The 54862-nt window shown below is 42.3% G+C and carries 71 protein-coding genes (2 of these 71 running past the window's edge); 27 read left to right on the forward strand and 44 right to left on the reverse strand.

The window, feature by feature from the left end; all coding sequences use genetic code 11:
• From FO440_RS01480 to pruA, 7 genes are all read left to right on the forward strand, one after another.
• Positions 1–118, forward strand: the final stretch of a protein-coding gene (locus tag FO440_RS01480) for a DUF5996 family protein (RefSeq protein WP_144246456.1). 806 nt of this gene lie to the left of the window's left edge; 118 of the gene's 924 nt are visible here — the last part of the coding sequence; the start codon falls outside the window, past its left edge; the stop codon is at positions 116–118.
• Positions 119–179: 61 nt separating this feature from the next.
• A complete protein-coding gene (gene purU, locus FO440_RS01485; RefSeq protein ID WP_144246457.1) occupies positions 180–1007 on the forward strand; it encodes a formyltetrahydrofolate deformylase in 828 nt (275 codons plus the stop codon).
• Between the two features lie 18 nt (positions 1008–1025).
• On the forward strand, positions 1026–1529 hold the full coding sequence (locus FO440_RS01490) for a hypothetical protein (protein ID WP_144246458.1): 504 nt from the start codon (positions 1026–1028) through the stop codon (positions 1527–1529).
• A gap of 143 nt (positions 1530–1672) precedes the next feature.
• The gene (locus tag FO440_RS01495) at positions 1673–1858 is read left to right on the forward strand and encodes a hypothetical protein (protein WP_144246459.1); all 186 of its coding nucleotides are present in this window, start codon (positions 1673–1675) and stop codon (positions 1856–1858) included.
• A 161-nt stretch (positions 1859–2019) separates the two neighbouring features.
• Positions 2020–2184 (forward strand): hypothetical protein, encoded by a 165-nt coding sequence (locus FO440_RS24275; protein ID WP_186292543.1) that lies wholly within the window; start codon positions 2020–2022, stop codon positions 2182–2184.
• 132 nt (positions 2185–2316) lie between these two features.
• Positions 2317–2571: a helix-turn-helix domain-containing protein gene (locus FO440_RS01500; RefSeq protein WP_222103916.1), complete on the forward strand. Its 255-nt coding sequence runs from the start codon at positions 2317–2319 to the stop codon at positions 2569–2571.
• An 803-nt stretch (positions 2572–3374) separates the two neighbouring features.
• The gene (gene pruA / locus FO440_RS01505; RefSeq protein WP_144246460.1) at positions 3375–5009 is read left to right on the forward strand and encodes an L-glutamate gamma-semialdehyde dehydrogenase; all 1635 of its coding nucleotides are present in this window, start codon (positions 3375–3377) and stop codon (positions 5007–5009) included.
• Positions 5010–5154: 145 nt separating this feature from the next.
• On the opposite strand, the gene can is transcribed toward pruA, so the two are convergent.
• From can to FO440_RS01520, 3 genes are all read right to left on the reverse strand, one after another.
• Positions 5155–5826: a carbonate dehydratase gene (gene can / locus FO440_RS01510; protein WP_144246461.1), complete on the reverse strand. Its 672-nt coding sequence runs from the start codon at positions 5824–5826 to the stop codon at positions 5155–5157.
• Between the two features lie 2 nt (positions 5827–5828).
• Complete coding sequence (locus tag FO440_RS01515) at positions 5829–6593, reverse strand: YoaK family protein (RefSeq protein WP_144246462.1); 765 nt, start codon at positions 6591–6593, stop codon at positions 5829–5831.
• Between the two features lie 153 nt (positions 6594–6746).
• Positions 6747–7016: a hypothetical protein gene (locus tag FO440_RS01520; RefSeq protein ID WP_144246463.1), complete on the reverse strand. Its 270-nt coding sequence runs from the start codon at positions 7014–7016 to the stop codon at positions 6747–6749.
• Positions 7017–7176: 160 nt separating this feature from the next.
• On the opposite strand from FO440_RS01520, the gene FO440_RS01525 reads away from it, so the two are divergent.
• Positions 7177–8718 carry an acyl-CoA carboxylase subunit beta gene (locus tag FO440_RS01525; protein ID WP_144246464.1) on the forward strand — a complete coding sequence of 514 codons (1542 nt, stop codon included), beginning with the start codon at positions 7177–7179 and terminating at the stop codon, positions 8716–8718.
• Between the two features lie 103 nt (positions 8719–8821).
• Positions 8822–9250: an endonuclease domain-containing protein gene (locus FO440_RS01530; RefSeq protein ID WP_144246465.1), complete on the forward strand. Its 429-nt coding sequence runs from the start codon at positions 8822–8824 to the stop codon at positions 9248–9250.
• A gap of 116 nt (positions 9251–9366) precedes the next feature.
• Here the strand turns inward: FO440_RS01530 and FO440_RS01535 are convergent, their stop codons facing one another.
• Complete coding sequence (locus tag FO440_RS01535) at positions 9367–10026, reverse strand: ferredoxin reductase domain-containing protein (RefSeq protein ID WP_144246466.1); 660 nt, start codon at positions 10024–10026, stop codon at positions 9367–9369.
• Positions 10027–10101: 75 nt separating this feature from the next.
• On the opposite strand from FO440_RS01535, the gene FO440_RS01540 reads away from it, so the two are divergent.
• The 4 genes from FO440_RS01540 to FO440_RS01555 all read left to right on the forward strand — a co-directional run bounded on the left by FO440_RS01540 (position 10102) and on the right by FO440_RS01555 (position 15240).
• Positions 10102–10524: a GNAT family N-acetyltransferase gene (locus tag FO440_RS01540; RefSeq protein ID WP_144246467.1), complete on the forward strand. Its 423-nt coding sequence runs from the start codon at positions 10102–10104 to the stop codon at positions 10522–10524.
• 157 nt (positions 10525–10681) lie between these two features.
• Positions 10682–11797, forward strand: coding sequence for a M42 family metallopeptidase (locus FO440_RS01545; RefSeq protein ID WP_144246468.1), 1116 nt, complete (start codon positions 10682–10684; stop codon positions 11795–11797).
• A 69-nt stretch (positions 11798–11866) separates the two neighbouring features.
• Complete coding sequence (locus FO440_RS01550; protein ID WP_144246469.1) at positions 11867–12769, forward strand: nucleotidyltransferase family protein; 903 nt, start codon at positions 11867–11869, stop codon at positions 12767–12769.
• Positions 12770–12978: 209 nt separating this feature from the next.
• The gene (locus tag FO440_RS01555; protein ID WP_144246470.1) at positions 12979–15240 is read left to right on the forward strand and encodes a glycoside hydrolase family 31 protein; all 2262 of its coding nucleotides are present in this window, start codon (positions 12979–12981) and stop codon (positions 15238–15240) included.
• Positions 15241–15346: 106 nt separating this feature from the next.
• Here the strand turns inward: FO440_RS01555 and dnaK are convergent, their stop codons facing one another.
• A complete protein-coding gene (gene dnaK, locus FO440_RS01560) occupies positions 15347–17269 on the reverse strand; it encodes a molecular chaperone DnaK (RefSeq protein WP_144246471.1) in 1923 nt (640 codons plus the stop codon).
• 220 nt (positions 17270–17489) lie between these two features.
• On the opposite strand from dnaK, the gene FO440_RS01565 reads away from it, so the two are divergent.
• Positions 17490–18041, forward strand: a complete 552-nt coding sequence (locus FO440_RS01565) for a transposase (RefSeq protein ID WP_144246472.1) — start codon at positions 17490–17492, stop codon at positions 18039–18041.
• Between the two features lie 147 nt (positions 18042–18188).
• Here the strand turns inward: FO440_RS01565 and rplQ are convergent, their stop codons facing one another.
• The 29 genes from rplQ to rplC form a co-directional block, all read right to left on the reverse strand.
• The gene (gene rplQ / locus FO440_RS01570; protein WP_144246473.1) at positions 18189–18812 is read right to left on the reverse strand and encodes a 50S ribosomal protein L17; all 624 of its coding nucleotides are present in this window, start codon (positions 18810–18812) and stop codon (positions 18189–18191) included.
• A gap of 192 nt (positions 18813–19004) precedes the next feature.
• Positions 19005–19997, reverse strand: coding sequence for a DNA-directed RNA polymerase subunit alpha (locus tag FO440_RS01575; RefSeq protein ID WP_144246474.1), 993 nt, complete (start codon positions 19995–19997; stop codon positions 19005–19007).
• Positions 19998–20092: 95 nt separating this feature from the next.
• Positions 20093–20701, reverse strand: coding sequence for a 30S ribosomal protein S4 (gene rpsD / locus FO440_RS01580; protein ID WP_144246475.1), 609 nt, complete (start codon positions 20699–20701; stop codon positions 20093–20095).
• Between the two features lie 66 nt (positions 20702–20767).
• Complete coding sequence (gene rpsK / locus FO440_RS01585; RefSeq protein ID WP_144246476.1) at positions 20768–21157, reverse strand: 30S ribosomal protein S11; 390 nt, start codon at positions 21155–21157, stop codon at positions 20768–20770.
• Positions 21158–21294: 137 nt separating this feature from the next.
• Positions 21295–21672 (reverse strand): 30S ribosomal protein S13, encoded by a 378-nt coding sequence (gene rpsM, locus FO440_RS01590; RefSeq protein WP_144246477.1) that lies wholly within the window; start codon positions 21670–21672, stop codon positions 21295–21297.
• Positions 21673–21741: 69 nt separating this feature from the next.
• The gene (gene rpmJ / locus FO440_RS01595) at positions 21742–21858 is read right to left on the reverse strand and encodes a 50S ribosomal protein L36 (RefSeq protein WP_082855993.1); all 117 of its coding nucleotides are present in this window, start codon (positions 21856–21858) and stop codon (positions 21742–21744) included.
• A gap of 8 nt (positions 21859–21866) precedes the next feature.
• A complete protein-coding gene (gene infA / locus FO440_RS01600) occupies positions 21867–22085 on the reverse strand; it encodes a translation initiation factor IF-1 (protein ID WP_022833270.1) in 219 nt (72 codons plus the stop codon).
• A 67-nt stretch (positions 22086–22152) separates the two neighbouring features.
• Positions 22153–22941, reverse strand: a complete 789-nt coding sequence (gene map, locus FO440_RS01605; protein ID WP_144246478.1) for a type I methionyl aminopeptidase — start codon at positions 22939–22941, stop codon at positions 22153–22155.
• 6 nt (positions 22942–22947) lie between these two features.
• Positions 22948–24288, reverse strand: a complete 1341-nt coding sequence (secY, locus tag FO440_RS01610; protein WP_144246479.1) for a preprotein translocase subunit SecY — start codon at positions 24286–24288, stop codon at positions 22948–22950.
• A gap of 7 nt (positions 24289–24295) precedes the next feature.
• On the reverse strand, positions 24296–24742 hold the full coding sequence (rplO, locus tag FO440_RS01615) for a 50S ribosomal protein L15 (protein WP_144246480.1): 447 nt from the start codon (positions 24740–24742) through the stop codon (positions 24296–24298).
• Between the two features lie 4 nt (positions 24743–24746).
• Positions 24747–24926, reverse strand: coding sequence for a 50S ribosomal protein L30 (gene rpmD / locus FO440_RS01620; protein WP_144246481.1), 180 nt, complete (start codon positions 24924–24926; stop codon positions 24747–24749).
• Between the two features lie 5 nt (positions 24927–24931).
• A complete protein-coding gene (rpsE, locus tag FO440_RS01625) occupies positions 24932–25450 on the reverse strand; it encodes a 30S ribosomal protein S5 (protein ID WP_144246482.1) in 519 nt (172 codons plus the stop codon).
• Positions 25451–25462: 12 nt separating this feature from the next.
• Positions 25463–25819 carry a 50S ribosomal protein L18 gene (rplR, locus tag FO440_RS01630; RefSeq protein WP_144246483.1) on the reverse strand — a complete coding sequence of 119 codons (357 nt, stop codon included), beginning with the start codon at positions 25817–25819 and terminating at the stop codon, positions 25463–25465.
• Between the two features lie 5 nt (positions 25820–25824).
• On the reverse strand, positions 25825–26382 hold the full coding sequence (gene rplF / locus FO440_RS01635) for a 50S ribosomal protein L6 (protein ID WP_144246484.1): 558 nt from the start codon (positions 26380–26382) through the stop codon (positions 25825–25827).
• 19 nt (positions 26383–26401) lie between these two features.
• The gene (gene rpsH, locus FO440_RS01640; protein WP_144246485.1) at positions 26402–26800 is read right to left on the reverse strand and encodes a 30S ribosomal protein S8; all 399 of its coding nucleotides are present in this window, start codon (positions 26798–26800) and stop codon (positions 26402–26404) included.
• A 159-nt stretch (positions 26801–26959) separates the two neighbouring features.
• Positions 26960–27229, reverse strand: a complete 270-nt coding sequence (gene rpsN, locus FO440_RS01645; protein ID WP_144246486.1) for a 30S ribosomal protein S14 — start codon at positions 27227–27229, stop codon at positions 26960–26962.
• Positions 27222–27791: a 50S ribosomal protein L5 gene (rplE, locus tag FO440_RS01650; protein WP_144246487.1), complete on the reverse strand. Its 570-nt coding sequence runs from the start codon at positions 27789–27791 to the stop codon at positions 27222–27224. The genes rpsN and rplE overlap by 8 nt, the downstream gene beginning before the upstream one ends.
• On the reverse strand, positions 27791–28126 hold the full coding sequence (rplX, locus tag FO440_RS01655; RefSeq protein WP_144246488.1) for a 50S ribosomal protein L24: 336 nt from the start codon (positions 28124–28126) through the stop codon (positions 27791–27793). The genes rplE and rplX overlap by 1 nt, the downstream gene beginning before the upstream one ends.
• Position 28127: 1 nt before the next feature.
• Positions 28128–28496 (reverse strand): 50S ribosomal protein L14, encoded by a 369-nt coding sequence (gene rplN / locus FO440_RS01660; RefSeq protein ID WP_073405786.1) that lies wholly within the window; start codon positions 28494–28496, stop codon positions 28128–28130.
• 1 nt (position 28497) lies between these two features.
• Positions 28498–28752: a 30S ribosomal protein S17 gene (gene rpsQ / locus FO440_RS01665; RefSeq protein ID WP_144246489.1), complete on the reverse strand. Its 255-nt coding sequence runs from the start codon at positions 28750–28752 to the stop codon at positions 28498–28500.
• A 20-nt stretch (positions 28753–28772) separates the two neighbouring features.
• Positions 28773–28982: a 50S ribosomal protein L29 gene (rpmC, locus tag FO440_RS01670; protein WP_144246490.1), complete on the reverse strand. Its 210-nt coding sequence runs from the start codon at positions 28980–28982 to the stop codon at positions 28773–28775.
• 87 nt (positions 28983–29069) lie between these two features.
• Positions 29070–29492, reverse strand: coding sequence for a 50S ribosomal protein L16 (gene rplP / locus FO440_RS01675; RefSeq protein ID WP_144246491.1), 423 nt, complete (start codon positions 29490–29492; stop codon positions 29070–29072).
• 47 nt (positions 29493–29539) lie between these two features.
• Positions 29540–30418 carry a 30S ribosomal protein S3 gene (gene rpsC, locus FO440_RS01680; RefSeq protein ID WP_144246492.1) on the reverse strand — a complete coding sequence of 293 codons (879 nt, stop codon included), beginning with the start codon at positions 30416–30418 and terminating at the stop codon, positions 29540–29542.
• A gap of 5 nt (positions 30419–30423) precedes the next feature.
• The gene (rplV, locus tag FO440_RS01685; RefSeq protein ID WP_144246493.1) at positions 30424–30852 is read right to left on the reverse strand and encodes a 50S ribosomal protein L22; all 429 of its coding nucleotides are present in this window, start codon (positions 30850–30852) and stop codon (positions 30424–30426) included.
• Positions 30853–30855: 3 nt separating this feature from the next.
• Positions 30856–31122, reverse strand: a complete 267-nt coding sequence (gene rpsS, locus FO440_RS01690) for a 30S ribosomal protein S19 (RefSeq protein WP_114005430.1) — start codon at positions 31120–31122, stop codon at positions 30856–30858.
• Positions 31123–31124: 2 nt separating this feature from the next.
• Positions 31125–31952: a 50S ribosomal protein L2 gene (gene rplB, locus FO440_RS01695; protein WP_144246494.1), complete on the reverse strand. Its 828-nt coding sequence runs from the start codon at positions 31950–31952 to the stop codon at positions 31125–31127.
• 8 nt (positions 31953–31960) lie between these two features.
• A complete protein-coding gene (gene rplW, locus FO440_RS01700; protein ID WP_144246495.1) occupies positions 31961–32251 on the reverse strand; it encodes a 50S ribosomal protein L23 in 291 nt (96 codons plus the stop codon).
• A gap of 1 nt (position 32252) precedes the next feature.
• A complete protein-coding gene (rplD, locus tag FO440_RS01705; protein WP_144246496.1) occupies positions 32253–32882 on the reverse strand; it encodes a 50S ribosomal protein L4 in 630 nt (209 codons plus the stop codon).
• A 1-nt stretch (position 32883) separates the two neighbouring features.
• Positions 32884–33501, reverse strand: a complete 618-nt coding sequence (gene rplC / locus FO440_RS01710) for a 50S ribosomal protein L3 (RefSeq protein WP_144246497.1) — start codon at positions 33499–33501, stop codon at positions 32884–32886.
• A 375-nt stretch (positions 33502–33876) separates the two neighbouring features.
• Between rplC and FO440_RS01715 the strand changes: the two genes are divergently transcribed.
• Together FO440_RS01715 and FO440_RS01720 are read left to right on the forward strand one after the other, a co-directional pair.
• Positions 33877–35295, forward strand: a complete 1419-nt coding sequence (locus FO440_RS01715) for a DUF4419 domain-containing protein (RefSeq protein WP_144246498.1) — start codon at positions 33877–33879, stop codon at positions 35293–35295.
• A gap of 85 nt (positions 35296–35380) precedes the next feature.
• A complete protein-coding gene (locus tag FO440_RS01720; RefSeq protein WP_144246499.1) occupies positions 35381–35770 on the forward strand; it encodes an acyl-CoA thioesterase in 390 nt (129 codons plus the stop codon).
• A 31-nt stretch (positions 35771–35801) separates the two neighbouring features.
• Here FO440_RS01720 and FO440_RS01725 read toward each other — a convergent pair whose 3' ends face one another.
• The 4 genes from FO440_RS01725 to FO440_RS01740 all read right to left on the reverse strand — a co-directional run bounded on the left by FO440_RS01725 (position 35802) and on the right by FO440_RS01740 (position 38516).
• Positions 35802–36530: an SGNH/GDSL hydrolase family protein gene (locus FO440_RS01725; RefSeq protein ID WP_144246500.1), complete on the reverse strand. Its 729-nt coding sequence runs from the start codon at positions 36528–36530 to the stop codon at positions 35802–35804.
• 71 nt (positions 36531–36601) lie between these two features.
• Positions 36602–36928, reverse strand: coding sequence for a type II toxin-antitoxin system RelE/ParE family toxin (locus FO440_RS01730; protein WP_144246501.1), 327 nt, complete (start codon positions 36926–36928; stop codon positions 36602–36604).
• Entirely contained in the window at positions 36918–37169 is a 252-nt protein-coding gene (locus FO440_RS01735; protein WP_144246502.1) for a hypothetical protein, read from the reverse strand. The genes FO440_RS01730 and FO440_RS01735 overlap by 11 nt, the downstream gene beginning before the upstream one ends.
• An 87-nt stretch (positions 37170–37256) precedes the next feature.
• Positions 37257–38516 (reverse strand): prephenate dehydrogenase, encoded by a 1260-nt coding sequence (locus FO440_RS01740; protein WP_144246503.1) that lies wholly within the window; start codon positions 38514–38516, stop codon positions 37257–37259.
• A 130-nt stretch (positions 38517–38646) separates the two neighbouring features.
• Here FO440_RS01740 and FO440_RS01745 point away from each other — a divergent pair, with 130 nt between their 5' ends.
• The 3 genes from FO440_RS01745 to FO440_RS01755 all read left to right on the forward strand — a co-directional run bounded on the left by FO440_RS01745 (position 38647) and on the right by FO440_RS01755 (position 40772).
• A complete protein-coding gene (locus FO440_RS01745; protein ID WP_144246504.1) occupies positions 38647–39456 on the forward strand; it encodes a hypothetical protein in 810 nt (269 codons plus the stop codon).
• Between the two features lie 33 nt (positions 39457–39489).
• Complete coding sequence (locus FO440_RS01750) at positions 39490–39996, forward strand: hypothetical protein (protein WP_144246505.1); 507 nt, start codon at positions 39490–39492, stop codon at positions 39994–39996.
• A gap of 68 nt (positions 39997–40064) precedes the next feature.
• Positions 40065–40772, forward strand: a complete 708-nt coding sequence (locus FO440_RS01755; RefSeq protein ID WP_144246506.1) for a DUF92 domain-containing protein — start codon at positions 40065–40067, stop codon at positions 40770–40772.
• A 606-nt stretch (positions 40773–41378) separates the two neighbouring features.
• Here the strand turns inward: FO440_RS01755 and rpsJ are convergent.
• From rpsJ to FO440_RS01780, 5 genes are all read right to left on the reverse strand, one after another.
• Complete coding sequence (gene rpsJ, locus FO440_RS01760) at positions 41379–41684, reverse strand: 30S ribosomal protein S10 (protein WP_022830652.1); 306 nt, start codon at positions 41682–41684, stop codon at positions 41379–41381.
• 145 nt (positions 41685–41829) lie between these two features.
• Entirely contained in the window at positions 41830–43941 is a 2112-nt protein-coding gene (gene fusA, locus FO440_RS01765; RefSeq protein ID WP_144246507.1) for an elongation factor G, read from the reverse strand.
• A gap of 128 nt (positions 43942–44069) precedes the next feature.
• Entirely contained in the window at positions 44070–44537 is a 468-nt protein-coding gene (rpsG, locus tag FO440_RS01770) for a 30S ribosomal protein S7 (protein WP_144246508.1), read from the reverse strand.
• Between the two features lie 19 nt (positions 44538–44556).
• Positions 44557–44970, reverse strand: coding sequence for a 30S ribosomal protein S12 (rpsL, locus tag FO440_RS01775; protein WP_144246509.1), 414 nt, complete (start codon positions 44968–44970; stop codon positions 44557–44559).
• 342 nt (positions 44971–45312) lie between these two features.
• Complete coding sequence (locus tag FO440_RS01780) at positions 45313–46320, reverse strand: aspartate-semialdehyde dehydrogenase (RefSeq protein ID WP_144246510.1); 1008 nt, start codon at positions 46318–46320, stop codon at positions 45313–45315.
• 715 nt (positions 46321–47035) lie between these two features.
• On the opposite strand from FO440_RS01780, the gene FO440_RS01785 reads away from it, so the two are divergent.
• The 7 genes from FO440_RS01785 to lepB all read left to right on the forward strand — a co-directional run bounded on the left by FO440_RS01785 (position 47036) and on the right by lepB (position 51826).
• Positions 47036–47980 carry an NAD-dependent epimerase/dehydratase family protein gene (locus tag FO440_RS01785; protein WP_144246511.1) on the forward strand — a complete coding sequence of 315 codons (945 nt, stop codon included), beginning with the start codon at positions 47036–47038 and terminating at the stop codon, positions 47978–47980.
• Between the two features lie 66 nt (positions 47981–48046).
• Positions 48047–48277, forward strand: a complete 231-nt coding sequence (locus tag FO440_RS01790; protein ID WP_144246512.1) for a hypothetical protein — start codon at positions 48047–48049, stop codon at positions 48275–48277.
• Positions 48264–48584 carry a type II toxin-antitoxin system PemK/MazF family toxin gene (locus FO440_RS01795; RefSeq protein WP_144246513.1) on the forward strand — a complete coding sequence of 107 codons (321 nt, stop codon included), beginning with the start codon at positions 48264–48266 and terminating at the stop codon, positions 48582–48584. The genes FO440_RS01790 and FO440_RS01795 overlap by 14 nt, the downstream gene beginning before the upstream one ends.
• A gap of 100 nt (positions 48585–48684) precedes the next feature.
• Complete coding sequence (locus FO440_RS01800; protein WP_144246514.1) at positions 48685–49410, forward strand: YebC/PmpR family DNA-binding transcriptional regulator; 726 nt, start codon at positions 48685–48687, stop codon at positions 49408–49410.
• Positions 49411–49490: 80 nt separating this feature from the next.
• Complete coding sequence (locus tag FO440_RS01805; RefSeq protein ID WP_144246515.1) at positions 49491–49706, forward strand: DUF2442 domain-containing protein; 216 nt, start codon at positions 49491–49493, stop codon at positions 49704–49706.
• Between the two features lie 85 nt (positions 49707–49791).
• The gene (locus tag FO440_RS01810) at positions 49792–50661 is read left to right on the forward strand and encodes a hypothetical protein (protein WP_144246516.1); all 870 of its coding nucleotides are present in this window, start codon (positions 49792–49794) and stop codon (positions 50659–50661) included.
• A 61-nt stretch (positions 50662–50722) separates the two neighbouring features.
• Positions 50723–51826: a signal peptidase I gene (gene lepB, locus FO440_RS01815; protein ID WP_144246517.1), complete on the forward strand. Its 1104-nt coding sequence runs from the start codon at positions 50723–50725 to the stop codon at positions 51824–51826.
• An 80-nt stretch (positions 51827–51906) separates the two neighbouring features.
• Here lepB and porX read toward each other — a convergent pair whose 3' ends face one another.
• Positions 51907–53460 (reverse strand): T9SS response regulator signal transducer PorX, encoded by a 1554-nt coding sequence (gene porX, locus FO440_RS01820; RefSeq protein ID WP_144246518.1) that lies wholly within the window; start codon positions 53458–53460, stop codon positions 51907–51909.
• Positions 53461–53656: 196 nt separating this feature from the next.
• On the opposite strand from porX, the gene FO440_RS01825 reads away from it, so the two are divergent.
• A protein-coding gene (locus tag FO440_RS01825; RefSeq protein WP_144246519.1) for an HD domain-containing protein crosses the window boundary here: on the forward strand, positions 53657–54862 show its 5' portion. 18 nt of this gene lie beyond the right edge of the window; the window shows 1206 of its 1224 coding nt (coding positions 1–1206); the start codon lies at positions 53657–53659; the stop codon falls past the right edge of the window.

Consider the following 54862-nt stretch of genomic DNA (forward strand, 5'->3'; position numbering starts at 1 on the left):
CGCCGACCCCGAAGGCGCTTTACTTGTTTTTTTAGAAACCACCTACGCCGCAGCCGCCAACACCGGTAACTGGGACAGGCAGGCTTTAGAATGTGATTTTTCGTGGCTTGAAAGATAAATTTTTTTAATATCTTGTCACAGCTAAGACAATAATTACAGATACCTAAAATCACCATATCATGATCATTGTAATACAATGCAGCGACCGGGTTGGCTTAGTGGGCGCAATTGCTTCAGCGCTGGCAAAACAACAACTCAACATCATTACCATGCGCGAGTATGTAGACAAGGTAGAGAATATGTTTTTTATGCGGCTGGAGGTTGAAGAAATTGAAGACGTACCCGGCCTTGAAACCAGCATAAGGGCAATGCTGCCGAAGGGTGCCCTGATCATTATCAACCCTGTCCCGCAAAAAAAAATAGTGGTAATGGTTACCAAAGAGTACCATTGCCTGGCTGATATACTGGTACGCAATTACTTTAAAACTTTAGGCGCTACGGTACAATGCGTAATAGGCAACCATGCCGTACTGCATGATATTTGCAAACGCTTTGATATGCCGTTTTTCCTGGTACCACATGAGGGCAAAACCAAGGAAGAATTTGAGCGCGAAATATCAGATATAGTTTTGCCTTTTGAGCCTGATTACATTGTGCTGGCCAAGTTTATGCGCATTTTATCGCCCAGCCTGGTGGCCAAATTTCCTATGCGGGTTATCAATATTCACCACTCGTTTTTACCGGCGTTTATTGGCGCCAACCCTTATCGCCAGGCATTTGAGCGTGGCGTAAAGTTGATCGGTGCTACTGCGCATTTTGTATCGAACGAACTGGATGAAGGCCCTATCATCGCGCAGCAGATCATCCCCGCAAACCACTCATTTACCGTAACCGATATGGTAAAGGCCGGCAAGGAAATTGAAACCTCCGTTCTGGCCTACGCCCTTAAAATGGTATTTGAGGACAGGGTGTTTGTGCATAAAAACAAAACGGTGGTGTTTGATTAATATCTGCATAATTTATTCATGGGAACAAGCGACACTGTTGAGTTTATACCTGAAGGAGATAAACCATCCCCCAATAAAAAACTGAGCGGCTTTTTATTAATAAATGCCTTTACCATTATTATTTGGTATCTGTTAATGCACAACAAACATTCGTATGATAATGGGATGAGTTGGTTATTTATATGCCTGATTTTAATCCCGGTTGATAGCAGTATCCTGTTTTTTTCTCAAGACCCGGTTATGGTTACACTGTTTAAAGCCGAAGGCACTCTTCAATATGATTATACAGACTTTTGGGGCAATGAAAAAAGCAGGACCATCGATTTAAAAACGGCCTATTATAAATACGCGTTAAGCAGTAATAATGTTGGTGGCGCCATGCGACTATTGATCTATAACAATTATTTTAAAAACCAGGTAGTAATCAGGGCATCTGATAAGATGGGCTTTAATCGTTTACAATTGGATGAAATAGTAGCAGGTATAAAAGAGATACAGGATAACTTGCAAAGTAATACGTAAAAACGCTTGCCATACAGTTGCATATTAGTTAAATTTGATCAACTAAATGCCGATACGTTAATGCCGATACTGCCCGTCTGTTATGACGGGCTTTTTTTTGGCTATATAATTGCAAACAGTGGTACCGGAAGTGATATCGCTATATGGAAGACTACGAAAAAATATTAAGTGTATTGCTGGCAGTGCAGCAAAAGCATGCAGATTTCTTTGAAAAGCAACAAAAGCAGATAACTGACTATGTAGAATTTCAGAATAAAAAACTACCTGTGTTAAAAATAAAAAAAGGATTGCCCGCTCAAATCATTGAAGACATTTATGATGCATTGTAATATTTATGCGACCATACAGCAAAAGCGGCTTTAATTTATCCACATTTTAAACAAAGTTCATTTAATTGTTGTTAACTTAAACGAAATATCAATTATAACAAATGCAGAATAGATACATGATTTTTTAAATAACAAAGTTTTGGATATCAAAGAACAAAACCATGGCAACAACTACGCAACAACCTAACAACTCATCATCAGCCGGTAACGGTTTTTTTAACAAATATTTTTCAGAATTAAACTTTTCGCAACTCATCAGGCGTAACGCTATAGAGGTGGCATTATATGTTATAGTGTTTGTAATTACCTTACTGGCATTTATTTAGACAGATTTAAAACCTTATTGCACCGGTTGGGTTATCTTAAAAGCGATACCTGATCAACTGCATCTACATCTTTTTTTTAGCCCACTACAAAATTTGATTTTGTACCGCCATTTGATATAAAACAAATTTGTTATGGGTGAAATGATCATTATCAACGTTGCCAAACACATGGCACGCCTGGCGTTAAACATTCGCCGGCAACGCGAGCATTTAAATTACAGCCAGGAATACGTAGCCGGCCGGCTAAACATCTCACAAAGCGGGTACAGTAAAATTGAGCAGGGCGCAAGCAGCATCAATGTAGAAAGGCTTTACCAAATAGCCGAGGTGCTTGAAATTACCCCAAAAGAATTATTAGAGGATGGAAAACAAGAGAACGCGGCATAAATTAAATTAGCCAGAACATTGAATTTATATCGTTTATAATCTCGCCGGTGAGCTTGTATCTATCAATTTCAATATCAATAACCCGTGTTCCGGATATGGCAACACAGTCTAATATCTTTAAATTATTAGCTATGAAAAAACCTTCGTGTTTTTTTTCTACTGCTTTAAGGTATCGGATAGCAAATTCCCAATTCATAAGTAATACGCTGCAAAAAGTTAAACATAGTAGCATTAAAAAGCCCGTGCTATGACGGGCCGTATCGGCACTTGACAATCTTTCATCGGTAATCAGAACAAAAATAACCGCCCATCGTATCCATGGCAAATAAACTTTATTCCTTTCAGTTCTAATTATCATGCGCTGATACGCATATCAACCCTTTTATCTCCAAAAAACCGTGTCTATGTCAAACACAATATCGGCAGGCAGGTCTTTATTAATTACCTTGACACTTACGTCGTCCAGCCCGCTAATTTAAACACAATCCAATATGCTGATTTTATTAGCGATAAAGTAAAATTCATGCTTCTTTTCGATAACTTTTAAGTTCCGGATAGCCAGCTCCCTGCTCTGGTACATAATGAAAGCGATTAAATATTAAAATAGACAAAGAGCGGCTTTTAGAAAATACGAATAGATGCGTCAAATACGTGCTAACAACTATTATTGATTGTAATTGTTTGAATTACGAATAAAAAGACCGTTGCGCATCAACACCCGTCATAACAAAATCAATTTGCATGCCTGCATATCCGCACTTTTGCACATTAATTGTAACTTCGTTAAAAATTAACTGACCATTATGCTAAAAGGATTTTTTAATGTCCCCACACCGCAGAACGAGCCTGTATTAAACTACGGCCCACGCAGTTTGGAACGCGCCGCGCTTAAAGCAGCTTTGGACGAAGCCCGCGCCTACAAGATAGATATACCCATGTACATTGGTGACAAGCAGGTACATACGGGCAAAAGGATGGAGATCCGCCCGCCGCATGATCATAAACATTTATTAGCCAATTTCTACGAAGGCGACAAAAGCACAGTAGAACAGGCTATTGACGCTGCATTAGCTGCCAAACCGGCCTGGGAGAACCTGCCATGGGAACAGCGTGCCGCCATATTTTTAAAAGCTGCCGACTTGCTGTCGGGCCCGTACCGCGCTAAGATCAACGCGGCTACCATGCTTGGCCAGTCGAAAAACGCGTACCAGGCCGAGATTGATTCAGCTTGCGAGCTGATTGACTTTTTGCGCTTTAATGTGCATTACATGACCGAGATCTACGCGCAACAGCCGCCTATCTCGCCAAAAGGCATCTGGAACCGTGTAGAACAGCGTCCGCTGGAAGGTTTCGTATTCGCCTTAACGCCGTTCAACTTTACCGCTATCGCGGGCAACCTGCCAACATCAGCCGCTATGATGGGCAACGTGGTTGTATGGAAACCGGCTTACCCGCAAATTTACGCCGCTAACGTATTGATGCAGGTATTCCTTGAAGCAGGCGTGCCCCCGGGTGTGATCAACCTGATCTATGTTGACGGCCCCGTAGCCGGCGATGTGATCTTTAACCACCCTGATTTTGCGGGTATCCACTTTACCGGTTCAACACCTGTTTTCCAGACTATCTGGCAAACAATAGGTACCAATATCCATAAATACAAAACTTACCCGCGTATAGTAGGCGAAACCGGTGGTAAAGACTTTGTACTGGCACATGCCAGCGCCGATGCCGACGTAGTAAGCACCGCCTTAGTACGCGGCGCGTTTGAATACCAGGGACAGAAATGCTCGGCTGCTTCAAGGGCATACATCCCTGCATCATTATGGCCGGCGGTTAAGGCAAATATGCAGCGCGATCTTGCTACCATTAAAATGGGCCCAACCGAAGATTTTGAGAATTTTGTGAACGCGGTTATTACTGAAGTATCGTTTGATAAGCTGGCTAAATATATTGATGCCGCTAAAGCGGATAAAGATGTAGAACTAATCGCCGGAGGCAACTACGATAAAAGCCAGGGTTGGTTTATTGAGCCTACAGTAATTAAAGTAACCGACCCATACTATGTAACCATGTGTACCGAGCTGTTTGGCCCTGTGCTAACAGTTTATGTTTATGAGGACGATCAATTTGACGAGATACTGAAGATAGTAGATAACACCTCTATCTACGCCCTGACCGGAAGCATCATAGCACAGGACCGCTACGCTATTGCCAAAGTGACACAAGAACTGCGTAACGCTGCAGGTAACTTCTACATAAACGATAAACCGACAGGCGCGGTAGTAGGCCAGCAGCCATTTGGCGGCGCCCGAGGATCAGGTACTAATGATAAAGCCGGCTCGATGATCAACCTGCTGCGCTGGGTATCTCCAAGAACTATCAAGGAAACCTTTGATCCGCCGAAGGATTACAGGTACCCGTTTTTGCAGAAAGACTAAGCCCCCTCCGCCCCCTAAAGGGGGAACTCGAATATTCAAAATTCATTATTCGATATTAATAAAAAAGACCAAAGCGATAAACTGCTTTGGTCTTTTTTATTATTTGTAACTTTTGAAATAATAAAGCGTTTCAAAAGCTCCCCCTTTAGGGGGCGGGGGGGGCAAACCTATACACCTCTTCCATATTGTTATTGTCAGTAGCGCTTACTTTCAGATCGGTGATCACACCTGTTTTAAGGCTGTAAACCCAACCATGTACAGATAGTTCCTGGCCTGCTGCCCATGCATTTTGTACAATAGTGGTTTTACGCAGGTTGTAAACGTTTTCTATTACGTTCAGCTCAACCAGGCGGTCGGCACGTTGTTGATGGTCTTCAATCGCGTCCAGCTCGTCTGCATGTAAACGGTAAACGTCTTTAATGTGGCGCAACCAGTTGTCTATTAAGCCAACGCCCTTGTTACCCATAGCGGCAATTACACCACCGCAACCATAATGGCCGGTAACAATTACGTGTTTCACTTTCAATACATTCACGGCATAGTCAAGCACGCTAAGCATGTTCATGTCGGTATGGATAACCATGTTGGCTATGTTGCGGTGTACAAACACCTCGCCCGGCTGGGTACCGGTTATTTGGTTGGCAGGTACGCGGCTATCGGCGCAGCCTATCCAAAGCACGGGCGGATTTTGCCCGTTAGCCAGTTTGTCAAAATATTCAGGGTCAAGCGCCAGGCTTTCTTCTATAAATCTTTTATTACCCGCTAAAAGTCCTTCGTAGGTAATGTGATTGGTATCGTGCAATGATCTTGTAGGCATAATTATTTTGTTTTTTGTGTTGTTAGTTGATTTGATTTATTAAAGCTGAAAATGCGCATTAATTTGTGCAGCGCCAGTTCAGACAGGTCATAGTAAAGTATGGTTAGCAATATCACCGGTACAGCGTAAAATATCGCAAACTCATACAAATTAAAGAAGTATCCGCCAATTAATCCGCCTAAAATATAAAAACCCAATACGGTTAGGCGAATGTATATTTTGTTGCGCACAACTTCGGTCTTGGTAGTTTTGGGGTGCATCCATTCGGCCACCTCGCCGCCAAGGTCGGTAAACAAACCGGTAAGGTGCGATGATTTGATCAATCCCCCAGAAATGGTTGACACCAGGCTGTTTTGTAAGCCCATTGAAAAAAGCAGCACCGCTATCACTATCTCCTTTTCCTGCTGGGTTTCGCGGTAAAAGTGATTGCCGTAAATAGCTACAAACAGCAGCACTATGATCTCAATAACCACGGGGATAGAATGAGCGCGATAATAGCTTTTCCCTTCGTACGATTTGACGATGAAATTAGCCAGGAAGGCCCCGGCAAAGAACATGAATAGCCAGATAATGAAGATAACCATCTCGCCAAAATTTTGCTCGACAATGTGTTTGGATAAATTGGCAACGTGGCCCGTAACGTTCGAGGTAAATACCAGGAACGCCAGCACACTGGTCACGTTTATAATACCTGATACAGCAGCTGTTGACGAAGCCAGCATCAGGTTTTCTTTGAACGTACGGTCAGTTTTTGATCGTTTTAACATATACTTTGTTGTGATATACTAATTAAGAATTAACGGTACCCCGCAGTAAAAGCGAGAACCGTCATGGTTCATAATGCCGACAGGCAATTATAAATTTTATTAAATTTAATGAATATCGATAACATCCCGGTACAAAACGTCCGGGTTATTTAATTATACGTTGGGAGGCGGTGTGGGGACAACCGGATGGAATAGTTGCACCAGTAAAGCGTGCTCGCGGTTGTGCAGGTAGTTTGTTTCGGTTAAAAACGGGTCGAAATGAAACATGGCCAGGAAATGTTCATCAAAAGCTTTCTTTTCTTTAAAAGATTCTTTGCTATTAGTTTCCTTTTCGCCTTTAGTTTCCTGCTCCAGTTGCATAATTACAGCTTTAGCAGTACCGCTGTCTAAAAAAGTAAATAAAGGCACAAGCGATATGCTCATCTTCAGAGTGAAGACGAACATAAATAGCAGTGACATTATTTTCCTGTTCTTAGCGTTCATTACGACAAATATAAAACCTTAACGTTTTTGATTCCGTTTTGTTAACGCCAATTATATCATTTAATTGTTATTTTTATCATCTCACACTATAAATACTACTGTGGACAATAAAATAAAGTTACTAAAACATAAACGCAGGCAGGCGTTGGCAGGTGGCGGCGAGGCCCGTATTGAAAGTCAGCATAAAAAAGGAAAGCTTACCGCACGCGAGCGGCTGCACTTTTTAATGGACGAGGGTTCTTTCCAGGAAATTGGCATGCTGGTTACCCACCGGTCTACCGATTTTGGGATGGAGAAAGAGAAATACCCGGGCGACGGCGTTGTTACCGGCTACGGCACCGTGAACGGCAGGCTGGTTTATGTTTTCTCGCAGGACTTTACCGTATTTGGCGGCTCGCTGTCAGAAACCCATGCCGAAAAGATCTGCAAGATCATGGATCTGGCCATAAAAAATGGCGCGCCGGTTGTCGGTTTAAATGATTCGGGCGGCGCACGCATCCAGGAGGGCGTAGTATCCTTAGGCGGCTATGCCGATATTTTTTACCGCAATACCATGGCATCCGGTGTGGTGCCGCAGATCTCGGCTATTATGGGCCCTTGTGCGGGAGGCGCGGTGTATTCGCCTGCCATTACAGATTTTATTTTAATGGTCGAGCATACTTCTTATATGTTTGTAACCGGGCCTAACGTGGTAAAAACGGTTACCCACGAAGTTGTAACATCAGAAGAGCTAGGCGGCGCTAATACGCATGCCAGTAAATCGGGGGTTACACATTTTGCCTGCGCTAACGAGATCGAAGCCATTCAGCATGTTAAAAAACTGCTGAGCTATATGCCGCAAAACTGCGAGGATAAAGCCCCGGCATTACCATACGAGCCAACAAATGAGTTACGGCCCGACTTAAACAACATATTACCCGAAGCCGCTTTGCAACCCTATGATGTGCGCGAGGTGATCACCCATTTAATTGATACCGATTCGTTTTTAGAGGTACATAAAGATTTTGCCGAAAATATTGTGGTGGGTTTCGCGCGATTGGCAGGCCGCAGTATTGGTATTATTGCTAACCAGCCCGGCTTTTTGGCAGGCGTGTTAGACAGGCACGCCTCAACCAAAGGCGCGCGATTTGTGCGCTTTTGCGATAGCTTTAATATCCCGCTGCTGGTTATTGAAGATGTACCGGGCTTTTTGCCGGGTACCGACCAGGAATGGAACGCTATCATAACTAACGGAGCCAAACTTTTATATGCTTTCTGCGAGGCTACCGTTCCGCGGATCACTGTTATTACCCGTAAAGCTTACGGCGGCGCTTATGATGTGATGAACTCCAAGCACATTGGTGCCGATATGAACTTTGCCTGGCCATCTGCCGAGATTGCGGTTATGGGCGCCAAAGGCGCTGCCGAAATTATCTTTAAGCGCGAGATCAACTCCGCAGAAGATAAAGAAGCCAAATGGAAGGAAAAAGAGCAGCTATACAGCGACACCTTCGCCAACCCTTACCGCGCCGCCGAGCGTGGCTTTATTGACGAAGTGATAGAACCATCAGAAACCCGGCTAAAACTGATCCACGCCTTTAAAATGTTGGAGAACAAAGTGGTTAATAATCCGAGGAAGAAGCATGGGAATATTCCTTTGTGATGTCGGATTTCGGATTTTCGATTTCGGATTTTAAAAGCCAAGCCTCGTGCGATTCCCTCCCCACGGGAGGGTGAAGGGAGGGGTTTGACAAAGCGGTAAGCAAATGGCTAAAAAGATAATTCCATATAATCCTCATTTAAAGAAGTTTGCTCGTAAGCTGAGAAAAGACATGACTTTTGGCGAAGTCCTATTATGGAATGAACTTAAAGAAGACAAATTGTGGGGTTTTGATTTCGACAGGCAAAGATGTATTGACAATTACATAGTCGATTTTTATTGTAAGGAATTATACTTAGCAATTGAAATAGATGGCATGTATCACTATTCCGAAGAAGCCTCATTAAAAGACGATAAAAGACAAGAAAAATTAGAAAGCTTAGGTATAAAGTTTATCAGATTTAGTGAGCATGAAGTTAAATATGACATGCAAAATGTTTTAAGAACCATTGAAAGTAAAGTAATTGACTTAATTAAAAATGATCCTTCTGTAAAACTGCCAGTAGGCTTTGATGTTTCGATATTGAATAGTTAGCTAAACCCCTCCCTGCCCCTCCCGTGGGGAGGGAATCGCGCTTGACCCTGCTCTTAGAGTTAATAAAAAAAACCTTTTCACATTAAATCTTTGGCCTATTACCTCAAACTAACTATTTACTCCTCCACCACAATTTGCGATTGCTGTATACCTAATTCTTTCAGGTATCCAATCATGGCCTCGACGAATGGGTCCGGGCCGCAGATATAGTAGTTGGCCTGGCCATTTAGGTATTGTTTGATCAGGTCACGGTCAATAGTCTGCGCGTGGGTTTCCGGTAACTCGGGGCTGCTTATAACATTGATAAAATTTGAACCAAGCATCTCGTTTAGCTCATCCTTTAATATAATATCCTTTTCTGTATGATTGGCAAAAAGCAAGGTATTACCTTCCAGTTTATTATCGGCTTTTAACTGCCTCAAAATAGATATAAAAGGAGTAATACCCGCCCCGCCCGCAATAAACAGGCCCGGTTGTTTATAATTTATCACACCAAAAACATCGTGTAAGATCAACTCGTCGCCGGCTACAATTGTCCCTAACTTTTCTGTAACACCATGATGGTCCGGATATATCTTAATGGTAAATTCTAAGTTTTCGCCGCTGTTAAGGCCGGTAAAGGTAAATGGCCTTAATTCGTTTTCAAGACCGGGTTTGTTTATGGATACATCAGTAGCCTGGCCTGATATAAAAGTATACCCTGCCGGTCGCTCCACAACAAAGTGCCTTACATTGTGGGTAATAAATTCTGTTTTTAAAACTTTAACCTTATGCATATTCTTTAATTTTCCGGATAATGGGTTATAGTTTACTACATAATTCATCAACAAAGGTTCTATCTTTATTTAAAAATGATATACATCGAACAGATCCGCCCTGAACTTACGTGGAAGCTGCGGCAAAAAGTACTTTACCCTGCCGAACATCTGAGCCGTATGAAAATGGACGAGGATGACAACGGTTACCATTTCGCTGCTTTCCATAATAATTATATCGTAGCTATTGTGTCGCTCTTTATAAAAGGTGCCGACTTTCAATTTCGCAAGTTCGCGGTTGATGAAACCATGCAGGGCCGGGGCGTGGGCGGGCAATTGTTAAGCTATATTACAGATTTTGCCATCGCCGAAGGCGCAACACGCCTTTGGTGCAACGCGCGGATCAGCGCTATCGGTTTTTATTTAAAACACGGTTTTGTGCAAACCGGCACCTTGTTTTCAAAAAATGGCTTTGATTACGAGATCATAGAGAAAAAACTTTTTGAGATGAAAGGCTAAAGGCAGAAAGGTAAAAGCTAATACAACTTAAAAAACCTTTCACCTTTAGCCTTTTACCTTAATTACGACAACCTTTTACCTCACTTTATCCTTTAACCTTTTACCTCAATTACTATATTTGCAAAAGGCCGTTTAAATAAGGCTTGAAAACAACGCTATGTCTAAAAAAAAATCTGATAAAAAAGAGCATGTTGCTGTAGTGACCGATAAATCGCTGTCTTTTCTTGAAAAATATATCAATAACGCCTCGCCTACCGGCTTTGAATGGAAGGGCCAGGAGTTATGGCTTGATTATATAAAACCTTATGTTGACGATCATTATATTGACAATTATGGTACTGCCGTAGCGGTGATCAACCCTAAAGCCGATTATAAAGTAGTTATCGAGGCACACGCCGACGAGATCTCCTGGTTTGTAAACTACATCACCAGCGACGGTTTGATCTATGTGATCCGCAACGGTGGCTCAGATCACCAGATAGCGCCATCAAAACGTGTTAATATCCATACTGATAAAGGAATAGTTAAAGCGGTATTTGGCTGGCCTGCTATCCATACCCGTATGGGCGGCGAGAAAGAAGAAGCACCGTCACTTAAAAATATCTTTTTAGACTGCGGCGCAACCTCAAAAGACGAAGTAGAGAAACTGGGCGTACATGTAGGCTGCGTGATCACTTATGAAGATGAGTTTACCACCCTGAACGACCGCTACTATGTCGGCCGCGCGTTAGACAACCGTGTTGGTGGCTTTATGATTGCCGAAGTTGCCCGTCTGCTTAAAGAAAATAAAAAGAAATTGCCTTTTGGCTTATATATTGTAAACGCGGTGCAGGAAGAAATTGGCCTGCGCGGTGCCGAAATGATAGCCCACCGTATTAAACCAAATGTGGCTATTATTACTGACGTTACGCACGATACTCAGACCCCAATGATCAGCAAGATCACCCAGGGCGACTTGGCTTGCGGCCGCGGGCCGGTAGTGTCATACGCTCCTGCTGTACAAAACAACCTGAACAAATTGTTGATGGATACTGCCGAAAAAGAAAGCATTCCTTTTCAGCGCCAGGCATCGTCACGGTCAACCGGTACAGATACCGATGCCTTTGCTTATTCAAACGATGGCGTACCATCGGCATTGATCTCATTATGCCTGCGTTATATGCATACCACTGTTGAGATGGTGCATAAAGAAGACGTAGACAATGTTATCCGCCTGATTTATGAAGCTTTGTTGAATATTAAATCAGGACAGGATTTCAGGTATATTAAATAAACCTTTTTACCTTTATAACGTTAAACGGGTACAAATACTTAAACATAAAACACTCACTCAAAAACAAACATGAAACCTACCCTACTAATTTTAGCAGCCGGCATGGCGAGCCGTTATGGCAGCATGAAACAGATTGATGGCTTTGGCCCCAATGGCGAAACTATTATCGATTACTCTATCCATGATGCTATAAAAGCAGGATTTGGCAAAATTAGCTTCATTATCCGCGAAGAGTTTTTAGATTCTTTTAAAGGGATATTTGAACCTAAATTAAAAGGAAGGGTTGAAACCGATTACGTTTTTCAAAGCTATGACCTTAAGCCTTTTGGTATAGATAAAGTTATTGAAAGATCAAAACCATGGGGTACGGCCCACGCGGTATTAGCTGCACGCAACCAGGTACATGAGCCTTTTTGCGTTATCAACGCTGATGACTATTATGGTTATGATGCTTTCGAAAAAATGGTTCAGTTTTTAACTACCGAGGCATCTGACAGCCAATACTCACTAGTAGGTTACCAGATAGATAAAACTTTGTCTGATTACGGTTCTGTATCGCGCGGTGTTTGCGAGGTTGACGACAAAGGCAACATGACCGAAGTGAACGAGCGTACTGAAGTCTACTTTAAAGAAGATGGCAGCGTAGCATATAAAGACGCAACAGGCGAGCATCCGCTACCTAACGACAAACGTGTATCGATGAACTTCTGGGGCTTTACACCTGCTGTATTTAAACAAAGCGAAGAAATGTTTAAACGTTTTGTTGAAGCAAACGAAGGCAACCCTAAAGCAGAATTTTTCATCCCACTTGTGGCTGACGAGTTAATAAAAAGCGGTACCGCTGCATTTAAAGTGATCCCTACCGCTTCAAAATGGTTCGGTGTAACTTATAAAGAAGACAAACCTATTGTACAGGAAAGCATCTCTGCACTGGTAGCTAACGGAACTTATCCGGCTAACCTTTGGGGATAATTTTTTAGATTTCCATTATAAAACAACAAAAGCCGCCTAATTGGGCGGCTTTTGTTGTTTTATAACTACGCCTGTTCAAGTGTCTTCACTTGAACATTGAAACCTGCAAGCGTCTACGCTTGCGTCAAGATTAATCGTGGACGCCTGAACAGGCCATATTATTTACCACCTTTCCCAAACCAAAAAATCATTACGCTTGTTCTACAAGCATGCAGATAGAAATATTAGGTAATGCCGAATCCGTAGCCGAACAAAACGGCGCTTTAGTGATAAAAACCCAACAAGCAGAGGCGCGTGTAATGGTTTACAGCCCTACCATCATCCGGGTTTGTATCAGCAAACACTTTAGCGCGGTTGATGAATCATTTGCCGTGATTGAAAAACCGCAGGATGAGTTTACCTGGCAAAAACTGCATGACACTATCGAGTTAACCACGCCCGCGCTTAAACTGGTTATTAACAAATATCCGTTGCGCTTTAATTTTTATACTACCGATGGCAAACCTTTAAGCGAAGACGACCCGCGTTTTGGCACCAACTGGCAGGCAGAACGGGTGATCAATTACCGGAAACTGTACCCTGATGAAAAATTTATAGGCCTTGGCGAAAAGGCAGGCGACCTGGATCGCCGCGGCTGCAACTATGTAAACTGGAACACTGATGCCGCCATGCACACGCCTACTACCGACCCGCTTTATAAAACCTTCCCGTTTTTTATTGGCCTGCATAGTGGTTTAACCTACGGTTTGTTTTTTGATAATACCCATAAAAGCTATTTTGATTTTGGCGCCACTACCGATGAGCAAATGAGTTGGTTCGGCGCCGATGGCGGCGATATGAATTATTTTTTTTTCGGTGCGCAGGGTATCCGCAACATCCTGCAGGATTATACCTGGCTTACCGGCCGCATGGAAATGCCGCCACTATGGAGCCTGGGTTACCAGCAATGCCGCTGGAGCTATATGAGCGCAGAAGAGGTGTTGGAGGTAGCTACAAAATTCAGGGAGCGAAATATCCCTGCCGATGTTATGTATTGCGATATCGATTACATGGACGGCTACAAGATCTTTACCTGGAACAAAAAAACATTTCCTGATCCCGAAGGGATGATCGATCAATTGAAAGCCATGAATTTTAGGCTGGTTACCATTGTGGACCCCGGCATTAAAATAGATGATAACTACGCCGAATATAAAGAGGGCGTAGAAAAACATTATTTTGCCACCTACCCCAACGGCGAATTATACACGGGCAGCGTTTGGCCCGGCCGCTGCCACTTCCCTGATTTTTTAAATGAGGAAGTGCGCGAATGGTGGGGCGCGTCTTTTAAAGCTTTGTCCGCACCGGGTGTTGAAGGTTTTTGGAACGATATGAACGAGCCTGCCGCCTGGGGGCAAAATATACCATGGATGGTAAAATTTGGCGAACGTTTTATGCCCGAGATCCGCAACGTTTACGGTATGCAAATGGCTCGGGCCACTTATAATGGCACTAAACGCATTTTAAATAACAAGCGTCCGTTTATACTTACCCGAGCCGCTTATGCCGGCACACAGCGTTATTCGGCCGTGTGGACGGGTGATAATGCCGCCACAGATGAGCACATGCTGTTCGGCCAGCGGTTGGTGAACAGTTTGGGGCTGACAGGGATGTCATTGATCGGTGTAGATATCGGTGGTTTTATGGGCAACCCTACGCCTGAATTGATGGTGCGCTGGAACTCGTTAGGAGTTTACACACCGATGTTCCGCAACCACGCGGCTCTGGGCATGAGCATGCGCGAGCCATGGCAATGGGGCGAAGCTTATGAGCAGATCATTAAAAAAGATATTGAGCAACGCTATAAATTGCTGCCCTATATCTATTCGGGTTTTTATCAGTCTACCCAAACCGGGTTACCGTTAAGCCGTACACTGGCTATTGACTACACTACTGACGAAAATGTATTCGACATCAAATACCAGAACCAATTTTTATTTGGCGATAGCATATTGGTTGCCCCCGTTATAAGCACCGCAGAAACTGCAGAAGTTTATTTGCCAGCCGGTGATTGGTACCGCTTAAACTCGGATGAAAAGTTTGCCGGTAACCAGGTGGTGAATACCCCAGCGCCATTAACCGACCTGCCGGTATTTATTAAAGCAGGGGCCATTATCCCCATGCAAAACATTATACAAAGCACCAATGAACCGGGTGACGGGGTCTTATTAATAAACGTATGGAACAGCGACAAACCCAGCAGCTTTGTTTATTATGAAGATGACGGGGTAACGTATAACTATCAAAAACGGGCCTACCATAAAAGAACCATAACCTTTGATCCGCAGAAAAAAGAAATTGTTTTTGGCGAGGCTGAAGGCAATTATCAGTCTAAGTATTCAAAAATTCAGGTTGTGGGGCACGGGTTTGGTGATTCGACATTGGACAAAATAACAAACAATAGCAATAGCTCTTTTAGCATAGCCTGGTAATGTTATGAGCGCGCGAAATGCACCCTGAAGCCCTTGTTGCAATAAAACAAAAAAGCCCTGCTTCGATAATCAAAGCAGGGCTTTCTACTAATATATATTTGAGAAATTATTTTACTTCTTCAAAGTCAACATCAGTCACCGTGTCAGAGTGGTCTTGCTGACCTGCACCTGGTTGGCCTTGTCCGCCAAACGGATTCTCAGCACCTGGTTGTTGTTGTCCGGCTTCGGCAGATGCTTTGTACATCTCTTCAGAAGCTGCGGTCCAGGCAGTGTTCAATTCGTTTTGCGCAACTTCTATATCAGCAAGGTTTTTAGAAGCATAAGCTGCTTTCAGTTTAGTTAAACCTTCTTCAATAGGTGCTTTTTTATCAGCTGATATTTTGTCACCATACTCTTTCAACTGTTTTTCTGTCGAGAAGATCAGGGCATCGGCGCTGTTTAGTTTTTCAACTTCTTCTTTTGCCGCTTTGTCAGCATCAGCATTAGCTTCAGCTTCGTCCTTCATCTTTTTGATCTCGGCATCAGTTAAACCTGATGATGCTTCAATACGGATCTTTTGCTCTTTACCGGTAGCTTTATCTTTTGCAGACACGTTCAATATACCGTTAGCGTCGATATCAAAAGTTACCTCAACCTGTGGTACGCCACGTGGTGCAGGTGGTATTCCGTCTAAGTGGAAACGGCCGATGGTGCGGTTAGCTGATGCCATTGGGCGCTCGCCTTGCAAAATGTGGATCTCAACAGACGGCTGGTTATCAGACGCGGTAGAGAATGTTTCTGATTTTTTAGTAGGAATGGTTGTGTTTGATTCGATCAATCTGGTCATTACACCACCCATAGTTTCAATACCTAATGAAAGCGGGGTAACATCTAACAACAACACATCTTTAACTTCGCCGGTTAATACACCGCCTTGGATAGCTGCACCGATAGCAACAACCTCATCAGGGTTAACACCTTTTGATGGTGCTTTACCAAAGAATTTTTGTACCGCTTCTTGTATAGCAGGGATACGGGTTGAACCACCTACCAAAATAACTTCGTCAATATCTGAAGTGCTGTAACCTGCATTTTTCAAAGCAGTTTTACAAGGCTCGATAGTACGTTTGATCAAACTGTCAGCCAGTTGCTCAAATTTAGCACGGGTTAAAGTTTTCACTAAGTGCTTAGGCATACCGTCGGCAGCAGTGATATATGGTAAGTTAATTTCTGTTTGTGCTGAGCTTGATAACTCGATCTTCGCTTTCTCTGCAGATTCTTTTAAACGTTGCAAAGCCATTGGGTCTTTACGCAAGTCAATACCTTCGTCGCTTTTAAATTCGTCTGCCATCCAGTCAATGATAACTTGGTCAAAGTCATCACCACCTAAGTGAGTATCACCGTCGGTTGATTTTACTTCGAACACGCCATCACCCAACTCAAGGATAGATACGTCATGCGTACCACCACCGCAGTCAAACACGGCAATTTTCATATCCTTGTGTGCTTTATCAAGGCCGTAAGCCAGCGCAGCAGCAGTAGGTTCGTTAATGATACGGCGTACTTTTAAACCTGCAATTTCACCGGCTTCTTTAGTAGCCTGGCGTTGTGCATCGTTAAAATAAGCCGGTACGGTAATAACCGCTTCTGTAACTTCAGTACCCAAAAAGTCTTCGGCAGTTTTCTTCATTTTTTGAAGGATCATTGCAGAGATCTCTTGCGGGGTGTATTTACGATCGCCGATTTCAACACGCGGGGTATTGTTGTCGCCTTTTACCACTTTGTAAGGCACACGATCTGCTTCTTTAGTAACCTCGTTAAACTGGTTACCCATAAAGCGTTTAATAGATGAAATAGTTTTTGTAGGATTGGTAATAGCCTGACGTTTTGCAGGATCTCCTACTTTACGCTCGCCGTTGTCGATAAAAGCTACTACTGACGGCGTAGTACGTTTTCCCTCGCTGTTTGCTATAACTACAGGCTCGTTGCCTTCCATTACAGCTACGCAGGAGTTGGTTGTTCCTAAGTCGATTCCGATTATTTTAGACATATGATTATATTGTTTCTTATTGATTGTTTTATTTACAACATATTATCAATGCCTGTGCCAATTTATATTTGGCAGTTTTTTTAGGCAGAATACCAAAACCTAAAAGCCGAAACGCAATTTCAGTCAGAAAGCTGTCTTATTGTGGTGACAGGTTGGCAGAAAACGCGAGGTAGAGACGCAATATTTTGCGCCTCACTCAACATTTATCATATTTACATTAGTGGAAGAAAAATTCAAAAGTAAATATCGCATACCATCATCTCGGTTATCTAATTGGGATTATGGTTCGCAAGGCCTGTATTATATTACTATTTGTACCAAGGACCGTATAAAATACTTTGGAGATATTTGTAAAAATGGTTTGGAGACGCAAAATATTGCTTCTATACGATTATCTGATATTGGTGAAAAAGCGAATAAAAACTGGCTAGAAATCCCCAATCATTTTGCATTTATTGAATTGGATGAATTTGTAATTATGCCAAATCATATCCATGGTATCCTGTTCATTAACAAACCTGAAAAAGAATTATGGGAAATAAATAAGTTTGGAATACAAAGTCAGAATTTGGCGTCTGTTATTCGTGGATTTAAAGCATCAGTAAAAACTTTTGCCACAAAAAACAATTTGGAATTTAGTTGGCAGCCTCGTTATCACGACCGTGTTATCAGAAATGAGCAAGAATATTTAAATATTCGCGAATACATATTTAACAATCCCGGGCAATGGCTGCTAAAAGGAGACATTGATGATCATTTATATGACCTGTAAGGATATAATATTTGCGTTTTAATAATATTTGCATGGAGACGCAAAATATTGCGTCTCTACATTTTGTATATTAACAAAAAACGCCCCACTCAAACCGAGCAGGGCGTTTTTAATATTGTAGCGACGCAATACTTTGCGTCGTAGAGATTACTCTCCTTTTTCTGCGTTTTCTTCGTCGGCAGCTGGCGCCTCAGGAGCTTCTTCAGCAGCAGGTACTTCGGTTGTAGCTTCAGCAACCGGTGCTTCTGCGATTGCAACTTCTTCAACCGGTGCTTCTGCAACAGCAACTTCGTCTGCTGGAGTTACCGCAGCGGTGGCAGCAGGTGCCGCAACTTCAGTTTTGCCTTTACCAGAACCACCACGACGACGTGTTGATTTCTTAGCAGTTTGTGCAGTATCAGCGCCGTAAGTAGTGTTATAATCAACTAACTCGATGATAGCCATTTCAGCGTTATCGCCTAAACGGTTCTCTAACTTAACGATACGGGTATAACCACCCGGACGGCTTGCAATTTTCTCAGCAATTTCGCGGAACAGGATAGTTACCGCTTCTTTGTCTTGCAGGTAGCTAAATACAGTACGACGTGAGTGTGTAGTGTCATCTTTACCTTTAGTAAGGATAGGCTCTACGTAAACGCGTAGTGCTTTTGCTTTTGCTAAAGTTGTAGTGATACGCTTGTGTAAGATAAGCGATGTTGCCATGTTACCCATCATCGCTTTGCGGTGACTTGTGGTACGGCCTAAGTGGTTGTGTTTTTTACCGTGTCTCATTGTTTTGTTTGTTGTGGCACGTGCATACCGTTGGGCGGCTTTTCAGTCAAGCCCGCGGAATTACGCGTTATTAGTGATTAGTTAATTAGAGGTTAGAGATTAGTCACTATCCTTTCTCAAACCTATTTCTTTATAAAATGAAAAGAGGTTAGCGATTAGTCCTAATAACTAATCTCTAACCTCTAATCACTATTATTCTTCGTCTAATTTAAATTTTGACAAGTTCATGCCAAAAGATAAACCTTTTGATTTAACCAGGTCCTGAATTTCAGTCAATGATTTTTTACCAAAGTTTCTGAATTTCAGCATGTCTGCTACGTCATATGATACCAGGTCAGCCAAGCTGCGGATATCAGCTGCTTTTAAGCAGTTTAATGCACGTACTGAAAGGTCAAGATCAACCAATTCGGTTTTAAGGATCTTACGCATGTGTAAAATTTCCTCGTCAACTTCTTTAGTTTCTTCTTTAGCCTGTGCTTCTAACATCATGTTTTCGTCGCTGAACAACATAAAGTGCTGGATCAGGATCTTAGCAGCTTCTTTCAGCGCGTCTTCAGGATGGATAGAACCATCGGTAGCAATATCCAATACCAATTTCTCGTAATCGGTTTTTTGCTCTACACGATAGTTTTCAATAGTGTATTTTACGTTTTTGATAGGTGTGTAAATAGAGTCGATAGCTATTACACCAACATTCGCGTCCGGATTTTTATTTTCTTCGCTTGCAACGTAACCACGGCCTTTGTTGATCGTGAATTCGATTTCAAGCGTTACTGATGAATCCATGTTGCAGATAACCAAATCAGGATTTAAAACTGTAAAGTTATTTGAGAACTTGGTTATATCACCAGCATTAAAAGTATCCTGACCATTAATGATCACGAAAACTTTTTCACTGTCGCCAGACTCACCTGTCTTTTTAAACCTAACTTGTTTTAAGTTTAATATGATCTCGGTTACGTCTTCAACAACCCCTTTTATAGTTGAAAACTCATGCGTTACACCTGAAAAACGTACAGAAGTAATTGCATAACCTTCAAGCGATGAAAGTAATATACGACGTAGTGCATTACCAATGGTTACACCAAAGCCTGGTTCTAACGGACGAAATTCAAACGTACCCTCAAAATCAGTAGACTTTTGCATGATAACCTTGTCTGGTTTCTGAAATGCTAATATTGCCATTTATATCCTTTGTTTATTGTTTACTTAATTGGATTGATTTAAACCACAAAATGATTGACATAATATGCCAACCATTTTGTGTCTTAGTATCGTTATTATTTTGAGTATAACTCGACGATCAGATTTTCCTTTATGTTTTCAGGAATCTCGTCACGGTTTGGATAGTTAAGGAATTTACCTGTTAAGGTATTAGCGTCCCATTCTAACCAGCTATATTTATTTACTTTGCGGCCTGCTACAGAGTTTGCAATAGCCTCTAAAGTTTTTGATTTCTCACGTACTGCAATAACGTCGCCGGCTTTAACCTGGTAAGAAGCAATATTTACTACTTCGCCGTTTACAGTGATATGTTTGTGGCCAACTAATTGACGGGCACCTGAACGTGTAGGGGCGATACCTAAACGGTATACCGCGTTGTCTAAACGTGCCTCTAAAAATTTCAATAAGTTCTCGCCGGTGATGCCTTCTTTAGCAGAAGCACGGTGAAACAAGTTCTCGAACTGACGCTCTAACACACCGTAAGTGTATTTAACTTTTTGTTTCTCCATTAACTGTACCGCGTACTCAGATTGCTTTCCTCTTCTTTTAGAAGCGCCGTGCATACCTGGAGCGTAGTTTTTTCTTTCTAACGCTTTATCCGGACCGAAGATCGGCTCGCGGAACCTACGCGCAATTTTTGATTTTGGGCCTGTATATCTTGCCATTGTTTGTGTGTTTTAAAGTATCATGCAGCCTGTAGCTGCTGAATCTTAGCTTTAAAAATCTGTTAATTAAACTCTTCTTCTTTTTGAAGGACGACATCCGTTGTGCGGAAGCGGTGTGATATCTTTTATGGTAGTTACCTCAATACCGGTAGTTTGCAAAGTACGGATAGCCGACTCACGACCAGAACCCGGGCCTTTTACAAACACCTCAACTTTACGCAAGCCTAAATCATAAGCAGCTTTACCGCAATCGGCAGCAGCCTGACCGGCAGCATAAGGAGTGTTCTTTTTAGAACCTTTAAAACCCATTTTACCTGCAGACGACCATGATACAGCTTGTCCGCTTTTATTGGTAAGGGTGATAATGATATTGTTAAAAGTTGCGTTGATGTGTGCTTCGCCTACAGCGTCAACAACTACAATACGCTTTTTGGTAACTTTTTTGCTCTTAGCCATTTTTTCTTTTAATTATTGATTTAATGGATTACTGAATTATTGAATAGTTCGGACCCACTAATCGATTTAATTTTTTATTCCTAATGATTTTTAATTGAAGGTTTAACTAACCTCTAATCTCCAATCACTAATCACTACTATTTAGTAGCTTTTTTCTTGTTAGCTACTGTCTTACGTTTTCCTTTACGGGTACGAGAGTTGTTTTTAGTACGCTGACCACGTAACGGCAAACCTTTACGGTGACGTGTACCACGGTAGCAACCAATATCCATTAAACGCTTAATGTTCAATTGAACTTCAGAACGTAAAGCGCCTTCAACTTTAACTTCGTCATTGATGATACCACGGATAGAAGCCAGTTGATCATCATTCCAGTCTTGTACTTTAGTGCTAAAGTCAATACCAGCCTTAGTTAAGATCTCTTGTGCTTTTGAGCGACCTATTCCGTAAATGTAGGTAAGACCTATCTCACCTCTTTTGTTTTTTGGTAAATCAATACCTGATATCCTTGCCATATTTGTTTTGTTTTTTAAGTAAGACCGAACGGCGGGCCACCGTTGTACGGATCTTTACAATTTTTCTAATTATCCCTGACGCTGTTTAAACTTAGGATTCTTTTTGTTGATCACATAAAGTTTCCCGTTGCGGCGGATGATCTTGCAATCAACACTGCGTTTTTTAATGGATGCTCTAACTTTCATCTCGTTTATTATTTATATCTGTATGTTATTCTACCCTTTGTTAAATCATAAGGGCTCATTTCCAGTTTCACTCTGTCACCAGGTAATATCTTGATATAATGCATCCGCATTTTACCTGATATGTGCGCTATAATCTCGTGACCATTTTCCAACTCAACCCTGAACATTGCGTTTGATAACGCTTCCCGAATTGTGCCGTCTTGTTCAATCGAAGATTGTTTTGCCATATTTTACTGATTATTACTTGATTATCCGCCCCTAATTGGGGACGCAAAATTAATAAAATATTTTTAATTAATTTATTTTTTCTTTTAAAACATTATCAACGTACGAAAAAGAAGAAAGGATATCTGCTTTACCCTTTTTTACAGCTACCGTATGCTCATAATGAGCAGATGGTTTATGATCAATTGTTGATACCGTCCAGCCATCGTCCCAAAACTTAACTCCCGCGCGTCCTGCATTGATCATCGGCTCAATGGCAATCACCATTCCTTCCTCTAATTTTATTCCTGATCCGCGTTTACCGTAGTTTGGCACTTCGGGCTTTTCATGCAGCTTTAAACCAACACCGTGGCCTACCAGTTCTTTCACTACGCCAAAACCATGCTTTTCGGCATGCTCCTGCACCGCGTAGCCAATATCGCCGATGCGGTTACCAACTACTGCTTTCTCAATACCCAGATCAAGGCACTCGCGCGTTACACGCATTAATGTTTTAACTTGGTCGCTTACCTCGCCAATGGCAAAAGTAAAAGCCGAGTCGCCGTAGTATTTATTCAGTATTGCGCCGCAATCAACAGATACCAGATCGCCTTCTTTCAAAACATAGCTTCCCGGAAAACCGTGAACCACCTGGTCGTTTAAAGAAATACAAAGCGAGTAAGGGAAACCTCCGTAGTTTAAAAAGGCGGGAATCCCGCCGTTATCACGTATAAAAGTTTCTGCAAGTTTGTCTAATTCTATAGTCTTTACTCCCGGTGCGATAATTTTGGCTATCTCTCCATGTGTTTTTGCCACAAGTAATGAACTTTCTCTAATCAGCTCTATCTCTTCGGCAGACTTATAATGAATTTTTGACATTCCTTATTAAATTGCTGTCGGCGTTGTTCCGGCGGCAGCAGGTATTGATGTACGGCCAGTAATTCTGCCTGTTTTCATTAGGCCATCATAATGACGCATTAACAAGTGGCTTTCTATCTGCTGTAAAGTATCTAAAACAACACCCACAAGGATAATCAATGATGTACCACCAAAAAACCTTGCAAATAATGTATTAACACCTACCAAACTCACCAGTGCCGGTATAATAGCTATGATAGCTAAGAATATTGAACCAGGTAAAGTGATCTTTGATATTACATCATCAATATAGCTGGTAGTAGCGTCGCCCGGTTTAACACCCGGAATGAAACCGCTGTTGCGTTTCATATCCTCGGCCATTTGTTTAGCGTTAACAGTAATAGCTGTATAGAAGTATGTAAATACAATGATCAATAAAGCAAACAACAGGTTATGCAACCATGAGTTAGGGTTAGCCAGCATGATCAAAATACCGTTTGAGCTTGCATTAGGGAAAAACGATTGCAAGGTTGCCGGTATAAACATCAATGCCTGGGCAAAAATGATAGGCATTACACCCGCAGCATTTACCTTTAAAGGGATGTACTGGCGTACGCCACCGTATTGTTTGTTACCTACTATACGTTTAGCATATTGTACCGCTATCTTTCGTGTACCCTGCACAATCAATATGGTAAACATAACCACACCTATCAAAGCAACAAGCTCAACAATAAATGTAATTAAACCACCACTACCTGTTGTACGGTTTTGAAACTCTGCCACAAATGCACCCGGTAACTGGGCAATAATACCTACCATGATGATCAGTGATATACCGTTACCGATACCTTTGTCTGTGATCTTCTCGCCCAACCACATTACAAATAATGTACCTGCTGTTAATACAAAGGTGTTCATTATTGTAAACAACGGGTTAGCCAGCAACATCTCATCAGGGGTTACCTGCGATTTAAGGTAAGCGGCAGCCTGTACAACTGTGATCAGGATTGTAAGATAGCGTGTCCACTGGTTAATTTTGTTACGACCGCTTTCACCCTCTTTTTGCATTTTAGCAAAATAAGGCACAGCTATACCCAACAACTGCATCACGATAGATGCAGAGATATAAGGCATAACACCTAATGCAAAAATAGAGACCCGTGAAAACGAACCTCCTGCAAACATATTCAGTAATCCTAACAATCCTTCTGCCTTGCCTTTTGATGCGATAGCATCACTAACTCCCGGCAAACGGATGAAAGAACCTACACGATATATTAAAAGAAATAAGAGTGTGTTGGTTATACGCACTCTTAAATCCTCGATTTTCCAAATATTGGATAATGTGGTGAAAAACTTCTTCATTTATATATTATAGCTTAACTATAGTACCACCGGCTGCTTCAATAGCTTTTTGCGCAGTAGCTGTAAATGCATGTGCTGTAACTTCCAATTTGGCTTTCAGTTCGCCACGGCCTAATATTTTTACCAGGTCGTTTTTTGACGCTAAACCATGTTGAATTAATGTTGCAAAGTCAATTGTCGTAAGTGCATGCTTTTCGGTTAGCTCTTGCAATACGTCAAGGTTAACACCGGCATACTCCACACGGTTAGGGTTTTTAAATCCAACCTTAGGCACACGGCGTTGCAAAGGCATTTGGCCACCTTCAAAGCCTATTTTACGGCTTGTACCAGAACGTGAGCCGGCACCTTTATGACCGCGTGTTGATGTACCACCTCGGCCAGAACCTGTACCACGACCAATTCTTTTTCTATTTTTTGTTGAACCTTCTGCAGGTTTTAAATTACTTAAATTCATGATATTAGATATTTTCTACTGCTACCAGGTGGTTAACTTTTCTAACCATACCTATAATAGCCGCAGTGGCTTCAACTTCCACACTGTGGTTAATTTTCTTCAAGCCCAGTGCTTGCACTGTTCTTTTTTGGCGCTCGGTCCTATCGATCACGCTCTTAATCTGGGTAATTTTGATCTTCGCCATGATAATTATCCGTTAAAAACTTTACCTAAACTAATTCCGCGTTGTTGAGCTACTGTATGCGCATCACGTAATTGTGATAATGCAGATACGGTTGCTTTAACCACGTTGTGCGGGTTTGATGATCCTTTTGATTTTGCAAGTACGTTATGTACACCTGCAGACTCTAATACCGCACGCATCGCACCACCGGCAATTACACCGGTACCGTTTGCAGCTGGTTTTAAGAATACAAAACCGCCCGAAAATTTACCTATTTGCTCATGAGGTATAGTGTTGTTGATAATCGGAACTTTAACCAAGTTCTTTTTAGCATCATCAATACCTTTTGCAATAGCTTCTGTAACCTCTTTTGCTTTACCTAAGCCGTAACCTACAACACCGTTCTCATCGCCTACTACCACAATGGCAGAAAAACTGAATGTACGGCCACCTTTGGTTACTTTGGCTACACGCTGTATGCTTACCAAACGATCTTTTAATTCGATCTCGCTGGTTTTTACTCTTTTTATGTTGATTGTTGACATTTCTCTTTTCGATTAAAAGTTTAACCCACCTTCACGTGCACCTTCGGCCAGTGATTTAACACGACCGTGATACAAGTATCCGTTCCTGTCAAAAACTACATCCTTAATACCTGCTGCAATAGCTTTCTCTGCAACCAGTTTGCCTACGGCTACTGATTGATCTGACTTGGTACCATCAGCAGTAAACTCTTTTGATAAAGATGATGCCGATACAATAGTTTTTCCTGTTACATCGTCAATGATCTGCGCATAAATACCTTTATTGCTTCTGTACACTGACAAACGAGGACGGGTTGAAGAACCTGAAAGGCGCTTCCTGATCCCCATCTTAATTCTATCTCTTCTTGATAATTTTGCTCTAGCTGCCATGACGATTATTTTTTAGATGCTGATTTACCTGCTTTTCTTCTCAATACTTCGCCAACAAACTTGATACCTTTACCTTTGTAAGGCTCTGGCGTACGTAACGAGCGTATTTTCGCTGCCACCTGGCCAATCAGTTGCTTATCGTTTGACTCTAAGATGATAGTTGGGTTTTTACCCTTATCAGCAGTAGTTGAAACTTTAATTTCTTTTGGTAATTCAAATACATAGTGGTGAGAGAAACCCAACACTAAATCTAATGTATTACCCTGGTTAGTTGCGCGGTAACCCACACCTACCAACTCTTGTTCTATTTTGTAACCTGTTGTTACGCCAACAACCATGTTGTTTAACAATGCGCGGTATAAACCGTGTAATGCTTTATGACGTTTTTGATCAGTTGGGCGTTGAACCAACAGTTCAGCACCTTCCTGTACAACTTTTATATCTTTATCCACCGCTTGTTGCAGCTCGCCTTTAGGGCCTTTTACAGTAACTAAATTATCTTCAGATACAGTAATAGTAACGCCTGCCGGTACTGGTATTGGTGATTTTCCTACTCTTGACATTGCTTAATTCCTCCTCTGATTAATAAACGTAGCATAAAACTTCGCCACCTACATTTTGCTGACGCGCTTCTTTATCGGTCATTACACCGTGAGAAGTTGACAGGATAGCGATACCTAAACCATTTAATACGCGTGGCATATTAGCTGTGCCTGCATATCTTCTGTAACCAGGTCTGCTGACACGGTCTATTGAACGGATAGCAGAAATTTTAGTGATCGGGTGGTATTTTAAAGCAACTTTAATTGTGCCTTGCGGACCATTTTCCTCAAACTTGTAGTTTGCAATGTAACCTTTGTCAAAAAGAACCTTAGTGATCTCTTTTTTCAAGTTAGATGCAGGAATCTCAACAACCCTGTGGTTGGCTTTAATAGCATTTCTTACACGGGTAAGATAATCTGCGATTGGATCTGTATTCATTATTTATTTGTTGTGATGGTGGTTTCCTTCCCCGACCCTTCGGGGCGACCTTCCATCGGTTAATTCTTTTCTTATTTCGAATATCGAATGTTCGATTTCGAATTTAGCAGGGGCGAATATAAAAATTTCGAAATTGAAATTCCGAAATTCAATATTAACTTACCAGCTTGCTTTCTTTACTCCCGGGATCTTGCCGGCCAATGCCATTTCACGGAATGTAACACGTGAAATACCAAACTGGCGCATGTAACCACGAGGGCGGCCTGTTAATTTGCAACGGTTGTGCAATTTTACAGGCGAAGAAGCTTTTGGTAAAGCATCTAAAGCTGCAAAGTCGCCGGCTGCTTTTAAAGCCTCTCTTTTTTCAGCATATTTTGCTACTAACTTAGCACGTTTTACTTCACGCGCTTTTACACCTTCTTTAGCCATTGTTAGTTGGAGTTTGATTTTTAAATGGTAAACCAAATTGCTTAAGTAACTCTAATGCTTCAACATCGTTGGTAGCAGAGGTTACAAAGGTAATATCCATACCCTGAATTTTGTTAATTTTATCAATATTGATCTCAGGGAAGATAATTTGCTCGGTAATACCTAAAGTATAGTTACCTCTTCCGTCAAAACCTTTATCGTTGATACCTTTGAAATCGCGGATACGTGGCAGAGCTACAGAGATCAAACGATCTAAAAACTCATACATTGTATTGTCACGTAAAGTAACACGTACGCCGATAGGCATGTTTTTACGCAATTTAAAGTTTGAGATATCTTTCTTAGAGCGTGAAGCAACTGCTTGCTGGCCGGTAATGGTAGTTAACTCGGTGATTGTGTTCTCGATCAATTTCTTATCGGTAGTAGCACCACCAACACCCTGGTTAATTGCAATTTTCTCCAGTTTTGGAACTTGCATTACGCTTTTGTACTGAAATTTATCTTTCAGGTTAGTGCGTATCTCTGTTTTATATTTCGATTTTAATCGTGGTGTGTATTCCATTACTTAATTTCCTCCCCTGATTTTTTTGCTACCCTTACTAATTTACCGGCATCATTCAATTTACGGCCAACACGTGTTGCCACGCCTGATTTTGGATCAACCAATGCCAGGTTTGAAATGTGTATAGCTGCTTCTTGTTTAACAATACCACCGTTAGGGTTAGCTGCGTTAGGTTTGGTATGTTTTGATACCATGTTAGCACCTTCAACAATAGCCCTGTTTTTAGCCACTATTACTTCAACTACTTTACCTTGTGATCCTTTTGAATCGCCGGCTATAACTTTAACTAAATCACCTTTACGGATCTTTAATTTTGCTTGTGTTTTCTTTTCCATGTTACAATACCTCCGGTGCTAATGATACAATTTTCATAAATTGTTTCTCACGCAATTCTCTTGCAACAGGGCCAAAGATACGTGTGCCTCTCGGCTCATCCTGGTTGTTTAACAAAACAGCCGCATTATCGTCGAAACGGATGTATGAACCATCTTTTCTGCGGATCTCTTTTTTGGTCCTAACCACAACGGCCTTTGATACAGTTCCTTTTTTAACGTTACCAGATGGCAGCGCACTTTTTACAGTTACTACAATCTTGTCGCCAATTGAGGCATATCTTTTACCGGTACCGCCTAACACACGGATCACTAAAACTTCTTTAGCGCCGCTGTTGTCAGCTACATTTAATCTTGATTCCTGTTGTACCATCTTATTTAGCTCTTTCTAAAATTTGAACTAATCTCCAATTCTTGCTCTTGCTCAGCGGACGAGTTTCCATAATCAATACGGTATCACCAATACCACAAGTATTAGTTTCGTCATGTGCCATAAACTTGGTAGTTTTCTTAATAAACTTACCATAGATCGGGTGCTTCACCTTCCGCTCCACAGCAACCACAATAGATTTTTCCATCTTATTGCTAACTACCAGGCCGGTACGTGTTTTTCTTAAATTTCTTTCCATTTTCCTCGACGCGTAAAAAATTAATTCTGTTCAGAAGCTTGCGCTGCCTTACGCTTTGTTAATTCAGTATTTAAACGAGCAATATCCTTGCGCACTTTTGTGATACGGGTAGGATTCTCAATCGCTGAAACCGCGTGTGCAAATTTTAGCTTGGTAAGATTTGCTCTTTCCTCACCTATTTTTGCAACCAACTCTTCAGTTGCGAGGCCTGTAATTTCTGAGTTCTTCATTTCTATTATTCTATTAGTGTTTGAGTTTTTAGTTCCAAGCTCACTTATCTGTTACTGATAACCGCAAACTCAAAACCGCTAACTTATTTATGCTTCTACGTAATCTTTACGTACAACAAATCTTGTTTGTACCGGCAACTTTTGGGCTGCAAGGCGCAGGGCCTCTTTTGCAATTTCCAAAGGCACGCCTTCTGCTTCAAAAATGATCCTTCCGGGGCGAACTACCGCTACCCAATATTCAGGAGCACCTTTACCTTTACCCATACGTACCTCTGCAGGTTTTTTAGTTACGGGTTTATCAGGGAATATCCTGATCCATACCTGGCCTTCACGTTTCATGTAACGTGTTACAGCGATACGTGCAGACTCGATCTGGCGGCTGGTTATCCAGGCGGCTTCGAGTGATTTTACACCGAAAGATCCAAATGACAGTTCAGCACCACGGGTGGCTAAACCTTTCATTCTGCCTTTTTGCATCTTTCTGAACTTCGTTCTTTTTGGCTGTAGCATTTTCTTACGCTTTTATATCTTACGATATCTTAATCTAAATCTTGTTATTATCTTTTTGATGGTCCACCCGGGCGGTTACCACCACCTCTGTTAGGGCCACCTTGTCCGCCCGGGCGATTACCGCCGCCACGGTTGTTAGGGTTACCACCTGGTTTGCGGTCGCCTCTGCGCTCGCCACCACGTTCTCCGCCTCTTTCATTACCACCTCTGCGGTCACCAAAGCCTGCGGATGCACCTTCAGGACGGCCACCTTTACCGCTGGCGCTGCTTGTACCACCAATGTTTGGTGACAGGTCGCGTTTGCCATAAACTTCGCCTTTGCAGATCCAAACTTTAACACCTATTTTACCATAGGTAGTTAAGGCCTCGGCCAATGCATAGTCAATGTCTGCACGGAAAGTGTGCAATGGTATTCTTCCTTCTTTATATTGTTCGCTACGTGCCATCTCAGCGCCACCTAAACGGCCTGATGTCATTACTTTAATTCCTTCTGCACCCATTCTCATGGTTGAAGCAATTGTAGTTTTCATGGCACGGCGGAAAGAGATACGTGCTTCAAGTTGTTTCGCTATACCTTCTGCAACTAATTGTGCATCAAGCTCAGGGCGTTTGATCTCGAAGATGTTGATCTGAACTTCTTTCTTGGTAAGTTTTTTCAACTCTTCTTTGATCTTGTCAACTTCAGTACCACCTTTACCTATAACAATACCCGGACGGGCAGTGTGTATAGTTACAGTGATGCGTTTTAAAGTACGCTCGATAACTATTTTAGACACGCCACCTTTGTTGATACGTGCTGATAAGTATTTGCGGATCTTTTCGTCTTCAACTAATTTATCGGAGTAGTTGTTGCCACCGAACCAATTAGAATCCCAACCTCTGATGATTCCTAATCTGTTACCTATTGGATGTGCTTTCTGTCCCATTGTAATTAATTGATATCGTTTTTACTGCCCACAATTAGCGTTACGTGGTTTGAACGTTTACGGATACGGTATCCACGGCCTTGCGGAGCCGGACGCATCCTTTTGTTTTGACGACCACCGCCTACTGATACTTCTTTTACAAATAAAGCGCTGTCTTCAACACGTTGTCCTTCATTCTTAGCTTCCCAGTTTTTGATAGCTGATACCAAAAGCTTCTCCACACGAATTGCAGCTTCTTTATTTAAAAATTTCAAAGTGTTTAACGCTTTTTCAACCTCAACACCGCGGATAAGGTCAACCACCAAACGCATTTTGCGTGGTGAAGTTGGACAGTTCTGCAGTTTTGCAACAGAAGCGCCACCTTGCTGAGCCTTCTCTTGCTCTTTGCGTTGTCTGATCAATACAGACTTTTTGATTTTAGTTGTTGCTTCCATTGCTTATTTTTTCTTTTCTGCGTGACCGCGGAATGTACGGGTTGGAGCAAATTCTCCCAACTTGTGACCAACCATGTTTTCTGTTACATACACAGGTATAAATTTGTTACCGTTGTGTACCGCGAATGTATGACCAACGAAATCAGGAGAAATCATGGAACGACGTGACCATGTTTTTACAACCGATTTTTTATTTGATTCATTTAATACCAAGACTTTTCTGTCAAGGTTATGATCAATATAAGGTCCTTTTTTAATTGAACGTGCCATTATTATTTCTTCCTTCTTTCAATGATATAACGATCAGACCCTTTTTTCTTGTCACGGGTTTTGTAGCCTTTAGCCAATAAACCTTTACGTGAACGTGGATGACCACCTGAGGCTCTACCCTCACCACCACCCATAGGGTGATCTACCGGGTTCATGGCTACACCACGAACTCTTGGCCTGCGGCCTAACCAGCGCTTGCGGCCGGCTTTACCTAATACTTCGTTTTGCTTCTCGCCATTTGAAACTGTACCGATAGTTGCTAAACAAGTAGCAAGGATCATACGGGTTTCGCCTGAAGGCAATTTGATAACGGCATATTTACCGTCGCGTGCCGCAAGTTGCGCATAAGTACCGGCAGAACGTGCAATGATACCGCCTTGACCAGGGTTCAATTCAATGTTATGAATGATAGAACCCAATGGTATTGATTTCAATTGCATGGTGTTACCCACTTCAGGAGCAACTGCTTCGCCTGACAATACTGTCATGCCTACAGTTAAACCTTCCGGAGCGATCATATATCTTTTCTCGCCATCAGCAAAGTGTAGCAACGCTATACGTGCAGAACGGTTAGGATCATACTCAATAGTAGCAACTTTTGCAGGGATGTCAAACTTATTGCGTTTAAAGTCAATAAGCCTGTATGCTTGTTTATGGCCACCACCCAGGTAGCGCATAGTCATTTTACCGCTATGGTTACGACCGCCTGATCTGGTGTTAACCGATACTACCAACGATTTTTCAGGAACGTTTGTAGTAATGTCCGAGTTATCAGCACCAACCCTGAAACGGGTACCCGGCGTAACGGGTCTAAATCTTTTTACTGCCATCTCTCTATTTATATATTGCTATAAAAATCTATTGTTTCACCGTCCTTCAACGTGATGATCGCTTTCTTTACTGTAGCTGCACGGCCTGAAACAGGACCAGCTTTAGTGTTACGACTTTTCAGTTTACCTACGTATCTCATTGTATTAACAGCAGTGATGTTAACGCCATACATGGCTTCGATTGCTGTTTTGATCTGAATTTTGTTAGCTCTCGGGTCAACAATAAAAGCATAACGATTTAGCTTTTCTGTTAACTGAGTTACTTTTTCAGTAAGTAAGGGTTTTCTTAAAATTTCCATATTACTTAGCTAATGCTTCCTCCAAAATTTTAACAGCACCGGTTGTTAACACCAGCTTACCAGCGTTTAACACGTCATAAGTGTTAATTTGGTCAACTGTAATAACCTTTGTTTTTTTAAGGTTTCTGCTTGATAAATACACATTGTTATTTGCTGCAGGTAATACTAATAATGTCTTAACATCAGTAGCTTTTAAATCTGCAACCAGTTGTATGTAGCTTTTGGTTTTGATAGTATCGAAACTAAAATCTTCCAAAACTATTACGTTACTGTCTTGAGCTTTATAGGTTAAGGCTGAGTAACGTGCCAGCGTTTTAAGTTTCTTGTTTAATTTGAAACTGTAATCGCGTGGCTGCGGACCGAATACACGGCCACCACCATTAAACAATGGTGATTTTACACTACCTGCACGGGCACCGCCTGTACCTTTTTGCTTATATAATTTGCGGGTTGAACCTGCAATTTCATTACGCTGTTTTGCTTTATGCGTTCCCTGACGTTGGTTAGCTAAAAATTGCTTAACATCAAGGTAGATAGCGTGGTCATTGGGCTCGATACCGAATATGGCTTCAGGAAGCTGCACCTTGGCACCTGTTTCTTTACCTGATACGTTTAATACTTTAACTTCCATCTTATTTATCCACTATAACGAATGAACCCTTAGCCCCTGGGATGGAACCTTTAACTACTAACAGGTTTTGCTCTGCGTATACTTTCAAAACCTCTAAGTTTTGAATCTTTACACGCTCATTACCCATTTGACCTGCCATACGCATGCCTTTAAATACACGTGAAGGCCAAGATGAAGCACCTAATGAACCCGGAGCACGTAAACGGTTATGCTGACCGTGAGTTTGCATACCCACACCACCAAAACCATGACGTTTAACCACACCCTGGAAGCCTTTACCTTTTGACGTGCCAACTACATCGACAAAATCACCTTCGGCAAAAATCTCAACGGTAACAGTGTCACCAAGAGCTTTTTCGTCTTCAAATGTTTTGAATTCAACAAGTTTACGTTTTGCGGTTGTTCCGGCTTTTTGGAAATGGCCTTTTAACGGGGCAGAAGTGTTTTTCTCCTTTTTCTCGCCATATGCTAACTGTACAGCTGCATATCCGTCTGTATCAACAGACCTTACTTGTGTTACTACGCAAGGGCCAGCTTCGATAACTGTGCAAGGGATGTTCTTCCCTGAGTCGTCGAATATGCTGGTCATTCCTACTTTTTTACCAATTATTCCTGACATTTCTTTATGTTGTTTGTGCCCATCGAAGCAGTAGGGCTTCGTTCAAGGCATATTATTCCCCCCGAAAGGGACGGCAAAGATAGCAACTTTACTTTAATTGTCAAATAGTTACCAAGTTATTTTTTTATAAATTTTTAACGCAACGTTTATTATAACCCTTTACAGCTGTTTCAGGAGAGAATAGGTTGATATTTAGGGGTATTAACGATGTCAAATAGGCAATAAACCCCTGGTTTGAGAACGTGTTTCGTTTTATACGAGTATTGACCGTGTTGTACAGGTGCGGATGAAATAAGATCCATGCCTTTTATTTATGCCAACCCGATCAGATCATCTATAAATATCCTTAACTTTATATCAACCTAAATAAAACCAATGAAACGTTTTCTCGCCCTTATCGCGTTAGCTTGCCTAAGTATAGTATGCTTGGCTCAAAAACCTATAGTTATTAATGTTGAAAAGCTTAAAAAGCCAGATACACTTTTGCCTGTATCTAATTATGATGGAATACTAAAGGACTTGATCAGGCGCGATCATCATGTCTGGGGCTTTCCACCGGCAAAGCAAGCCGTTCTTGACCCTAAATTTAACATCGTAGCTAAAAGTGCCGTCGAGGGAGATTTGGTTTACTATAACTTTCATCCTTTCTTTTCAGGCATGTATCAGGCCTATGCCGATCACAGGCCATTTACCCTGTCGCCAGACATGATGTGGCTGTTAATTTGCCAGGGATTTGCCAACCATGTAAATAACAATGCCGAAAGTTTGCGCAGTATGTTTGTTAATTTTAGCGGCAAAACCACTTTGGTTGTACAAACCAATAGCATCACGCTTGACAATCCGGACAGCCCCTGGCAGGAGATATTTCCAGAATTTAGCAGACAGATCAGCAACTATACGGGCAAAGAGCTTACCGATGCTTTGACGGCTGATTTTAGCACTAGTACACCGGTTACTAAAATGGCATCGCAAATTACAGCTTTGTATGCCATGAAATCATATTTTGACTTTATTGTATTGTACATAGGATGCGGTATCCCGCAGGTTACACTTGAAGGCACGCCTGCAGATTGGCAAAAAGTGTTAGACAAAACTGAAGCGCTGCGTAAATATCAGCTGGATTGGTGGGTTGATAAAATGGAGCCCATTTTAAAAAAGATCATAAAGGCGTCAAAGGGAGAAAAAGATAAAGAGTTTTGGCAAACCATGTTTAAATATCACAGTATAAAGAGATATGGTGCAAAAAATATTATAGATGGCTGGATGGTAAAATTTTTCCCGTATACCAAAAACGGACAACGGTTAGGGCTTGACTCATTATCATCAGGATCTGAATTGCCGGACGAAGTTGTTAAAGTTAATCTTAAATATATTGCAACGGATGGTACAGGAAATACTGTAACAACGCCCCTGGAATTATGGGCGGGCTTTATGGGATTAAAGCAAAATGAAAATAATTTTAATTTAAGGCCTGAGATAGGTTGGATGATCCGCAAAAAAGATGCTGATGTTGAAGACAGGAATATGAAGATTCTGCGCCGTTCGGCAACTGAACCTATTGAGGGAATCAAGATCCGTGCAAATGCCGTACCCGAAGAATTGATGGATATTGGGCCAATACATTTATTGACCATTGAGTTTACTGACAGGATAAATATCCCCGATGACTTAGCCAAAGTCCAGATAGACAAACTTACATTGAAAGGTGTTATTACCGATGACGAAATAAAACGGATCAGGAAGCTGTTCCCGAAAACCAAACTGATTATTAATAATCAGGAGGTGCCTGAATGACTTGCAGATTTCTTACCTGATCATGGCATACTGCTTATATTTAAGCTGATATTCTGTTGTACATTTGCGCCATACATACTACAACATGAATTTTTATACACGCAAATGGGTAAAGCCCGAAGATTTGAATGCACATGGCACCCTGTTTGGCGGCCGCCTGCTGGCCTGGATTGACGAAGAAGCAGCTATTTATGCCATCATACAGTTAGGCACACTTAGCTGTGTAACCAAATATATGTCTGAGATCAACTTTGTAAGCTCTGCCCGCCAGGGGGATATTATCGAATTGGGCATTAAGGCGGTTGTATTTGGCCACACCTCGCTTACCCTTACCTGCGAGGTGCGTAACAAGATCACTCAAAAAACCATCCTTACAATTGATAAAATTGTATTTGTAAGTGTTGACGACAGCGGCAAACCGGTTAAACACGGCCGCACAGAAATTACTTATACGGATGAATGGTTAAGGGAATAATTATCAAACAAAAGCCCGGATAACTTTTATATTATTTAGCTTTCAGTTTGCGTACAGCATCCCAGATTATATCGCTAATCAGGTGCATGCCTTTATCGCCCGGGTGTTGTTGTACAGCCGGGTCGGTATATAAACCAAAGGCAAAGTTACTGCTGTCGGTACTTACTGCCGATAACGACACATAGGGTGTATAAGCCTTAAACACGTCGTCAATTTCGGGCACGCTCCACAACGGGCCTGCACTCAGTATAGATAATTTGCTGTTGCCGGCCGTAAGATAGTTTACAAAAGCCTGGTATTTGCTTTGAAATACCGCCTTATCAAAACGGCTTCGATCTATGTTCTCTCCTATCCTAACGATCACCAGGTCGGGCAGGCTGTCTTTTACACTTTTTAAATTGGCGTCAAAATTATAGGTGGGATAATACGCTTCAAAATCATTAAAGGCCTTGACGGTAACTTTACATTTAGGGTAGTACTTCCTGAAATGAACAATAAGGTGGTGCACGTAGTCTGAGTCGGCAACCGATGCAGCCATGCCCCAGGTATTATACCAGCCAAACTGCGGGCTAACGGGAGTAAGCGTAATACTGTTGCCCAATATTACCACATTTTTAAAGATCACCTGGGGTGCTAATAAGTCGGGCTGAACGGCGACAGTGTCGGTTTTTTTAGGACTAACAACCGATTGCGACTTTTTACACGAACTAATGATTACACCTATTATAATTAATGTGATAATATACCGGCAGGTTTTCATAACTCTACCAAATATATTAAAACCTATGATAACTTGGGTATGATCGGATAAGGGAATAATGGTTGGGCAATTTATTTAATATTTTGCAAACGGATAAGAATCTGCTCTTCAGCTATAGTACTTATGTCAGATTTATCATAAATAGATACCAGGAAAACCTTTTCGTTTACAAACTTAACATGGGTAATTATCCGTGCCCCTCCGGACTTACCTTTGCCTTTTGAAGAAATACTCATGCGTATTTTATAGCAATCATTGCCAATAGATTCGCCGGCCTGTGGATTCTCGGCTAATTGATTGATGAGCTTGTTCAAGTCATCCTTTAAAGACCTGTGTTTTTTGTAAAGCTTTTTAAATTCCTTTTCGAAAAACGGTGTGTAATTAATATTAAAGCTCATTTAACAATTGTTCAATTGATTTAGCTTCAACTTTACCTTGCTGGTGTAATTTCACAAACTCAATTGACTCGTCTAATCCCTTCAAAAACTCTTTCTCTTTTCGGGATAATTTTGAATTGTCCTTAAGCTCTTTCTTTTTGTTCTTTGAATCTGTAGTGATAACCTTACCACCTAACTGTTCAATTAAATCAGCCAGTGTTTTTTCGACCTTATCCGGAATTTCTATCGTAAGCGTTGTCATATAACAAATTTAAACAATTTTTATTTAACTATATGCGTAACAAAATCATCCAAAAGACAATGTTGGCGTAGATAAATAAATCCGAAATTACTCCGTCATCAACCTTCTTATCAGCTCGGCACTTTGCTTGTTACCTTCCTGCAATCGATCTTTGAAAAAGGCCTGCACATCATTAAAGTGTTTTTTGTACCCTTCCATATCGCCGTAGCCAATAATCGCCGACCACTCTCGCACAGCCGAATGGAACTCCAAGTCGTCGCCGCGGATGGTTTTGTCGTACAGCGCTGCCTGGATAGATTCTTCCAGCAGTTCTTCGTCTTTAAACAGGTATTCGGCTATGCCCAATCGCAGGCGAAAAGGCGGTGTCTGGCAGATCAGGTTATCATAAGGGTTAACGCCTAAATGGTACCAGGCATCAACCATACTTAATATACTTAGGTGCGAGTTTGGTTTTTGCTTATCATGGTTTTGCGATAGCCTGAACTCTTTCATCACCTTATCATTTAACATAATAGGCTTGCGGCTTTCATGAAAAACAAAATCGCGCGCGCGGTAAAGCCGCTCGCGAAACGCGGCTTCTTCTTCCTGGATCATCAGCTTAAACAATTCAGACTCTGATACCGCGTATTGCCTTACCTGCTGCCTTGCGTATGGATTCAATATAGCTAAACCGGCATATACGTGCGCCTTATAGCTAAATATGCGCAGCGTGGTAAGGATCTTTACATTATCTATGCCGCCGATGTACGACGCGTTTTCCCAAGGGAAAAACCCGGCCGATTTCCAGGCGGTGCCCATGCTTTCAAAACCTACGTGGGTTACGGCCTGTGTATCGGCAACAATTTTATCATGCTCGTGGTAGTCGGTTAGTTCAACTATCTCTGAGCCTATGGCAGTAAACAGATCCAACATCTGCTGCCGGGCGTTTTCATCGGCACGATGAGGGATCAATATCAGCGTTTGGCCCTTTGGCTCAAAGCCCGGGCCGTGCATCCCGTGAAAAGTAATGATCTGTGCGCTTTCGGGCAGGTATTTTTCAAACGCCAGTATCTCGGGGGTTTTAACAGAAGTTTGACCCGCAACTATAGCGCCCGGTTTGGTGTATTGGGCATTTTCGGCAACTACCTTAGCCATTTTCTCGGCCTCGACAGAGTAAATGATCAGGTCGCTGGTTTCTGACACCTCTTTACCGCTATCCAAAACTTTGATATGGTAAGGTGCAAGGTCCTGCTGCAACTGTTGCTGGTTTGATGGCAGGTCGCACCCGGTTACAGTATACCCTGCTTTAGCAAAAGCTTTGGCGTACAAGCGCCCCATATCACCCAGGCCTATAATTCCGATATTCATTCTACTAATATAACTATGTGCGGCAAAAATGCGTATTAAGGTTTACATTAGCTGCGCTATACCGCTTAAATGGCCAACAAAACCCACTTTTTACTGTTTTTTTAATAGATGATTGTCTAATTTTACAATTATGAAAAACTATTTCATGTTGAAACTATCGCTTTTAATGCTGATGCTGACCGTTGGCTCACTATCAATCCATGCGCAGGACAGTGTTAAACATACCGTAGTAAAACCTGCGGCGGGGCATATACCCATCAATCCTAAAACAGGCAGGCCTTACAGCAGGTATGGATATGGCGCTTACGCCAAAACCTACAAAGCCCAGCTTGCTGCTGATAGTGCAAAGAAAGCTAATACTGCAGCTTCTCCTATAAAAGTGCCGACAACCACCATAGCTACTACCCCGCCGGATATCAAGCCCGACACACAGGCAGCACCTGTTAAGGTTGATAAAAGCCTGCATGGTCAATATGAATACCTGCAAACCAAAGTATATAATTACCAAAAGCCTTTTGTTGACGCCCTGTACAAAAACTTTATGGATACGCTGAAAAGCAGCCGCAACAAACTAAAGGATGTACAGGATAAAGTGGCCGACCAGGCTAAAACCATCACCGGTTTACAGGCCGACGTTGCAGCAAAAGATCAGGCACTGACAAAAACAGATTCGATCAGCTTATTGGGGATATCCTTAGCAAAATCGACTTACAATATAGTAATGTGGAGTTTGGTACTGATCATTGGCGTTATAGCCGCTGTCGTTATCGCGCGTACAGGCGGATACAGAAAAGAAGCTGTTTACCGCACCTCATTATATAACGAGTTGGAAGAGGAGTTTAAAACCTTTAAAGCCAAAGCCAACGAGAAAGAGAAAAAACTGGCCCGCGAGCTGCAAACCGAACGCAATAAACTGGACGAGTTAACCGGCAGAGGTTAGCCCCCCAGCCCCCTGAAGGGGGAGCAATAAACGATGGCAAAATCCTTAAACATTGATAGTCATTCCCCCTTTAGGTCCGAAGGACTCCTACGGAGGAAATTAGGGGGCAAAGCCTACCTGTTTGGCTGGAACCCCATTAAGTTTGAGTGGGCCGATATTGATGATGATATCAAAAAATTAGCCGACACGGGTAAACTGGAAGATAACTGGAGTGTCGCCAGCCATAAAACTATCAAGCCCGGCGACCGGGCTTTTATCGTTCGCGTGGGTGTTGAACCGAAAGGTATCTTTGCATCGGGTATTATCGCGTCAGAGCCTTACCTGGCTTTCAGAAAAGGGCGGCATTACCACCGCATCACTATTGCCATTGATGTATTATTGAATCCTGATAAAGAACCCATACTTGGTTTAGACATCCTGAAAACCGGCAACCTGGCCGCGCAGACATGGACACCGCAGGCATCGGGTATCTCCATTAAACCCGAATTGGTTGATGAGTTGGAAGGTGTATGGCAGGATTTTTTAAATCCGGAGCTGTAGAGACGCAATGCATTGCGTCTCTACGACGGCGAATTTAAATTTCATGCGATTTAATTTTAATTTCACACATGGTTGTTCAGATAATCATTTATACCATATTGCTGTTAGGTTCAACCCTAAGCTATACCGCCAAAAAGCTTACACTGGCCGGCGCGGCCACGGGTGCGGTGGTTGGCTTGTTAATGTACAAGAGCGCGGGGTTAATGGGTTTGATGATACTGGCGGCTTTTTTTATCAGCGCCATATGGGCAACTAAATGGCAGGTGGCCAAAAAAGCAGCTATCGGCGCAGCCGAAGAAAACAAAGGCCGCCGTACCGCCGGGCAGGTTCTGGCCAATGGCTGTGTAGCGGCTTTGCTGGGTGCAGCTACCTGGCTCTTCCCCGAAAATATAGCTGTTATTAAATTAATGATAGCCGGAAGCTTTGCCGCCGCTACCGCGGATACGCTATCGTCTGAACTGGGAATCGTTTACGGTCGTAACTTTTTCAATATCTTAACATTCAAAAAAGACCAGCGTGGTTTGGATGGAGTTATAAGTTTTGAGGGGACACTAATAGGTGTAGCAGGCGCAAGCTTAATCGCCTTAGTTTACAGCTTGTTTATGGGATGGAGCATATCTTTCCTTTGGATCATCCTCGCCGGCTTTACCGGTAATGTGGTCGATTCGATTTTAGGTGCATCGCTTGAGCGAAAGGGGTGGATTGGCAATAATGTGGTTAATTTTTTGAATACGGCTGTTGGGGCGGGGGTTTGTTGGGTGTTGATAATGTTTTGATTCTTCACCTTTGAATATTCCCAGATCAATTACCTATCGCTTCCTGGCCTTTTCCCACTTGGCTTGCCCCGCTCAATAGCCACGGGTAGGCTTTGTTCTTTTCCTTGATGAAAAGAACCAAAAATCAAGTCAGACGATAGGCTTCTTTGCCGCACAAGGCCTTTGCCCTACAAATCAGGTAAAACCAAGGGCCCGGTCCTTTTGCCTCTATTGTCGCACAAGACTGCCGCTTCAGGCAAAATTACCAATGCCCTTGCAGCCGCACTGCCCCACATTGTTTTACCTGCTTTCACCCGAAGCTTTTCGTCTGACATTCCAGTTTTTACAATAATTTCGTATTGTGTAAAATTAAAAAAAGAAGCGCATAGGCCGGTCAGGGCGCGCGGCTGGGAGTCTGGCCCTCGGGTGGTGGCAGCGATCGGCCTGACTTGATTTTTGGGTTACCTTTGTATCAAGACAAAGGTAACAGCCACCGCGGCAATTGAGCGGGGCAAGGCATGCGCGTAAAGCCTATCACACTGCAATCGCCCACCCTTGTATGTCAACAAAAAAGCCATTCGAAACAAATCGGATGGCTTTTTATATTTTTCGGATCTTCCGGTACAGTTACACCTTGATCTCAACTTCAACACCGCTTGGCAATTCAAGCTTCATTAGCGCGTCTACAGTTTTTGAGTTTGAACTGTAGATATCCAATAGCCTTTTGTAAGAGCATAATTGGAATTGCTCACGTGCTTTTTTGTTTACGTGTGGTGAACGCAAAACAGTGAAAATTTTCTTTTCGGTTGGTAACGGAAGCGGTCCGCTAACTACAGCGCCTGTTGGCTTTACTGTTTTTACGATCTTCTCAGCTGATTTATCAACCAGATTGTAATCGTAAGATTTTAGTTTGATTCTGATTCTTTGGCTCATTTTTGTTTTTGTTTAAATTACCCTAAGAGCTATTTATTAGAGTAATTATTGATTTATTGAATTAATGAATTATTGAATTAGATTTTTTGTTATTCACTCTCCCGATAGTTATCGGGACACTAATTCAATAATTCAAACTTGTTTGTTAGTCAATTGCAACTTGTTTTCTGCCTTTTGATTTGGCAACAACCTCGTCCTGTACGTTACGTGGTGCCGGCTCATAGTGGTCAAACTCCATAGTTGAAGTTGCACGGCCTGAAGTGATAGTACGTAATTGCGTTACGTAACCAAACATTTCAGAAAGTGGTACCATTGCTTTGATAACCTGCGAACCGTTACGGGTGTCCATACCTTGCAGCTGGCCACGACGACGGTTCATGTCACCGATAACGTCACCCATGTTTTCTTCAGGGGTTAAGATCTCGATCTTCATGATAGGCTCTAACAATACCGGTTTACATTTTGGCAATGCCTCGCGGTAAGCCGAACGGCCTGCTATCTCGAAAGATAACGCGTCCGAATCGACAGCGTGGAATGAACCATCAATTAAACGTACTTTTAAGCTGGTTAAAGGATAGCCTGCTAACACACCATTATCCATTGCTGATTTGAAACCTTTCTCAACAGACGGGATGAACTCACGAGGAATAGAACCACCAACGATCTCATTGATAAATTCAAGGCCTTCTTTACCTTCTTCTCCCGGAGAAATAACAACCTGGATATCGGCAAATTTACCACGACCACCGGTTTGTTTCTTGTAAGTTTCGCGGTGTTGTGTTGAACCTGTGATAGCCTCTTTGTAAGCTACCTGCGGAGCACCCTGGTTAACCTCAACTTTGAATTCGCGTTTTAAACGGTCCATCAAAATATCAAGGTGTAACTCGCCCATACCGCTGATAACGGTTTGGCCGGTATCCTGGTCAGTTTGTACGCGGAAGGTTGGATCCTCTTCGGCTAATTTACCCAAAGCGATACCTAATTTATCAACGTCGGCCTGAGTTTTAGGCTCAATTGCCAAACCGATAACCGGGTCAGGGAATACCATCGATTCAAGAACCAACTGGTGTTTCTCGTCGCAAAGGGTATCACCTGTTTTAATATCTTTAAAGCCTACTACCGCAGCAATATCACCTGCACCTACGTTAGGGATAGGGTTTTGCTTGTTAGCATGCATCTGGAATATACGGCTGATACGCTCTTTGTTTTCTGAACGCATGTTGTAGATGTATGAACCCGCTTCAAGATTACCTGAGTAAACGCGGATAAAGCATAAACGGCCTACAAACGGGTCGGTAGCAATTTTAAATGCTAAAGCTGCAAACGGCTCTTTAACATCCGGCTTAACAACGATCTCTGCACCGGTATCAGGGTTAGTACCTATTACACCTTTTGAATCAAGAGGCGAAGGCATTAACTCCATCACGTAGTCAAGCATGGTTTGTACACCTTTGTTTTTGAAAGATGAACCGCAAGTCATCGGAACGATCTTACCGGCCAAAGTAGCCTGGCGTAATGCGTCTAATACTTCGCGCTCGGTGATAGTTGCCGGATCTTCAAAGAATTTCTCCATCAAAGAGTCATCAAACTCAGCTACAGCTTCTAACAATTTCTCTCTCCACTCAGTAGCTTCTTCTAACATATCGTCAGGGATAGGCACTTCTGTAAAGGTCATACCTTTATCGTGCTCGTTCCAAACAATACCACGAAAGTTGATCAAGTCAACCACACCTTTAAACTGGTCTTCAGCACCGATAGGCAATTGCAACGGAATAGCTACGCTACCTAACATTTCTTTAACCTGTTTTACCACGTTAAGGAAATCTGCACCACTACGGTCCATTTTGTTTACGAAACCAATACGTGGCACGTTGTAGTTGTTAGCCAAACGCCAGTTAGTTTCTGACTGTGGCTCAACACCATCAACCGCGCTGAACAAGAACACCAAACCATCTAATACACGCAGCGAGCGGTTCACCTCAACGGTGAAATCCACGTGGCCCGGGGTATCAATGATGTTCATGTGGTAGTTGTGGTTACGGTATTTCCAGTTAACTGTGGTAGCAGCCGAAGTAATGGTAATACCACGCTCCTGCTCCTGCGCCATCCAGTCCATGGTAGCCGCACCTTCGTGTACCTCGCCTATTTTGTGGCTAACGCCCGCATAGTAAAGAATACGCTCGGTAGTGGTGGTTTTACCGGCATCAATGTGGGCGGCAATACCTATGTTTCTTGTATATTTAAGATCTCTTGACATATTAATTATTGAGTTATTGAACTATTGAATTAATGAATATTTAACGTTCATTGAATCTGCGAAGTAATGAATTACTGATTAGTATGATGTTACCAAATCAATAATTCACTAATTCAATAATTCATTAATTAGAATCTAAAGTGAGAGAACGCTTTGTTAGCCTCGGCCATTTTATGCGTATCTTCTTTCTTTTTCACTGCTGCACCTTCACCTTTAGCTGCCGATATGATCTCGCCTGCTAATTTCTCCATCATGGTTTTTTCGCCACGACGACGTGCATAGCTGATCAGCCATTTCATGCCCAAAGCAATTTTACGCTCCGGACGAACCTCTGTAGGTACCTGGAAGTTAGCACCACCAACACGGCGGCTTTTAACTTCAACTGCAGGCATAACATTGTTTAAAGCCTTTTTCCAGGTTTCTAAACCACTTTCGTTGGTTTTCTTTTCAACAATGTCAACTGCGTTGTAAAATATAGTATAAGCGGTAGATTTTTTACCGTCAAACATCATGTTGTTAACAAACCTGGTTACCAAAATATCATTGAATTTTGGATCAGGAAGAAGGATTCTTTTTTTTGGTTTTGATTTTCTCATTGTTACTATCCTCCTTTAATTATTTCTTTTTACCTTTTGTTGGCGCCGCAGCTGCTTGTCCCGGTTTAGGGCGTTTGGTACCATATTTTGAACGACGTTGGTTACGGCCGGCAACACCAGAAGTATCTAACGCGCCACGGATGATGTGGTAACGTACACCAGGTAAGTCTTTAACACGACCACCACGGATCAACACGATCGAGTGCTCTTGCAAGTTGTGACCTTCACCAGGGATATAAGCGTTTACTTCTTTACCGTTGGTTAAGCGCACACGGGCAACTTTACGCATTGCTGAGTTTGGTTTTTTAGGGGTAGTGGTATACACACGGGTGCACACTCCTCTTCGCTGTGGACAGCTGTCCAACGCCGGCGACTTACTCTTGTCAACCAGAGCTACTCTACCTTTTCTAACTAATTGATTGATAGTAGGCATTCTTGCTTTCTTGTTTTGTTTTTTTAAGTCCCGCTGCCATCCTACATTGGCGGGCAGTTTTCGGGACTGCAAAAGTACGGAGTTATTTTATGATATTCAAGAGGTTATGTGAAAAAAGTTTTTGCATGATAACAGATCTGTTATTTCCTTTAGACCAGCTTCAACAAAATAGCAGGTTATTTATACCTTATCAAATGCTATAGGCGGTATGATGGATGGTTTTGGGAATTTGAAAAACTCCTTCTCTGTCATTTGACAACGAATATAAAACGAAAAAGGACAACCATCCGGCTGTCCCTTTTCAAATTCCAACTATTGTTCCCCCTTTAGGGGGTTAGGGGGCTACGCTTCTACGCTTTCGCCCACCAAATGTTTAGCTACCAGATACTCCGCAATTTGTACCGCATTTGTTGCAGCGCCTTTGCGCAGGTTATCGCTCACTATCCAACAGTTCAGCGTATTTGACTGGCTCTCATCACGGCGGATACGGCCTACAAATACATCGTCTTTATCGTGCGCGTCAAGCGGCATTGGGTATTTCAGGTTGGCAACGTCGTCGGTTACTACAACGCCCGGCGCTTTGCTTAGTATTTCCTTTACTTCGGCCAGATCAAAATCATTGGCAAACTCAATATTTACCGACTCTGAGTGTCCGCCCATAACCGGGATGCGCACGGTAGTAGCCGTAACACGGATACTGTCGTCGCCCATGATCTTGTTGGTTTCTTTAACCATTTTCATTTCCTCTTTGGTGTAACCGTTCTCGGTAAACACATCAATATGAGGCAATACGTTCAGGTCAATTTTGTATGGGTATGCCATTGGGCCGTCAATGCCGGCACGCTCGTTCATTAACTGGTCAACAGCCTTAACGCCGGTACCGGTTACCGACTGGTAGGTTGAAACCACCACGCGTTTAATTTTATATTTATCGTGCAGGGGTTTTAAAGCCACCACCATTTGTATGGTTGAGCAATTTGGGTTGGCAATAATTTTATCTTCGGGCGTTAATACATCGGCATTCACTTCGGGCACAACCAGTTTTTTGGTTGGATCCATGCGCCATGCTGATGAATTATCAATTACCGTGGTACCTGCAGCCGCAAAAAGCGGGGCCTGGGCCAATGATGTGCTGCCACCTGCCGAAAAAAGCGCTATGTCAGCCTTCTGTTTAATCGCATCCTCAACAGAAATTACCTTATAAGCCTTACCCTTGAAAGTGATTTCCTTACCTACACTTTTCTCTGATGCGACTAATAATAAATCTGTAATGGGGAAGTTGCGTTCTTCAAGAACCTGCAACATTTTGGTGCCAACTAATCCTGTAGCACCTACAACTGCGATCTTCATTTTTTTAAATGGTTAATTAATAATTATTTATTGGGCGGTAAATATCGACATTTTTTTATTGACTGAATATATTTAATGCAAATGTTATCAGGTGTATAACAATTAAGGCCACCATTAATGAAATAAAAATTACCATAAGTTGCTTGTCTGCCTGGTATTGGCGGCAAGTTTACTCACCCCTATCCCGATAGCTATCGGGACTTCGCTCGTCTGCCCTCTCTTCGCCTTCGGCGGAAAGAGGGCTGTTTAAAACCCTCTTTGCCGTTTACGGCAGAGAGGGTGGTCCAGCGAAGCGCAGACCGGGTGAGTAATTGATGGGCTATAATTTGATTTAAGGGCACCATTAATGCCGAAAATTTTTCGTATATTGTTATCACCTCATCAATATCAGCCCTTAAAATCCATTACAAAAAAACAAGTATCTGATTTATCTCAAATCTGTCCATGTTCTTTGAAATTTTATGTAAGATATTAATTATCAATATTTTATTTAAAAACCCTACTACCGGCATATCCTATGATACCCGATAAATGGCATAATTTACTACGGGCATAAGCATCCACACCCGATAAACAGCAAAATTTACTACCGGTATATATGCCTTTACCCGATAAATGCAATTTTTTACTACCGGCATTTATCATAACATCGGTGTGAAAATCCAGGCCAATCATTTCGCCCAAATTTTTACCTTTGGTGCAACTGATACTCAATATGACCGAAAAGATAATTGTGATTGGCTCTAACGGCCAAATCGGCACCGAATTGGTAATGAATTTGCGTGCAAAATATGGTAACGAACAGGTGGTGGCATCTGACATACGCCCGACCGATAACCCGGTAATTAACGCCGGCCCCTTTGAACTGGTTAACGTGCTCGATAAGCACAACATGTTCCATTTGTTTGAAAAACATCAGCCTACGCAGATCTACCTGCTGGCTGCTATCCTGTCTGCCGTAGGCGAACAAAAGCCAAAACTGGCCTGGGACCTGAACATGAACGGCTTGATCCACGTGCTTGACCTGGCGATAGAATTTAAAGTCGCCAAGGTTTTCTGGCCAAGTTCTATCGCGGTTTTCGGCCCGCACTCGCCAAGAGAGAACACGCCGCAGTTTTGCATTATGGACCCAAATTCGGTTTACGGTTTCAGTAAACTGGCCGGCGAGCGCTGGTGCGAGTACTACTATGTTAAATATGGTTTGGATGTACGCAGTATCCGCTATCCCGGCCTGATAGGCTGGCGGTCTGAACCCGGGGGCGGCACCACAGACTACGCGGTTGATATTTTTCACCAGGCTTTGGCGCATGGCAAATATGAAAGCTTTCTTTCTGCCGATACCGCCCTGCCCATGATGTATATGGAAGATGCCATACGCGCCACCATAGAACTGATGGAAGCACCATCCTATAAATTGAGTATCCGCTCATCATATAACTTAGGTGGTATCAGCTTTACACCAGCGCAGCTATCCGCAGAAATTAAAAAACATCTGCCTGATTTTGAGATCAGCTACGCTGATTTTGATCCGCGTCAGGCCATTGCCGATAGCTGGCCAAAATCCATTGACGACACCTTCGCGCAAAACGACTGGGGCTGGAAGCAAAAGTTTGACCTGGCCAATATGACGGCTGATATGTTGGAGAACCTGAAAAAGTAAAAGTGATTTATAAGTTCGGTAAACAATCAATTTAATATACATTATTCATTTTTTGTATATTTGGATATGACGAAGCAAGCAATTATCGAACATACAATTGAAGTAATTAATCAGCTTCCTGAAGATAAGGCTGTTGAAATTGCGGATTTTGCCGATTTTCTGATCAGACAGCAAGATGAACTCTCTTTTAATAAAGATGTGCAAGGTCTTGCATCCGGTCAGTCGTTTGATTTTTTAAAGGAAGAAGAAGATCTCTATGCTGTAAGCGACCTGAAAGAAGTTTATGGCAAAAGGTGATATTGTATTGGTTACTTTTCCGTTTACCGATCTTTCAGCAACCAAATTACGCCCGGCAGTTATTCTTGCTGAAACCAATATGGATATCACCGCAAGCTTTATTACTACCCAATTGCAATGGCGTGAAGCTACAGATGTTTTATTAAATCCGTCTAATACAAACGGGCTCAAAAAGTCTTCTTTAATCCGGACGGGGAAAATTTGCACTTTAAGCTTAGATTTAGTTCAAGGACTTTTAGGTGAGTTGACAACGATTGAACTTGAACAATTAAATCAAAAGCTAAAAACACTGTTACAACTAAAGTGACAGATGTTCTATTTTCAAAAGTTGCACTAAATACATAAACATTATATTTGTCCCCACATTCTATGGACTATCGACCATGGACTACTGACTAAATAAAACAATGGGAAGAGCATTCGAATTCCGTAAAGAGAGAAAATTTAAGCGTTGGGCCAAAATGGCCGTACAGTTTACCCGTTTGGGTAAAGAGATAGTGATGGCCGTTAAAGCCGGTGGTGGCGACCCTAATACCAACTCGCGTTTACGTACCGCCATACAAAACTCAAAGGCGGTAAACATGCCTAAAGACCGTGTTGAGGCTGCTATAAAACGTGCCTCAAGCCGTGATGAGAAAGATTACGAAGAACTGGTGTACGAAGGTTATGCCGCACACGGCGTTGCCGTACTGGTTGAAACCGCTACCGATAATATTAACCGTACCGTAGCCAACGTACGCAGCTACTTTACCAAATACAATGGCGCGCTGGGTAAAACCGGGTCACTTGATTTTATTTTTACCCGTAAGGCGGTTTTTACTTTTGTTCCCGGCGACCGCGACCTGGAAGAACTGGAGTTTGAACTGATAGATGCCGGTTTAGAAGAAATTTTTGTGGAAGCTGATGAAGAAGGAAACGACATAGCCGTACTTCATACCGCGTTTGAGGATTTTGGTAAAATGCAAAAAGCGTTGGAAGAATCAGGTATCGAAGTAAAATCAGCAAAGCTGGAACGTGTTGGGCAATCATTTAAAGAGGTAACCGAAGAACAAGCCGTTGACGTATTAAAACTGATAGACCGCCTTGAAGAGGACGATGACGTACAAGCGGTTTACCATAATATGGCGGAGTAAGTTAGAGATTAGTTAATTGGTGATTAGAGATTAGGTAAATTCTGTAATCTTTAAATCTTAAAAATCATAGTTCAGACAATATGCCACTATTCACCACACGTAAGCAGGAAAAGAAAGTTAAAATAACATTTAACGATACATTGCTTGTGGTTGAGGCAGAGGATGGCAAGCAACAGGTTTTTCCGCTTGCGTGGTTCCCTAAATTGTTAAATGCTACTGACGAAGAACGTGAGGACTGGGTGCAAACAGCAAAAGGGATCCACTTTAATAAATTAGATCTGGACGTGGCTTTATAAGAATCAAGAGACAAGAACCAAGAGACAAGAGTTTATACTCGATCTATCTTGATTCTTGATTCTTGATTCTTGATTCTATCAAAACATGACTTTCGAAGAGTTTTTTAAAAAGAAGAGAATTGACCTGGCGGCCTTACAGCAAGGCGAGCCGGCGCTGTTTTCTGAATTTAAATTACACTACGATCAAATGGGCGAAAAAAGTTTCGACCATACCAAGAAATACTGGTTCAACAAAATTCGCCGGCAATACAACTTACCGCCCGAAGTAAAAACCGAAAAGCCGAAAATTGATAACCCGCTGGCTGAGCAAACTATTAATGAAAGTTTGAGCGAACTGGCTTCACCCAAACCCGGTTTTACCCCGAGGTTCAAGGCTGCCGTTCCGCCAAAACCGATTGAAGAAGTTGCTGAAGATAAAAAAGCGGAAGCCCCTGCGGAGGACAAACCTAAAGTTGGTTTTACGCCAAGATTCAAGGCCGGTGTAACCAAGCCGACAGATCCGCCATCAGAAGAAAAGAAAGAGGACGCACCTGCCGAAGATAAGCCAAAGGTTGGCTTCACGCCGAGGTTTAAGGCAGGCGTTACTAAACCTGCGGAAGCGTCCGTTGAAGAAAAGAAAGCAGAAGAACCAATTGCAGAAGAAAAGCTCGGGGAAGACAAACCAAAAATGGGTTTTACTCCAAGGTTTAAGGCGGGTGTAACCAAACCTGCTGAAACTCCCGTAGAAGAAAAGAAAGCAGAAGAACAACCTGTAGAAGAAAAGCCTAAAATGGGTTTCACACCAAGATTCAAAGCAGGGGTAACAAAATCTACCGATGCACCCGTTGAGGAAAAGAAATCAGAAGAGGCACCTATAGAAGAAAAACCTGCGGAAGACAAACCTAAAATTGGCTTCACGCCAAGATTTAAAGCCGGTGTAACTAAATCTGCCCCGCCTCCTGCAACCGAAGAATAAAATTTTCCTGTAACATTTTTTAAATAGCGGTATCTAAGTTTTGTAATCAAAACTTAGGCTCATGAACTGGAAGCTAAATTTTAAGAAAAATCCCGATACCGTTAAACCAAAAAAATCTAAAACCCGCGAATGGGTTGATGCCATTGTTTTCGCGGTGCTTGTTTCAACTGTTATCCGTGGATTGTTATTTTCGGCTTATGCTATTCCGTCGGGGTCAATGGAGGGCACTCAGCTTACCGGCGATTACTTGTTCGTTAGTAAACTTAGCTATGGCCCGCGTATGCCTAACACGCCTTTGTCTATCCCGTTTACAGAGCCTGTAATGTATGGGATTAAGACATATTTCGGTGCTTTGCAGTTACCCTATTTCAGGCTGCCGGGATTAACTACTATAAAAAATCGCGATATCGTGGTATTTAACAAACCCGACGAAGCCGGGCCCGAATACAATATCCCCGTAGACCAACGCACCTGCCTGATCAAACGCTGCCAGGCTATCCCCGGCGATGTATTAAAAATTATTGACGGACAAGTTTACATAAACGGCAAGGTCGCGCCAAACGCGCCTAAACAGCAAACATCATACGCCATAGTAACCAACGGGCAGGATATTAACGTAGATGCCTTACAGGATCTGCATGTTACCGTGCGTCAGCAAATATCACCCGATTCGTACGAAATGGTGATGCCTGCTGCGGCTGCGGCTATTATCAAAACGTATTCAAACATAAAAAGCGTTACACCAGTTGTTGCCCGGGCCAGGTTTTATGATGCCGAGATCTTTCCGCATAATGAAAAGTTTAAGTGGAACCTGGATAACTTTGGCCCTATCAAACTGCCTAAAAAAGGCTGGACCACACCGTTAAATGATTCTACCCTTACCCTTTACCGCAGGGCTATAGAGGTGTACGAAAACAACAAGGTAACCGTAAACGGCAAAGACATATTGATAAATGGCAAGAAAGCCGACACCTACACCTTTAAAATGGATTATTACTGGATGATGGGCGACAACCGCCATGATTCTTTAGATTCAAGGTTTTGGGGTTACGTGCCCGAGGATCATATCATCGGCAAAGCTATGCTGACCTGGTTCAGTACAGATTCTACCAAAAACATTTTTAACCGTGTAAGGTGGGACAGGGTATTAAGACCGATCAACTAACAAGTATCTAATAGCTATAAAAGCAAAACCCCGGTGTACAATGTGCGCCGGGGTTCATTTTTATAGGTAGACTCTATTTCTTATTTAGGCCCGTAGGTTACAATCGGGATGATCATTTCTTCTAACGAGATACCTCCGTGCTGGAAGGTCTCGTTATAAAAATTAACAAAGTGGTTGTAGTTGTTCGGGTAAACAAAGTAGGTATCCTCTTTGGCAAACACAAAGCTTGAGCTTACGTGCAGGCGCGGCAGCATGGCATCATGCGGGTTACGGATATGGAACACATCCTTTGCATTAAAGTTAAGGTTGCGGCCCTGTTTGTAGCGCAGGTTGGTATTGGTGTTACGGTCGCCAATTAGTTTGCTTGGTTTTTTAACACGGATGGTACCGTGATCGGTAGTGATGACTACGCGCACCTGTTTCTGCGCCAAAAATTTAAGCAGGTCAAACAAAGGCGAGTGTTCAAACCACGACAGCGTTAAAGAGCGGTAAGCCGCATCATCGCTTGCCAACTCGCGGATCATCTGCATATCTGTACGCGCGTGCGACAGCATATCCACAAAGTTGTAAACGATCACGTTCAGATCATTCTTCATCAGGTTGCTAACAGAATCATTCAGCGCCCGGCCTTCGTCAAGGTTCAATATTTTGTGGTAGGAGTGTTTGCAATCTTTACGGTAAACTCGGCTGATCTGGTCGGCAACAAAGTCCGACTCAAACAGATTCTTGCCACCTTCATCCTCGTCGTTCTGCCACATTTCAGGGTAGCGTTTCTCCATCTCTAAAGGCATCAGCCCTGAGAATATGGAATTACGTGCATACTGTGTAGCTGTCGGCAAAATACTGTAATAAGTATCCTCTTCTTCCAGTTTAAAATATTGCGATATGATAGGGTTAATAATCTTGAACTGATCATACCTTAAGTTATCTATCAGGATAAAGAAAACCGGCGTTTTATTATCCAACTTAGGGAACACCTTTTTCTTAAACAACTGCGGCGAGCTGGTTGGCGCGTCGTCCGGGTTTTTGATCCAGTTTAAATAATTACGTTCAACAAATTTGCAAAACTGCATATTGGCTTCGGCCTTTTGCATGGTCAAAATTTCATGCATGCCCGCATCTTCCAGTTGCTGTAGTTCAAGTTCCCAGTAGATCAGTTTTTTATATACATCAACCCATTCCTGGTGGCTCAGGTTATCATTAAGGGTGATCCCCAGGTTCCTGAAATCCTGCTGATAGGCCATGGTGGTTTTCTCGGTAACCAGGCGTTTGTTTTCAGTCAGCTTTTTAATGGTAAGCAGTATTTGCTTGGGGTGTACGGGTTTTATCAGGTAGTCGCCAATTTTTGAGCCGATGGCATCTTCCATCAAATACTCCTCCTCGTTCTTGGTGATCATCACGATAGGCACATCGTTGTTAAGATTTTTGATCTGTGCCAGCGTTTCAATACCGGTGAGGCCGGGCATATTCTCATCCAGAAAAACCAGGTCGAAATAGTTATTTTTAAATGCCTCGACAGCATCGTTACCGTTGGTAACGGTAGTTACTTTATAGCCTTTTTCGTTTAAAAAAAGTATGTGTGGTTTTAACAGGTCAATCTCGTCATCAGCCCATAGTATAGTGGTATCCTGCATGTTGTATCTAATAATATCAGTAAAAAAATATCGTTCGGTAATTTAGGCTGTAACGCACAATTCAAGCCAAACATAGGCATATAACCCTAAAGCAGACTATTTGTTACACATTATGGCACACTATTAACAAAAATTAACAAATAGAAGGTGCATTGTTTATCATAAATTAACACTTTTGCAGTGTATAAACTATAACTTGAACAAAAAGAAAATTATAAACGATCCGGTTTACGGATTTATAAGCATCCCGACTGACCTGGTGTTCGACCTGATAGAACATCCTTATTTTCAGCGGTTACGGTACATTAAACAGTTGGGCATGACCCACCTGGTGTACCCAGGCGCGCTACATACCCGTTTTCATCATGCCCTGGGTGCCATGCACCTGATGAAAATGGCTGTTGAGACGCTGCGCATAAAAGGCCAGGACATTAGCACACACGAAGAAGAAGCCGTTACCATAGCTATTTTACTGCACGATATAGGCCACGGGCCGTTCTCGCACGCTTTAGAGCATACCATCGTTAAAGGTGTATCACATGAGGATATTTCTATCCTGTTAATGAACAAGCTGAACGAGCAATTTAACGGGCAGCTTACTACCGCTATCAGTATTTTTAAGGGGACGTATGCCCGCAAGTTTTTGCATGAACTGGTGTCAAGCCAGTTGGATATGGACCGGCTGGACTATCTTAACCGCGACAGTTTTTTTACCGGCGTGTCTGAAGGGGTGATCAGTTCAGACCGCATTATTAAGATGCTGAATGTTCGTGATGATCATATTGTTATTGAAGAAAAAGGCATCTACTCGGTAGAGAAGTTTATCATTGCCCGCAGGCTGATGTACTGGCAGGTGTACCTGCATAAAACCGTAATAGCGGCCGAGCAACTGCTGGTTAAAATACTGGAGCGCAGCCGCGAACTGGTGCTACGGGGCGAAAAACTATTTGCCACCCCGGCGCTTAACCATTTTTTAACCGAAACCATAAACCGTGAAGAGTTTATAAAAGACGGCCATTTAGATACTTTTACTAAGCTGGACGATACGGATATCCTGTCGGCAGTAAAGGTTTGGGCCGTGAGCGATGATTTTGTTTTGGCCAAGCTGTGCAGTGATTTTGTAAAACGCAAGCTGTTCCAGGTAGATATTACCGCCGAGCCGGCCAACCCAAAACACGTGGCTTATTTAAACGCTAACGCAATTGCCAAATACGGCATAAAAGAAAGCGAAGTGCCGTACTTTGTGTTTACAGATTCGATAAAAAACAATGCTTACCGTGTAGGCGATGGCAACATCCGCGTACTGATGAAGGATAACAGCGTTAAAGATATTGCCGCCGCCAGCGATTATTCTAACTTAGAAGCACTGGCTAAAACCATAGAGAAGAATATACTTTGTTAT

The sequence above is a fragment of the Mucilaginibacter corticis genome (assembly GCF_007558865.1).
Lineage (GTDB): Bacteria > Bacteroidota > Bacteroidia > Sphingobacteriales > Sphingobacteriaceae > Mucilaginibacter > Mucilaginibacter corticis.

Bases quoted from the DNA above. Each gene is read 5' to 3' on its own strand.
- purU (WP_144246457.1), top strand. From the start codon at position 180: ATGATCATTGTAATACAATGCAGCGACCGGGTTGGCTTAGTGGGCGCA.
- FO440_RS01490 (WP_144246458.1), top strand. From the start codon at position 1,026: ATGGGAACAAGCGACACTGTTGAGTTTATACCTGAAGGAGATAAACCA.
- FO440_RS01495 (WP_144246459.1), top strand. From the start codon at position 1,673: ATGGAAGACTACGAAAAAATATTAAGTGTATTGCTGGCAGTGCAGCAA.
- FO440_RS24275 (WP_186292543.1), top strand. From the start codon at position 2,020: ATGGCAACAACTACGCAACAACCTAACAACTCATCATCAGCCGGTAAC.
- FO440_RS01500 (WP_222103916.1), top strand. From the start codon at position 2,317: ATGGGTGAAATGATCATTATCAACGTTGCCAAACACATGGCACGCCTG.
- pruA (WP_144246460.1), top strand. From the start codon at position 3,375: ATGCTAAAAGGATTTTTTAATGTCCCCACACCGCAGAACGAGCCTGTA.
- can (WP_144246461.1), bottom strand. From the start codon at position 5,826: ATGCCTACAAGATCATTGCACGATACCAATCACATTACCTACGAAGGA.
- FO440_RS01515 (WP_144246462.1), bottom strand. From the start codon at position 6,593: ATGTTAAAACGATCAAAAACTGACCGTACGTTCAAAGAAAACCTGATG.
- FO440_RS01520 (WP_144246463.1), bottom strand. From the start codon at position 7,016: ATGAGCATATCGCTTGTGCCTTTATTTACTTTTTTAGACAGCGGTACT.
- FO440_RS01530 (WP_144246465.1), top strand. From the start codon at position 8,822: ATGGCTAAAAAGATAATTCCATATAATCCTCATTTAAAGAAGTTTGCT.
- FO440_RS01535 (WP_144246466.1), bottom strand. From the start codon at position 10,026: ATGCATAAGGTTAAAGTTTTAAAAACAGAATTTATTACCCACAATGTA.
- FO440_RS01540 (WP_144246467.1), top strand. From the start codon at position 10,102: ATGATATACATCGAACAGATCCGCCCTGAACTTACGTGGAAGCTGCGG.
- FO440_RS01545 (WP_144246468.1), top strand. From the start codon at position 10,682: ATGTCTAAAAAAAAATCTGATAAAAAAGAGCATGTTGCTGTAGTGACC.
- FO440_RS01550 (WP_144246469.1), top strand. From the start codon at position 11,867: ATGAAACCTACCCTACTAATTTTAGCAGCCGGCATGGCGAGCCGTTAT.
- FO440_RS01555 (WP_144246470.1), top strand. From the start codon at position 12,979: ATGCAGATAGAAATATTAGGTAATGCCGAATCCGTAGCCGAACAAAAC.
- dnaK (WP_144246471.1), bottom strand. From the start codon at position 17,269: ATGTCTAAAATAATCGGAATCGACTTAGGAACAACCAACTCCTGCGTA.
- rplQ (WP_144246473.1), bottom strand. From the start codon at position 18,812: ATGAGACACGGTAAAAAACACAACCACTTAGGCCGTACCACAAGTCAC.
- FO440_RS01575 (WP_144246474.1), bottom strand. From the start codon at position 19,997: ATGGCAATATTAGCATTTCAGAAACCAGACAAGGTTATCATGCAAAAG.
- rpsD (WP_144246475.1), bottom strand. From the start codon at position 20,701: ATGGCAAGATATACAGGCCCAAAATCAAAAATTGCGCGTAGGTTCCGC.
- rpsK (WP_144246476.1), bottom strand. From the start codon at position 21,157: ATGGCTAAGAGCAAAAAAGTTACCAAAAAGCGTATTGTAGTTGTTGAC.
- rpsM (WP_144246477.1), bottom strand. From the start codon at position 21,672: ATGGCAAGGATATCAGGTATTGATTTACCAAAAAACAAAAGAGGTGAG.
- rpmJ (WP_082855993.1), bottom strand. From the start codon at position 21,858: ATGAAAGTTAGAGCATCCATTAAAAAACGCAGTGTTGATTGCAAGATC.
- infA (WP_022833270.1), bottom strand. From the start codon at position 22,085: ATGGCAAAACAATCTTCGATTGAACAAGACGGCACAATTCGGGAAGCG.
- map (WP_144246478.1), bottom strand. From the start codon at position 22,941: ATGTCAAAAATTCATTATAAGTCTGCCGAAGAGATAGAGCTGATTAGA.
- secY (WP_144246479.1), bottom strand. From the start codon at position 24,288: ATGAAGAAGTTTTTCACCACATTATCCAATATTTGGAAAATCGAGGAT.
- rplO (WP_144246480.1), bottom strand. From the start codon at position 24,742: ATGAATTTAAGTAATTTAAAACCTGCAGAAGGTTCAACAAAAAATAGA.
- rpmD (WP_144246481.1), bottom strand. From the start codon at position 24,926: ATGGCGAAGATCAAAATTACCCAGATTAAGAGCGTGATCGATAGGACC.
- rpsE (WP_144246482.1), bottom strand. From the start codon at position 25,450: ATGTCAACAATCAACATAAAAAGAGTAAAAACCAGCGAGATCGAATTA.
- rplR (WP_144246483.1), bottom strand. From the start codon at position 25,819: ATGGCAGCTAGAGCAAAATTATCAAGAAGAGATAGAATTAAGATGGGG.
- rplF (WP_144246484.1), bottom strand. From the start codon at position 26,382: ATGTCAAGAGTAGGAAAATCACCAATACCAGTACCGGCAGGCGTTACT.
- rpsH (WP_144246485.1), bottom strand. From the start codon at position 26,800: ATGAATACAGATCCAATCGCAGATTATCTTACCCGTGTAAGAAATGCT.
- rpsN (WP_144246486.1), bottom strand. From the start codon at position 27,229: ATGGCTAAAGAAGGTGTAAAAGCGCGTGAAGTAAAACGTGCTAAGTTA.
- rplE (WP_144246487.1), bottom strand. From the start codon at position 27,791: ATGGAATACACACCACGATTAAAATCGAAATATAAAACAGAGATACGC.
- rplX (WP_144246488.1), bottom strand. From the start codon at position 28,126: ATGGAAAAGAAAACACAAGCAAAATTAAAGATCCGTAAAGGTGATTTA.
- rplN (WP_073405786.1), bottom strand. From the start codon at position 28,496: ATGGTACAACAGGAATCAAGATTAAATGTAGCTGACAACAGCGGCGCT.
- rpsQ (WP_144246489.1), bottom strand. From the start codon at position 28,752: ATGGAAAGAAATTTAAGAAAAACACGTACCGGCCTGGTAGTTAGCAAT.
- rpmC (WP_144246490.1), bottom strand. From the start codon at position 28,982: ATGAAGAACTCAGAAATTACAGGCCTCGCAACTGAAGAGTTGGTTGCA.
- rplP (WP_144246491.1), bottom strand. From the start codon at position 29,492: ATGCTACAGCCAAAAAGAACGAAGTTCAGAAAGATGCAAAAAGGCAGA.
- rpsC (WP_144246492.1), bottom strand. From the start codon at position 30,418: ATGGGACAGAAAGCACATCCAATAGGTAACAGATTAGGAATCATCAGA.
- rplV (WP_144246493.1), bottom strand. From the start codon at position 30,852: ATGGAAGCAACAACTAAAATCAAAAAGTCTGTATTGATCAGACAACGC.
- rpsS (WP_114005430.1), bottom strand. From the start codon at position 31,122: ATGGCACGTTCAATTAAAAAAGGACCTTATATTGATCATAACCTTGAC.
- rplB (WP_144246494.1), bottom strand. From the start codon at position 31,952: ATGGCAGTAAAAAGATTTAGACCCGTTACGCCGGGTACCCGTTTCAGG.
- rplW (WP_144246495.1), bottom strand. From the start codon at position 32,251: ATGGAAATTTTAAGAAAACCCTTACTTACTGAAAAAGTAACTCAGTTA.
- rplD (WP_144246496.1), bottom strand. From the start codon at position 32,882: ATGGAAGTTAAAGTATTAAACGTATCAGGTAAAGAAACAGGTGCCAAG.
- rplC (WP_144246497.1), bottom strand. From the start codon at position 33,501: ATGTCAGGAATAATTGGTAAAAAAGTAGGAATGACCAGCATATTCGAC.
- FO440_RS01715 (WP_144246498.1), top strand. From the start codon at position 33,877: ATGAAACGTTTTCTCGCCCTTATCGCGTTAGCTTGCCTAAGTATAGTA.
- FO440_RS01720 (WP_144246499.1), top strand. From the start codon at position 35,381: ATGAATTTTTATACACGCAAATGGGTAAAGCCCGAAGATTTGAATGCA.
- FO440_RS01725 (WP_144246500.1), bottom strand. From the start codon at position 36,530: ATGAAAACCTGCCGGTATATTATCACATTAATTATAATAGGTGTAATC.
- FO440_RS01730 (WP_144246501.1), bottom strand. From the start codon at position 36,928: ATGAGCTTTAATATTAATTACACACCGTTTTTCGAAAAGGAATTTAAA.
- FO440_RS01735 (WP_144246502.1), bottom strand. From the start codon at position 37,169: ATGACAACGCTTACGATAGAAATTCCGGATAAGGTCGAAAAAACACTG.
- FO440_RS01740 (WP_144246503.1), bottom strand. From the start codon at position 38,516: ATGAATATCGGAATTATAGGCCTGGGTGATATGGGGCGCTTGTACGCC.
- FO440_RS01745 (WP_144246504.1), top strand. From the start codon at position 38,647: ATGAAAAACTATTTCATGTTGAAACTATCGCTTTTAATGCTGATGCTG.
- FO440_RS01750 (WP_144246505.1), top strand. From the start codon at position 39,490: ATGGCAAAATCCTTAAACATTGATAGTCATTCCCCCTTTAGGTCCGAA.
- FO440_RS01755 (WP_144246506.1), top strand. From the start codon at position 40,065: ATGGTTGTTCAGATAATCATTTATACCATATTGCTGTTAGGTTCAACC.
- rpsJ (WP_022830652.1), bottom strand. From the start codon at position 41,684: ATGAGCCAAAGAATCAGAATCAAACTAAAATCTTACGATTACAATCTG.
- fusA (WP_144246507.1), bottom strand. From the start codon at position 43,941: ATGTCAAGAGATCTTAAATATACAAGAAACATAGGTATTGCCGCCCAC.
- rpsG (WP_144246508.1), bottom strand. From the start codon at position 44,537: ATGAGAAAATCAAAACCAAAAAAAAGAATCCTTCTTCCTGATCCAAAA.
- rpsL (WP_144246509.1), bottom strand. From the start codon at position 44,970: ATGCCTACTATCAATCAATTAGTTAGAAAAGGTAGAGTAGCTCTGGTT.
- FO440_RS01780 (WP_144246510.1), bottom strand. From the start codon at position 46,320: ATGAAGATCGCAGTTGTAGGTGCTACAGGATTAGTTGGCACCAAAATG.
- FO440_RS01785 (WP_144246511.1), top strand. From the start codon at position 47,036: ATGACCGAAAAGATAATTGTGATTGGCTCTAACGGCCAAATCGGCACC.
- FO440_RS01790 (WP_144246512.1), top strand. From the start codon at position 48,047: ATGACGAAGCAAGCAATTATCGAACATACAATTGAAGTAATTAATCAG.
- FO440_RS01795 (WP_144246513.1), top strand. From the start codon at position 48,264: ATGGCAAAAGGTGATATTGTATTGGTTACTTTTCCGTTTACCGATCTT.
- FO440_RS01800 (WP_144246514.1), top strand. From the start codon at position 48,685: ATGGGAAGAGCATTCGAATTCCGTAAAGAGAGAAAATTTAAGCGTTGG.
- FO440_RS01805 (WP_144246515.1), top strand. From the start codon at position 49,491: ATGCCACTATTCACCACACGTAAGCAGGAAAAGAAAGTTAAAATAACA.
- FO440_RS01810 (WP_144246516.1), top strand. From the start codon at position 49,792: ATGACTTTCGAAGAGTTTTTTAAAAAGAAGAGAATTGACCTGGCGGCC.
- lepB (WP_144246517.1), top strand. From the start codon at position 50,723: ATGAACTGGAAGCTAAATTTTAAGAAAAATCCCGATACCGTTAAACCA.
- porX (WP_144246518.1), bottom strand. From the start codon at position 53,460: ATGCAGGATACCACTATACTATGGGCTGATGACGAGATTGACCTGTTA.